The organism is Vibrio sp. 10N.261.51.F11, from assembly GCF_041471665.1.
Classification (GTDB): domain Bacteria; phylum Pseudomonadota; class Gammaproteobacteria; order Enterobacterales; family Vibrionaceae; genus Vibrio; species Vibrio crassostreae_C.
Map to the genome: position 1 here is coordinate 1 of NZ_JBFROW010000040.1, position 52,571 is coordinate 52,571.

The following is a 52,571-nucleotide window of genomic DNA, read 5'->3' on the forward strand; positions in this document are numbered from 1 at the left end:
TTACAGTAGTTCTACCGACTGTTGAGCAATCACGAATTCTTCGTTGGTTGGGATAACCATTGCTAATGCGTTTAGCATTTCAGACTTACCGATGATGCCTTCAGCACCAAAGCGAGCAGATTCGTTACCTGCTACATCTTCAACGAAACCTAGAATCTTAAGGTTGTTTAAGATCTCACGACGAATTGGTAGAGAGTTCTCACCGATACCACCAGTGAAGATGATGCCGTCTAAAGAATCTAGCGTTGCAAGGTAAGAAGCAATGTATTTTGATACGCGGTAAGTAAACACCTCAAACGCAAGCTTAGCGCCTTCATGGCCCTCTTCCATTGCTTCTAAGATGCCACGAGCATCGCTCGTAAGACCAGACACGCCAAGGAAGCCAGACTCCTTGTTTAGAGAGTTAAATACTTGCTCTTGTGACCAGCCTTTCTTAAGTAGGTATTCGATGATGCCTGGGTCTAGGTCACCACAACGTGTGCCCATCATTAGGCCAGAAAGTGGTGTGAAGCCCATTGAAGTATCAACACTGTTACCGTCTTTGATTGCACATACAGATGCGCCATTACCTAGGTGAACAGAGATAAAGCTAGATTTTTCGATAGGCTTGTTAACCATCTTCGCAGCTTCACGGCTAACGAAGTAGTGGCTCGTACCGTGGAAACCGTAACGACGTACGCCGAAGTCTGTGTATAGCTCTTTTGCGATTGCACCAGTGAATGCACGTTGTGGCATTGTTTGGTGGAAAGCCGTATCAAATACAGCAAATTGAGGTAGAGAAGGGAAAGCTTCAATCGCAGCACGAATGCCGACAGCACCTGCAGGGTTATGAAGTGGAGCTAGGTCAGATAGGCTTTCAATTTCGTTCGTTACTTCTTCAGTAATACGAACGGTTTGAGTGAACTTCTCACCACCGTGAACGATACGGTGACCGATAGCCACGATATCAGCAGTGAAGCCTAGATCTTCCATCAGGCCAACCAATTTGCCAATGGCAATTTTGTGGTGGTTATCTTCGCCTTGAATGGCAATTTCAGTTTTCTCGCCTTGATATTTCCAGCTCATACGAGCATCTTCAAGACCAAAACACTCCCCTAGGCCACTTAATACTGCTTCACCAGAAACAGAATCGATTACAGCAAATTTTAGGGATGAACTACCCGAGTTAATAACCAGAACAAACGAATTAGACATTGGATATGGATCCTGTTTCAGTACGAATTGGATGAAGTGTTTACTTCAATTTTAGTTAAGTCCATTATTCAATAATTTTTGAATCTTTCAACTTTTGTTTTGAAAAAATCACTAAATGAACACAATTAAGTTGATCTTGGTCATTAAATTATTTATTTCGAGAGCGAAATTAAAAAATAGTTGAATAAGAAAATTAATGAACAGGTGACGCAAACGAGTGCTCACGTTATTTTTAACTTGATTCAGTTAATTAAAGCGACTCGAACAAATGCAGGTGATCCGCTTGAAAAACAACCACCCTTCCCTTTCGTCTGCTTATCATTACCGATAACTTTTTGCTCGATTTCTCAATTGCTCAGTGTTTGCATCAAAAAGCTCACTGAAGTTGAGAATAGTGATCTGATCTTATTTTGATTGCCTTCGAGCACAACTCTGCGAATAGATGCACTGTAACGACGCTTAGATAGCCTTCACTCTTTGTTTCAGCATCTTGTAGCACGTTCTTTTGGTATAGGCTTAGAACGCGATACAGCTAAGTTTTGGCACTAACATTCGTTCTAGGCGCGATGCTTAGTTTCATGGACGAAGCATAGTTACAGGAACGAAGCTTGATTAAAGTAAGTTAGCTACGAATATCGAGCCAACCAAAGCTTAAGTTCAAATAGCAGGCACAAAAAAGCCGAGCATTACGCTCGGCTTTTAAATTCAGTGTCTAGACCTAAAGCGTCTAAGCGACAGGTTGATTAACCTTCGTTGCGCTCTGGACGACGACCACGGTTACCACCGCCATTGCCGTTACCATGGCCACGTTCGCCACGGAAGTTACCACGGTGATCGCCACCACGGTTACGGTCGAAACGACGTTCGCCATCACGTCCGCCAGCAGAGTTACCATCGCGAGCACCATCACGGTTGCCACGGTATCCACCACGACCGCCTTCACGGTTACCACCTTCGCGGTTGCCGCCTTCACGGTTACCACGGTAGCCGCCACCATCACGACCGCCACGGTTGCCACCACGGTTGCCATCACGACCGCCGCCGCCACGACGAGGCTCACGGAAGTCATTGAAATCAACAACTACAGCGCCAGCTTCTTTTTGACGAATGCGAAGTTTGCTTAGCTTACCAGCAGTTTCAGAGTTCATTGCTTTTGGCAGTTGAACGTAAGTAGAACCTTGGTCTAGCTTGATAGCACCGATAGAACCTTTAGTTAGGCCAAGTTCGTTTGCTAGTGCGCCAACGATGTCTTTAACCTGAACGCCTTGCTCACGGCCAACTTGTAGTTGGTAAGTATCCCAATCTTGAGTATTGAAGTTGCGACCACCACCGTCACGGCCGTTGTCACGATCTTCACGACGCTCTTTGCGACGGTTCTTATCACGCTCAATAGCAGCGATCATTGGGTCTTCGCCAACGTAGAATAGTGGGCTCTTACCTTGCTGACGCTTAAGAAGCATTGCAGCTAGAGTAGCAGCATCAACTTCTAGAGACTCTTGAAGAGTAGAGATAAGACCTGCAAAGTTTTCTAGTGCTTTGCTTTCTTTCTCAGTTTCAAGTTCAGCGCCAAGCTTAGCAACACGTGCAGCAGCAACTTGGTCACGTAGAGGAAGTTGAATTTCTTCCATTTGAGACTTAGTTACGCGCTCGATTGTGCGAAGCATGCGAATTTGGTTAGTGCGAACTAGTAGGATCGCTTTACCTTTACGTCCAGCACGGCCAGTACGACCAATACGGTGGATGTAAGATTCAACATCGAATGGGATGTCGTAGTTGAATACGTGAGTGATACGTGGAACATCAAGACCACGAGCTACAACGTCAGTTGCAACTAGGATGTCGATAACACCTTGTTTGATGTGATCAACAGTACGCTCACGTAGAGACTGAGGAATATCACCGTGCAGTGCAGCAGCTTTGAAGCCACGTGCAGATAGCCAATCAGCTAGACGCTCAGTGTCTTGACGAGTACGTACGAATACGATTGACGCGTCAGTTTCTTCGGTTTCTAGAAGACGAGACATTGCTTCGTCTTTTTCTACGCCTTTAACAACCCAGAAGTTCTGCGCTACTTTATCAACTGTGTGGTTAGTACCAGCAACGTCAACTTTAGCCGGGTTACGTAGGTAACGGTCAACAATAGTCTTAACCATTGGAGGCATAGTTGCAGAGAAAAGTACACGTTGTGCAGATTCTGGAGCTTGCTCTAGGATCCAAGTAACGTCATCTACGAAGCCCATTTTCAGCATTTCATCTGCTTCATCAAGAACAAATGTGTGTGCTTCATCTAGGTGTAGACGGTCACGAGTTAGTAAGTCTTTAACACGACCTGGAGTACCAACAACAATGTGAGCACCGCGGCTTAGAGCACGCATTTGGTCAACAATTGAAGCACCACCGTAGATTTCAATAACTTTAAGACCTTTGATATCACGGCCAAGGTTTTTGATTTCCGCAGCAACTTGAATCGCTAGCTCACGAGTAGGAGCCATGATGATTGCTTGTGGTTTGTGTTGGTTCAGGTTGATTTTGTTAAGTAAAGGCAGAGAGAATGCTGCTGTTTTACCAGTACCAGTCTGTGCTTTACCTAGTGCGTCACGGCCTTCAAGAAGAAGAGGAATAGCTGCTGCTTGGATTGGAGTCGGAGAAACGAAACCCATGCTATCAAGAGCTGAAAGAATGTTATCGTTTAGGGCTAATTCATTAAATTGAATTACAGATTCGGACATTGGGATCCCACTATATATAAGTAAACAAAAGGTCCCGGGAGCTCTATCAATTCCAATACTGATCCAATCAGATACTGATTCCATTCAGAGTTACGAAGCAGTAATAAAACACTTCAAGCCATTAGGGACGTCTAAGGGAGGCGGATTATTCCCTAAATGCATAAAAAAATCCAGAAAAAATTGAAATACATCACATATTTTTCGCTTTTACATCAATACTGGTTATCATATCGTCAAAACTTGATGAATATCTCGTCACAGCACCCATCTCCTAGCAAATTGACCTAGTTAAATAAGAGGGCAATTAATTAACGCTCACTTCGCCTTTAAGTAGTAATCAAGCCTCGCAATGATTATAGTGTGCTCAATTGTCCTCGATAGATAAAAGTCAAAATGTTTCAAGATAATCCTCTACTCGCTCAACTCAAACAGCAAATCCAAGAAACCCTCCCTAAAAAGGAAGGTACAATCAAAGCCACTGAAAAAGGGTTTGGTTTTCTCGAAGTTGATAGCAAAACAAGCTTCTTTATCCCGCCTCCGTACATGAAGAAATGTGTGCACGGTGACAAGGTGATTGCCATCATTCGCACCGAGAAAGATCGCGAAGTAGCAGAGCCTGAGGAATTGATTGAACAAGGCCTTACTCGTTTTATTGCACGAGTGAAGTTGTTTAAAGGTCGTTTGAACGTTGTTCCAGATCACCCACAACTGAAAAAGCTGCAACTTAAAGCGAAAGCAAAAAAGGGGCTAAACCCTGAAACGCTAAAAGAAGGCGACTGGGTTGTTGCTCATATCATTCAACACCCGTTAAAAGGTGACAACGGATTCTTGGCTCAAATCTCTGAAAAAATCACAGACGCTGACGACAAGATCGCACCTTGGTGGGTAACGCTGGCACAAAACGATCTACCAAACAGCGAGCCTGAAGGCATCGACAACTGGCTAATCAACGATGACGCCGATCTTGAACGTGTAGACATGACGCACGTCCCTTTTGTGACTATCGATGGCGAAAGCACAAAAGATATGGATGACGCGCTTTACGCGAAGAAAAAAGAGAACGGTGATTTTGAACTGACTATCGCAATTGCTGATCCAACGGCTTACATCTCTCCAGATGATGCGATGGATAAAGTGGCACGCGAGCGCGGTTTCACTATCTACCTTCCTGGTCGCAACATCCCAATGTTGCCTCGTGATCTTGCTGACAACCTATGTTCACTGATCGAGAACGAAGTTCGTCCTGCACTTTGCTGCACAGTAACGGTATCTAAAGATGGCGTTATCGGTGATGACATTAACTTCTTCGCTGCAAACATCAAATCTCATGCTCGTCTTGCTTACGACAACGTATCAGACTGGCTAGAAACAGGTGCATCAGAGAAATGGCAACCATCAGAAGAGATTGCTGCAATTGTTTCTGATCTTCACCAATTTGCTCAAGCACGTTCAGCATGGCGCTCAGCAAACGCTGTTGTGTTCCCAGATCGCCCTGACTACCGCTTTGAACTGAGCGAAGATAACGATGTTGTCGCTATCCACGCTGACATGCGTCGTAGCGCAAACAAGCTGGTTGAAGAATCAATGATCAGCGCGAACATCTGTGCGGGCCGAGTACTAAAAGAGAGCTTCAACCAAGGTGTGTTTAACTGCCATTCTGGTTTCAAGGCTGAGAAAATCTCCGACGTTCTTGAACTGGTAAACCCGCAAGCGGAAACGCCGTTCACTGAAGAGCAAATCATTTCTCTAGAAGGTTTTGCTACTCTACGTCGTTGGTTAGGTTCTTTAGATAACAGCTACTACGACAACCGTATTCGTAAATTCCAAGCGTATAGCGAGATCAGCAATGAGCCTGCACCGCACTACGCGATGGGATTAGATATTTACGCAACTTGGACTTCTCCAATTCGTAAATATGGCGACATGATTAACCACCGTATGCTTAAAGCACACATCTTAGGTAAAGCGCCAATTCAAACACCAGATGAAACTATCGGTGATGAACTTGCCCTGCACCGCCGTCACCACGGCATGGCTGAGCGTAATGTTGGCGATTGGTTGTATGCTCGCACTCTAGCCAATGCTCCAGCAGAAGAAACTCGTTTCCAAGCTGAGATTTTCGATATTAACCGTGCAGGTATGCGTGTACGTTTACTTGAAAATGGTGCTGCTGCATTTATCCCTGGATCTCTCATTCTTAATAATAAAGAAAGAATAGAGTGCAACGGTGATATGGGTACTGTATCTATCGATAAAGAAATGGTATACAAACTGGGAGACGTTTTAGAAGTAGTTCTCTCTGAAGTTAATCAGGAAAACCGTAACTTAGTAGCAAAACCTACTCAAGTATTTGCGGACTTGCCTAGCGAGCCTGAAACGACAAACGAAACCGAAGCTTAAAGGCTTTAACAGCTACAGCTTTCAAGGTCAAAGCTATCAAGGTCAAAAGCTTCAAAGGTTCACTTCTAAAGGCGCTAATTATTAGCGCCTTTTTTGTAAATGTCTCATGCTTAAACAATACTTAAAAAAAACAATCAATAAGCAATCAATTTACAACGTCAAAGAAGCTCACTATGTCATCAATCACAGTTACTCAGTTCAGAAACTTCATTCCCAGGAGACGAGAACGTTATCCTGCCTCTAAAAACGGTATCTTTATAGTGTCGAAAGGCAGCATTTCTTTTGTGTTGCCCAATGGTACTCAAGCCTCGTTGCAAGCGGGAGATTTCACCCTTTACAATTCTGGTCAGATTAAAGACATCACGGTTAACACTGAAAATGGCGAATTCAGCGCAACCTGCTTAGATTTTGATTTGGCTATCTTTCAAAAGTTCATTAATCAGTTCAGCGATTTAGAGTCCGCTCGAATCCCAGACAAGTACATTAAGTTCAATCAAACGGATACTGAGCTCTGTCAGTTGAAAGATCTCATCATGTCACTGGCCAACTCTTCTTCTCAGAATGACTACGCACTCACTCAATTAGGCTTAAGTTTGCTGTCTTTGATGGTGGAACAGTACCCAGCTCTATTGGCTATTATTGCTCGAGCTTCAAGGTTAACCGTGACCCAAAGAGTCATTCATTACATCGAGCAAAACATTGAAAACAATATCTCTTTGGATACGCTCGCCAGTTACATGGGAATGTCACCGGCTACGCTTAAACGTCGCTTATCGGCTGAAGATCTGTCGTTCTCAAACTTATTAAAGATAAAACGTATTGCTCATGCAGCCACTCAGCTAAGAACATCGGATAAGTCGATCACTCAAATCGCGTATGAGTCAGGCTTTAAAAGTGCCGCTCACTTCAGCACGGCCTTTAAAACGTATCACGGAAAAACACCAAAAGACTTCCGATCGCTAGTGGCACAAGCACAACTGCAGAGCGTAAAGCCGCAAGTTTAAAGAAACAAAGCGATAGATTGATGTGGACGTCTTAGTTGGGAACTGGTGTAAACCAAGTGGCTTCAATATTAAGCCACTTGGGTGTGGGATGAGATGATTTGGCTTTGGGATTCAGTGGTTGAGTTTTGATACTCATTGATTCAGCTTTGCGAGCAGGCCACCAGCAAACGTGAAAACAGAGTGACTATGACCAGAAGTACGATTTAGGGTCTTTTTCTATTTCCGCCAAAATAGCATCAAGATCCTTCGATTTAGGAAGGTACGGATACGGCCCCCAATTCACAGAGTCGGTTTCGACATCCCCTTCAAGCGGCACCATCACTAACCAACAAGACAGCGACTCATCAAAAGTCACGCAGACGATCTCGTTTGTATAATCACTGTGAGATGAGTCGAGTAGATAATGCGCCTGAGAAAACAGCACACCACCCTCACACTCTTCATATAGGGATTTGCCTAGCTCGACAGGTAAACTTCGATTTCGAGAAGTACAGAGCCTCTCGGCCCCAATTAAAAGACGATTCAGCTCGATATGAATGACGGACATAACACCCCTTGTAACTTCATAGAAACTTCATAGAAACTTCTAAGTAGTGAATTCCTCTACTTAGCTTAGGACTCAACAAACATTTTAGCGAACAAGCGTAATCAAAATACCTGCCCTGCTCCCAGAAACGAATCTTGCTTTCGGAAACCCAGAAAGCTACGACTCATCAAGCGAACAGCTATACATCGAGAGTATGGAATTTCACAAAAGTGTCATATAACCGACCTATCATATGCGACAAATGTTATTAACTAGGAGTTGTTTATGTTACGAGTCGCGCTTGCCTCTCTTTTATCCTTAGCCCTGTCTTCTCATGCTGCTTTAGCACAAGAAACCACTATTTCGGGCTCCACTTCAGTATCACGAGTGATGGATGTATTAGCTGAGGAGTACAACAAGACTCACCCTGATAACTATATTGCGGTTCAGGGCATTGGTTCTACAGCAGGTATTACCATGGTTAATAAAGGTGTCTCTGACATCGGTATGAGCTCGCGTTATTTAACCGACCGCGAACAAGACGAGAAGTTGAAGGTATTTCCAATTGCCTTTGACGGCCTAGCTGTAGTAACTAACCGCTCAAACGCTGTAAGCAACGTTACACGTGAGCAGCTGTTCGATATCTACAAAGGCAAAATTACGAACTGGAAAGCTGTGGGTGGCGCAGATCAGCCTATCGCAGTTGTCACTCGCGAAGCGTCTTCTGGCTCACGCTATAGCTTCGAAAGCTTGCTTGGTTTAACGAAGATCATTAATGACCGTCTAGTGTCTGACATCAACCCAAATAACTTGGTTGTAAACAGCAACAGCATGGTTAAAACGATTGTTAACCATAACCCACACGCGATTGGTTTTATCTCTGTTGGTTCAATCGACCGTTCGATTAAAGCAATTACATTTGAAGGCGTAGAGCCAACATCTAAGAACATTGCTAACCACAGCTATGAATTGGCTCGCCCATTCTTGTTGCTGCACAAGACAGACTCAGTTTCTGACGAGAGCAAAGACTTCATCAAGTTCGTGAAGTCAAAGCAAGGGCAAGACCTTATCGAAGAGTACGGCTACACTCGCATTAAATAAGTGAGTGAGTTTTATCTTATGAAAAAAAAGAGAGAGCATTAAGCTCTCTCTTTTTTTTGGAATCTATATGGTTCGTTTAGAAGTGAAGTTGAATCACTGAAACGATCACAGCGCCAGGACGACGAATACCTTCGATTTCGACGCGAATTTCGCGTTCAATCTCTAGGCCTTTCTTAATTGGCGTTACTTTTGTTAGCGTACTTTTAGCACGAACATTACTGCCCGATTTAACAGGGTATGGGAAACGTACTTGGTTAAGACCAATGTTTACGACCATCTTCGCTGTTGGGAATTGAGACTTGTCAGGGTCAACACTGTCAGTCAATCGAGGAAGCAGAGATAAAGTTAAAAAACCATGTGCGATGGTTGTTTTGAACGGAGAGTCTGTTTCCGCTTTTTCAGGCTCAGTGTGAATCCACTGCATATCTTCAGTAACAAGGCCGAACTGGTTAATACGGTCTTGACTTACATTGATCCAGTCGCCAGTATGGATGACTTCACCGATCTGTTGATTAAGCTCATCAAACACAAGTTGTGCTTCTGGCTTAAGTACGATCGGCTGTTCCACCGGCATCTCTGGTGCATCTTCATTGACAGCAGGTTTGTGGTGATCACGAACCCACGCAAAGAAATGGCTATTTTGCGTACGATTAAGAAAGTCGCCCCAGTAATCTCTAAGAGCTGGAGACATCCATTGCATAAACTCTGAGTGTTGCGAAGACATGCTATCGCCTCGGTGTTTAAATAAATCAATGACTTTCATAAGAACCTCAATGCACAAAAAATTTCAATATAACTTCGTAATTTTGAAACACTTCACACTATTGTGCAAATGTTTTCGAGCATACAACCGTTAGCTGAACCTTGTTAAAATCATATTAAACATATACTTACCAATAAAACATCATTTTATTACAAAACCCAAATTAGAGTGTTAGCTCTATCACATGACAAACATTTGTTTATATAAAAGGCGTTTTTATTCATAAGTGGAATAAAAAAAGGCTTAGCGCAATGCTAAACCTTAGTTTTTACAAGGAATTAGTTTTCCGAGGGTTGGTCTTGTAAGAGACGAATCTTACAAGACACTCAATCCCCTATTCGTCATCAAGCGGAACCAGCTTGGTATTACCACCGTGTGCTTTCTCACGCTTACGTTGCACGAATGCGTAGAAGCCAGGGATTAGGAACGTACCCGCCAGTAACACACATAACAGGCCGCCGATCAGTGAAATACCCAAAGAGTTCTGACTCACGTGACCTGCGCCCGCAGCAAAGATAAGCGGGAAGATACCTAAGATGAACGACCAAGACGTCATGTTCACAGCACGGAAACGTAAAGTACCGCCCTTCACCGCCGCATCTTCAATCGGTGCGTCTTTCTCTTCACGCTCAACCTTTGCGAATTCCACAATCAAGATTGCGTTCTTCGCGGCCAAGGCTATCAAGAGAACCAAACCTATTTGTGCATAAAGGTTCAGCGGAGTGCCCGTTAGATTCAATGCCAAGAAGGAGCCTAAGGTTGCGACAGGTACCACGAGGATAATCGCAATCGGAATTGTCCAACTCTCGTATTGAGCCACCATAAACAGGTAGATGAAGATCAGAGCCAGTGCGAAAGCAAAGATCGCTTGGTTACCTGCTAGTACTTCTTGGTAAGCCATGCCTGTCCATTCGTACTGATACCCCTGAGGCAATACTTCTGCAGCTACGCGTTCCATTGCCGCAATCGCATCACCACTAGAGTAACCTTCTGCAGGTTGACCTTGAATCACGGCACTGCGGTACATGTTGTAACGCCATGCTACATCTGGTTCGAAGATCTGGTCGTAAGTCACCAATGTGCTTAACGGGATCATCTCGCCATTAGACGAACGAACGTGGAATCGTTGTAGGTCATCCATGCTGCTACGGTGTTCACTGTCAGCTTGCATGGTTACGCGGAAGTTTTTACCAAACATGGTGAAATCATTCACGTACAGAGAACCTAAGTTACCTTGTAGTGTTTGGAAGATTTCCGACAACGGAATACCAAGTTGCTGCGCTTTCTCACGGTCAATGTCGACATAGTAGTGCGGTACGTTCGCACGGAAAGTACTGAATGTGTGTGAAATCTCAGGCTGTTTGCTCGCCTCAGCTATCACGTCATTCATCACCATAGCAAGATCAGTACGGCTTCGGCCTAGCGTATCTTCAAGTACAAACTCGAAACCAGACGCGGCCCCCATGCCCGGAACTGCAGGAGGCCCCATCGCAAACACGACAGCTTGAGGAAGTTCAGTCGCAGCACGACCATTAATACGCTGTGAGATAGCCTGAGCAGAGTGTTGACCATCCAGTGCATTACGCATGTCCCAATCGTGAAGCTTGATGAACATTGACGCACCATTCGACGCAGAAGCGCCCGTCATAAATGCGTAGCCGTTAACCAGTGTTACGCCATCAACACCCGGCTCTTGTTCAACCATTTCAAGCAGCTGCTTAGTCACTTCTTCGGTTCGAGACAAGGATGCCGCGTCAGGAAGCTGAACGTTAACCAGCAAAATGCCTTTATCTTCTTGAGGTACAAACGCCGTAGACGTTGTCTTCGCAAAATAAGTCACAGCCGCCAAAGCCACAAAGAAGAAAGTGAACAGCAGAACGCCTTTCTTAACTAAGAAGCCAGCCACTTGACCGTATTTGTTAGTAACAGACTCTAGACCACGGTTAAATGCTTGGTACCAACGCGCCGTGTTACCACCACCCTGCTTAAGAACCAGTGAACACAATGCAGGTGATAGCGTTAATGCGTTAATTGAAGAGATAACAACCGCGATACAGATAGTCAGAGCGAACTGACGGTACATGATGCCAGTAATACCAGGAAGCATTGCAACAGGGATGAATACCGCAAGTAGAACCAAGGTCGACGTAATGATCGGCCCCGTTACTTCTTTCATCGCAATAAGCGTGGCTTTACGCGGTGAAATGGTTGGGTCTTTAGCCATTGTGGTATCAACGTTCTCGATAACCAAGATCGCATCATCTACTACGATACCAATCGCTAGTATCAAACCAAACAGGGTTACCGTGTTGATGGTGAAACCCGTCATCTGCATGATGGCAAACGTACCAATCAAAGATACCGGAATCGCAACTACAGGAATCAAGGTTGCACGCGCACTACCCAAGAACAGGTACGTTACCGCAATAACCAGCAAGATGGCTTCGATTAAGGTCTTTACTACCCCTTTGATCGACTCAGCAACAAACAGTGTAGTGTCGTAACTTGCTTCATACGCCACGCCTTCTGGGAAGTTCTTGCTTAAGTTTTCCAGCATCGCCATCACAGCTTTGCCACTTTCCAGCGCGTTAGCGTCTGATTGAAGTGACAGCGTTACGATCGACGCATCTTGACCACGGTATTTACCATTACCGTCGTAGAACTTTTTACCAAGCTCAACACGTGCAATGTCTTTTAAGTAAACCGTTGAACCGTCTTGAGTTGCACGAAGAACAACATTTTCAAACTCATCAGCTGTTTCTAATCGGCCTTTTGTTACCAAGTTGAACTGCACTTCTTGTGCGTTGTTATAAGGTGCAGCACCAATACGGCCTGCAGCAACTTGAACGTTCTGCTCTGCCAACGCGCGATTCACGTCTGAAGTGGTGATATTGAGGTTAGCCATTTTCTCAGGATCTAACCAAACACGCATCGCGTATTCACCACCACCCAACACGTTAACTTCACTGATGCCCTTCACACGAGCCAGTTGGTCTTTAATGTTTAGGTTAACGTAGTTGATCAGGAATTGGTCGTTGTACTCACCGTTTGGCGAATAGAAGTTCAATACCATCAAAAGGTCTGGTGAACGCTTTTTAACGGTGACACCCACCATTCGAACTTCTTGCGGAAGCTTCGATTCGATTTGAGCAACTCGGTTCTGAACGTTGACCTGAGCCATATCTGGGTCAGTACCAACATCAAAGGTCACATTAAGGTTGTATGAACCATCGTTAGCGCTTTTAGAAGACATGTAGATCATATCTTCAACGCCGTTAACCGACGTTTCTATGGGGTCGGCTATCGCCTGTTCTACTACTTCAGCACTTGCACCTGTGTAGAATGCGGTAACACTTACAGAAGGCGGGCTGATTTTTGGATATTCCGCCACTGGCAAGATAGCGAGAGAAATCGCACCCGCCAGCGTTAAGATTATGGATATTACAAGGGCAAACTTAGGCCTTTGAATAAAGAAACGACTCAACATAACTACGCCCCTTACTCAGCTTGTTCAGCAGAAGCTTGAATGCGAACAGACATACCATTGCGAACACGCTGTAAGCCTTGAGTGATCACTGTGTCATTCTTCTCCAGACCGGAATGAACAATCACACCACCTTCAACCTGACGACCCATTTCGATGTTTCTACGCTCAGCCACAGGAGCAGCTTCGCCTTCAACTAACACCATAACAAAGTCGCCTTCAAGGTCGGTTTGAACCGCGCGGCGAGGAATGGTTACGACATCAATAGATTGCTTCTCACGCAGATCAACACGAACGTGCTGACCAGGAAGCAATTGCTGGTCTGGGTTATCAGCAATAGCGCGCATCGCGATCGTACCAGTGTTTAGGTTGATACGGTTGCCCAAGAAGTCAAGCTGACCTAGATGTTCGAACGCTTCACCGTTCTCAAGCATGATCTGAACTTCAACACCTGCAGAGTCGCTGCTGCCATCGCCTTCGATGCGGTCCATACCCAGCTCAATACGCTCTCGCTCACTGATGCTGAACGATGCGTGGATTGGGTCTAGGCTAACCAAAGTCGTCAGTACACCTGAAGACGGCGAAACCAGATCACCCGTGCTCACTTTGGTATCGCTAATACGGCCAGAGAAAGGCGCGATGATTTTGGTATGAGAAAGCTGAACATTCGCAGCATTAAGCTGTGCTTGGCTTGCTTCAAGCTGTGCTTGAGAACCTAACAAGTTTGCGGTTAATGCATCGAATTCAGATTGAGAGATACTGCCTTTCGGAAGTAGGTTTTTACCACGATTAAAATCAAGCTCAGCTTTTTTAAGGTTCGCGTTCGCTTGAGCAACAGACGCTTTTGCGCTTGCTACTTCGGCTTCAAACGAAGAAGGTTCAATCGAATAAAGCAATTGACCCTTTTCAACCATTTGGCCTTCTTTGAAATGGCGGCTTTGCAGGTAGCCAGAAACTTGTGCAGTAATTGCCGTGTCTTCAACGGCTTCAATACGACCGATGTACGACTTACTTTGTTGGTGAGAAACGACGCTAACATCCTGTACAGCTACGAGAGGTAAAGGCGCTTGCTTGGCATTCTGAGCATCTTGCCCACATCCAGCAAGAATAAGAGAGCTTGCAAGAGCCGTAAGGATTAACTTTTTACGCATGGTTATACCGTCACTTATGAGAAATTGAACAGCATAAAAGTTACGTAACACAATTGCTTCAAATGTCCGAGGAATATCAATTATAACTGGCCAAAGTGTATCAATATGTTAATTGAAACCAAGTGCTTATAAAGTGATTACAAACACGCTACAATTCCTAAGTAAATCAATCTCTCAGCTTTTGTTCTCTATGGATATTGTCTAACATAATGTATTGTCAGACAGATAAGCATTCACATTTAATTGTTAAGGAATTCTCATGATTTCAAAATGGGCTAAACGTTTCTATCAAATGGCGGAATTGGTCGGTTCTTGGAGTAAAGATCCTTCAACTCAAGTCGGCGCCGTAATCACTAAGCACAACCGCATTGTTTCTGTTGGTTTTAATGGCTACCCACATGGCGTGTCTGATAGTGCGGATACTGATGACAGAGAGATGAAGTACCTCAAGACACTTCACGCTGAAGAAAATGCGATCTTATTCGCCAAGCGTGATTTGGACAGCTGTGAAATCTGGGTGACTCACTTCCCTTGCCCAAACTGCGCAGCGAAAATCATCCAAACCGGTATTTCTGCGGTTCACTGCCCAGAGCAAAGTGAAGACTTTCTTTCTCGCTGGGGAGACAAAATCAAAGTGAGCCAAGATATGTTTGAACAAGCAGGCGTAAAAGTCGATTGGTTGCCACTGGCTGACCTAGATTAAACGAACAGATAGTTAGAACAAAAAAGCCGAGAGTCGATATTATCGCTCTCGGCTTTCTTTTGTTTGGGGCTCAGCGGACTGCAGGATTAAGCACTGACAGGAAATGCTTCAGCGTATGCTTCCATGAAATCTTTACGAATCTCTTGCTCTAGATGAACCGCCTTCTCGGTTGGACAGAAAATCATAAAATGGACTTCTTGCTCACCGGTTGAACTGCTTGTGATGTGGATATGCGGCTCAGAACCAGGAAGATCGACACCAGCGTGCTTTTCAATCACGCCGTTATAACGACGAGCAACATCGATAAACTCCTCGCAATGCTCTTCAATTTTTACAATAAGACCCGGCACCATTGGGTACAGGTTAACGAAGTCTCTCACCGTAACTGTAAAGCTATGGTAAACGTAACGCTTCATGAAGTTGAGGTTCTTTACAGGATAAGTAAAGAACATACTGTTAGGCAGCGTAGCGGTCTTGCCAGTGAAGTGGTATTGCCCATGGTAAAGATCGATTTCTTGAATCACGGTCGCCATCAGATTGTGCTCAATCACCTCACCGCTGATTTTACCTACTTCGATCCAGTCACCAATTCTAAATGAGCGCGAGCTCGCACGCTGAATAGAACCGGTGAAACACAAAATGATCTCTTTTGAAGCCACTACTATCGCAACAGCAATGGCCGTGACAGATAGCGCAAACTCGCTGATTTCGGATTTCCACAGCACAAATAACGTCACAACAATAATCGCGAATGTGCCGTTTTTGGTTCGTGACATCCAGTTACGTTGGTCTTCACTAAGGAAAGCAACATCACCTCTTATTTGAGATAAGGTGATTCGGCGAATGATTAAAATAATAGTGATAATCAACGCACTAAAAATAAACTTATGAGCGAGTAGAAAATCAATTACTTGCCACACTTTTTCCATTACTTATTCCTTAGCATTACAACGACGAGCTTTACAACGATTAGCGGAGACTTCGCTATGAAAAAGCGCTCAAAAATAGAGCGCTTTTTTACGTGCCTAAATCAGCTATTGGTAAGGCTATCATTTTATCTTGGCAGAAGTAATAAATTGGCCAAAAGTTTCACACCAAATCACAACCGTATTAAATCGATTAAGATCAGTACCTTCGGGAAGCTCAACCATAAAGCGGTCGAATGTTTTCACATCTCCGACTCTCAATAACTCGTTCTTGCTGTCATTGAAAGCGTGCTCGGTTTCAATGAACTTAGGCGAGAGATAAACCTTGTAATCAGGTCCCGGCGCCAATTCACCTTCAAAAGCGATCGCACTTTCGGATACTGAGACGATGCCTTCTCCCCAGTGCAAGAAGTCACTGTCTTGTCGATCTTTAGTGAACTCGCCCGTGTAGATAGCCTGCTCACTGATCGCTTCAACAGAACTTGAGGAAGGAGAATCAGGCTCAATCAAGATAGGCAATGCGTAAACACCTAGCCCAAAACCAACAGCACCCACGGCTAAGTGGGTGCAAAGTAAAACTAACTTTTTCATCGCGTACTCCCTTATGCTTAAAGAGAGTATTATTGAATACTCTCAAAAATACAAAGAGATATAACGCTCTGATGTTCTATTTTTGGTAATGCGTTGCTGTACGTTGTGACAGTTCAACAATCACTTTTACCGCTTGCTCCATGCCTTGAATGGTAATGAACTCATGAATACCGTGGAAGTTGTAACCGCCAGTAAAGATATTCGGACATGGTAGCCCCATGAAAGATAAGCGAGCACCGTCTGTACCACCTCGGATTGGTTTAACCATTGGCTCGACATTGCACTCAATCATCGCCTGCTTGGCCAATTCAATAATATGTTGATGCGGTTCAACCATCTCTTTCATGTTGAAGTAGCTACCGGTTAGCACCAGCTCAACACGGCCTTTCTCAAGGCGCTCATTCAGCTCATCGACTTTCTGCTGCATGAATGCTTTACGCGCTTCTACACCCTCACGTTCAAAATCACGGATGATGTATCCCAGTTCAGAGCGAGCCACACCCATTTCCGCCGATTTCAGGTGGTAGAAGCCTTCATAACCTTCTGTGCACTCTGGTGTTTCTTGCGCAGGCATCATCAATTGGAATTGCGCTGCAATGTTCATCGAGTTCACCATTTTATCTTTTGCGGTGCCCGGGTGAACGTTCACGCCATGACAGATAACATCGGCGCTCGTGGCATTGAAGTTCTCAAATTCCAACTCCCCTACTGGGCCACCATCGATGGTGTACGCCCACTCGGCGCCAAATTTTTCAACGTCAAACAGGTTCGCACCGCGACCAATCTCTTCATCCGGCGTGAAACCAATGCAGATGTCGCCGTGTTTGATGTCTGGATTCGCTTTCAGGTAAGCAATTGCACTGATGATTTCAGCGATGCCCGCTTTGTTGTCGGCACCAAGCAGAGTTGTGCCGTCAGTCGTAATCAGGTCGTGACCATGTAAAGAATCAAGATCTGGATACTGGCTTGGGTTCAAACTCTCGCCACTTTCCCCTAATTCAATCGTTCCACCTCGGTAATCTTTAATCACTTGTGGTTTCACGTTGGCGCCTGATGCGTCAGGAGCGGTATCCATGTGCGCCACAAAGCCAATCGCAGGCACATCGTAATCGACATTCGACGGCAGTTTCGCCATCAAGTATCCATTGTCATCTAAAGACACATCAACTAAGTCTAATGCCACCAATTCTAACTTTAAGGCTTCAGCAAAGGTAATTTGACCCGGTGAACTTGGGCATTGCTGATTAGAAGGATCGGATTTGGTATCAAAAGTAACGTAATTCAGAAAACGTTCTACAAGCTTTTCCATAATTCATCTCACCATGGATTAAGTAATTGATTTACTGACTTAATTATTATGTCGATAAGTGATACATCGTTAAATAAATACGAGCACAGAGTCAGTAGCGAGGGTTTTCATCTTACGCCCCTGACCATGTATGTAATTGCTCTAAATCATTATTGTGCGAAATTAGATGCGCTTCCTATACTTGAAAACAGAGGGTTTCGTCAGTTCAACATTGCATACGGATGATAAGAGATCGCTTTGTACGCATTCTACGCCCTCCGCTCTCAGCCTAACAAAAGTACAAAGTGGATGATGATCACAATTTATCCTTGATGCAGAATCTGTCATACGTTACACGGAGACACAGTTATGACGATTAATAAATATTTCATTTTCTCTCCTCAAGCCTCTGAGGAAACGCTTCGACCAGTATTAACTGAGAAAGAAGTTCAAAGGCAGGAAGCTCTAAGACAGGCGCAGATCCAGGGTGGATTAGACACAAACGCGACCTCGTAACTCAATGAATACCTAGCACTATTAAGACCCCTATAAAAAAGCTCTACGCTCTATCCGGTAGAGCTTTTTTTATTTTTGATCTGTTCTCCTCTCCCCCACTCCCAAACAAGCTGAACATTAAACCTTCGCTCATTGCTTGTTGTTCTTCACTTCTCGATCACCAATTGGCTCATAGTTTCTCGCGAATGTATTTTCACGCATTGCACACACTAGCTTGCAGCGCTGAGAAATGACTCACTAAACTCCCCGATGCCATACCTTGTCGTGTCATTTTGTGCTAATAATTCATATTCGTTTTCATTCCTCACTCGCCCTCTTTTCAAAACTATAATGCGAGTACCAGAGAACCTAACCACAGGAACCCCGAATTCAATGGAATATTCAAAGCTAGGAAGTAGTCAAATTCCCGTTTCCCGTATCTGTCTTGGCAGCATGACTTGGGGGCTACAAAATACGCAGCAGCAAGCCGACCAACAGATCGAATACGCATTAAGCCAAGGTATTAACTTTATCGATACTGCAGAGATGTACGCGGTTCCACCTTCTCCAGATACCTACGGAAAAACAGAAGCGATCATTGGTAACTGGTTATCGCGTAACCCACAGCGTCGACAAGAGTTGATCATTGCGAGCAAAATTGCCGGGCCAGGGCTTCCTTGGGTTCGAGATGGCGGCCCGATAACTGGTGAAGCGGTGATCGCAGCCGTTGACGCATCATTAAAACGCCTACAAACAGACTATATCGACCTTTACCAACTTCATTGGCCAAATCGTACAACGCCTCACTTTGGTAAGCATTTCCCGAATCACATTCGATTCAGTGATATTGACCGAAAGCAGCATGAAGCTGAGATGTTGGAAATCCTACAAGCACTGGCAAGCTGCATTAAGGCGGGGAAAATTCGCCATGTCGGGCTTTCAGATGATTCTACTTGGGGCATTAACACTTACCTCAAGCTGAGTGAAAAACACGATTTGCCACGTATGGTTTCGATTCAGAATGAATTTAGCCTACTGCACGCAAAAGACTGGCCATATCTGATTGAGAACTGTGTGCATGAAGATGTCGCTTACCTGCCATGGTCACCTTTAGCTGCAGGCATGTTGAGTGGAAAGTACATTGATGGCGCAAGACCGGAAGGCAGCCGTTGGACTTACATGCAACGTAAAGGCATTTTCCGTGACACTGAATCTGCCAACGAAGCGGTTAAAGGCTATGTTGAAGTGGCGAATGCTCACGGGTTCACTCCAAGCCAACTGGCATTGGCTTGGTGTAATCAAGTTGATGGGGTGACGTCCACTATCATTGGTGCAACGACCATGGAGCAGCTAAAAGAGAACGTAGCCGCTTTCAGTAAACCGTTATCAGAAGAGATCCTGACTGATATCAACACAGTCTTTAAGCGCTACCCTGCTCCGTATTAGGCTGTTAGTTCAGCTTAACTTAAGTAAGTAAATCCCATAAGAGCGCGCTATTTAGTGCGCTTTTCTTTTTTAAGTGGATCGCTTTTGCTTTTTATATGGATCGCATTGAGCTATCACGCTTTTGGTTCGCTAACCTTTGCTCTATAATGCGCGGGCTTATATCTAGGATAAAAACATGATTTCAAAAAACCAATTAAAACTCCTTCGTGCTTTGGGTCAAAAGAAACAACGTAAAGCCCACGGCCTGTTTCTAGTTCAAGGTGAAAAGAACGTTCTTGAGCTGTTCAATAGTGACTTAGTGGTGAAGAATGTCTTTGCTACCGCTGATTTCTTATCTGAAAATCATGCTTCACTGATTGAGTTTGATTGTGTTGAAGCCTCGCTGGATGATCTAACCAAAGCGAGCACTTTGGTCAGTAACAACGCAGCGATTGCGGTTGTTGAGATCCCAACGTTTGAACTACCAGAAGCAACAGGACTGATGATTGCGCTTGATGGCGTTTCAGACCCTGGCAACCTAGGTACGATTATTCGCGTAGCAGACTGGTACGGCATCAAGCATATCGTTGCGAGCAGCGATTGCGCAGACCCATACAACCCTAAAACGATCAGCGCGACTATGGGCAGCTTTGGCCGCGTACACGTAAGCCAAACAGACTTACCAGCTTACTTAGAGCAAGCGAACCTACCGGTTTACGGTGCTTTCTTAGAAGGCGAAAGTGTTCATAAGACTGAGTTTACTGCTAACGGCATTTTATTGATGGGCAGTGAGTCTCACGGCATCCGTGAACACGCGGCTAAATACGTGACTGATAAGATTACGATTCCAGCATTCGGTGGCGCAGAGTCTTTGAACGTTGCAATGGCGACAGGCATTATTCTCGACAACATGCGTCGTCAGCACTGCTAGACCTCTAAGCTAACTAGCCAATCGACAGTGTTCAGATATTAAAAAAGGCGTATTGATTAAATCAGTACGCCTTTTTATTTGAGTTCTTTTCAACAATTACTTTTCTAGCATTGCCAACTTATCACACACACCATTCCACTTTTCAGCGTCATCCATTGGTGCTTTTACTTCCGTTTGCACAGGCCAAATCTCAGCGAGCTCTGCGTTCACTTCGATGAAGATCTTTTGATCTTCTGGCAGTTCGTCTTCTTGGAAGATTGCTTGAGCATCACATTCAGGTACACACAAGCCACAATCAATACATTCGACTGGGTTGATTACCATGAAATTTGGGCCTTCATGGAACGCATCTGCGGGGCACACTGCCACACAGTCTGTGTATTTACATTGAATACAATTATCGCCTACGACAAATGCCATGATGCTCTGCTCTATAAGTTAGTCAAAATTGAAGAATGGGGATAATACTCATCCCAAAGCAAAATTCAACATCATACGGCTCTAATATCGTGTCTATTTGCTCCATGTTTCCAAATTAGTATGACAGATAAATCAATTTCTCGTAAAATGCGCGCCATTGTGAGCTTATCGCTTCTTTGAACATCAGCGTTTCCATCAAACTCTGTATTAAGAAACGATCTAGCTAAGACACCTATAAAAACGAGACATCGAAATGATACGTTTAACCGAAATTAAACTCCCACTAGACCATGAAGAGTCTGCTATTCAAGACGCTATTGAAGCGAAACTTGGTATTAACTCTGATCAGGTACTCTCTTTTAATATCTTTAAACGTGGCTACGATGCTCGTAAGAAATCAAAGATCTTACTTATCTACACGCTTGACGTTCTCGTTGAAAACGAAGCTGAGTTGTTAGAACAATTCATTAGCGACCCGCACGTAAAAGTGACTCCTGATATGGAGTACAAGTTTGTTGCTAAAGCGGTTGAGAACCAAACTGAGCGCCCTGTGGTTATCGGTTTTGGCCCATGTGGTCTATTCGCTGGCCTAGTGCTTGCTCAAATGGGTTTCAACCCAATCATCGTTGAGCGTGGTAAAGAAGTTCGTGAGCGTACGAAAGATACCTTTGGTTTCTGGCGTAAGCGTACGCTGAACACAGAATCAAACGTACAGTTTGGTGAAGGCGGCGCAGGTACTTTCTCTGACGGTAAGCTGTACAGCCAAGTTAAAGATCCAAAGCACTACGGCCGTAAAGTAATTGAAGAGTTCGTTGCTGCGGGTGCACCAGAAGAAATTCTATACGTAAGTAAGCCGCACATCGGTACCTTTAAACTGGTTACCATGATCGAAAAGATGCGCGCTTCTATCATTGAACTTGGTGGCGAAATCCGTTTCAGCACTCGTGTTGACGACGTTCATATGGAAGATGGTCAAATCACTGGCCTAACGCTTTCTAACGGTGAAGAGATCAAATCTCGTCACGTGGTATTGGCTGTTGGCCACAGTGCTCGTGACACGTTTGAAATGCTGTACGATCGTGGCGTTTACATGGAAGCGAAGCCTTTCTCTGTTGGTTTCCGTATCGAACACAAGCAATCGATGATCGATGAAGCTCGTTTCGGTAAGAACGCAGGCAACCCAATCCTAGGTGCTGCGGACTACAAACTCGTTCACCACTGTAAGAATGGCCGCACTGTATACAGCTTCTGTATGTGCCCAGGTGGTACTGTGGTTGCTGCAACGTCTGAAGAAGGCCGCGTAGTAACGAACGGCATGAGCCAATACTCTCGTGCAGAACGTAACGCAAACAGCGCAATCGTTGTAGGTATCGACCCAGAGCGTGATTACCCAGGTGACGCACTGGCTGGTATCCGTTTACAACGTGAACTAGAAAGCGGCGCTTATGTTCTTGGTGGTGAAAACTACGATGCACCAGCTCAAAAAATCGGTGACTTCTTGAAAGGTCGCGATCCAAGTGCAATCGGTGAAGTACAACCGTCATTCACGCCGGGTATCCACCTGACTGATATTTCAAAAGCGCTGCCTGATTTTGCTATCGAAGCGATTCGTGAAGCAATCCCAGCGTTCGAGAAGAAGATCAAAGGTTTCTCTACGCCAGACGGCCTACTTACCGGTGTTGAGACACGTACGTCTTCTCCTGTATGCATCAAACGTGGCAAAGACTTCCAAAGCATCAACCTTAAGGGCTTCTTCCCTGCAGGTGAAGGCGCAGGCTACGCAGGCGGCATCCTGTCTGCTGGTATCGATGGTATTAAGGTTGCGGAAGCACTTGCACTGTCAATGGTAGAGCAGAACCAAGCAGAGAAGATTGAGATCGCTTAACAACGCGTTTTAATATTATCTAAAGCTAAAAATCCAGTGTCTGATGGCACTGGATTTTTTTATTGCGTAAAGCTATTTATAGTTATTGAGTAACGACTTCGTCAGCGTTACTTACAAGTATCTTTTGACCAATTCACACCATCATCTGAACATTCCATTCGACTTGTTCCATTCTGGTAATAATAACCTTTGGTCCAGTTACCTTGAGAGTATTTAGACGTTATCGTTTGAGTGTAATCAAACGGTGTATTCTCAATGTACGCATACTTATGTCTGTTCCAACTATCAGAGCCATAAGAACTAATGTCATCAAAGTCTACCGAGAGATAGCTGAGTGCATCAAAGTCGCTGCGCGACACTCTATCCAATGAATCACCGAGATTAACCCACTCTGGATGTGGTGCGTTATTCTCAAAATTAAATTTCGCTTGTACTTGGGTAAACTGATCTTTGTAGTCACCGACAAGATCTGCCGACAAGGTTTGCATGAATCCAGCACCGACATTTTGACGTGAACAACTGTCCCAATCAGGTTGTTTAGACCAACCACGGTTCAACACACCAAAGGTCGCGAGTGAGTTAGGTAAAATCTGTTGCTTGATGGTCTCTTTCACCGAACATGAATATTCCGTTCCATCACTATCCAATGAGAACCAAGCTTCTTTGTCATATTCCAAACCATTTTTCTTTTGGCTATTACGCTCAATATGCTTATTTAACGCCAGTTCTGTCTGCAAGTCAGCTGAAACTTCATGTTCAATGACAATCAGCTTATCCGCAGTCATCACTGTTTTAACTTTATACCACTTATTAATTTCGTTCTTCTTGAAGTAGTCCCAATGCTGCCAGTAATAGTCAACATAAGCTTGCTGGGCTCTTGGGTTCTCTTTTTGAATCTCTTTCGTCTCTTGATACGACTTTTTAATAGCTGGCATCATTTTCTGCGCCAACTCATAGAGCTCGGTATTTTGATTCTTAACGAAATCACCATACAAGTCCTCTACTGCGATGTTGTATCGGTTCGCAATTCGGAAGTCATGCTCTTTCACATTTTGGATAATGCTATTTTGGGTGTTCACGGCTTGCTTCAAAGCAGAGCAACTGTTTAAACCACCTTTATACAAGTCGGCTTGGATCTCATTCCATAACACGGTCGTAAGTGGCGTAGTCGACTTAATTTCTTGCTCAGAACTCACCGTCATGACTGGCGGAAATATTAACTGATAAGGTTCAGTAATCGGTGAGTTTGGGCTGTCCGCATCAATAGCGCCTACTGGCACATTCACTACGATGGGTGCATAGTCCATACAGTTTGAGTTAGAACCCGTCAAAGATAGCTCATAGCTGCCTTCATGGTCCGTGATGCTGCTAGGCTCACCTTCATCTAATACGCCATTATAATTGATATCTAGAAACGCGGTCGCCCCGGAAATATACCCGTCAATGGCGACACCTTGTAAGGTTCTCGTTTGAGGAGCAGGAGCACTTGTGTTGCTACCACCGCCTCCTCCGCCACAAGCCGTAAGGCCACCAGCTATAAGTGCGATAGAAATAAGCTTAAGTTTCATTCGATTAGATCCTAATGAAATACATTATCAATGGAATTGTCATTGGGGGGATGACCGGAAATGACTGTGATAGTCATAGCCAGTCATAATAGCGATTGGCATTAGAAAGAAACACGAAAGGGTGATAGCCGATTCGTGCATGTTTTCATTTTGAACAGAAACTAAAAGATGGGGAAATGGGGTTAAAAATGGACTAATTACTTCTCGCTCGAGGCTATCCAAAGCTTATAAAAATCACTATAACCGGTTTGGTTAATCTCTACCCCATGAACCTCAACACTATTAAAAACCTTCTCTTTGCCGTGAAATAACGGACAAAGTAACTTCTGTTGATAAAGCGAATCTTCAATCTCTTTCAACTCGCGCATTGGGTCCTCGCCACTGACAGCAGCTCTAACTCTCTCGCAATGCGCCTTCATCTCAGAATTGTTGAAAATGAACCTGAGACCAGATGAAGCAAGTAGCCAATCGTAAAGACCATACTCTTTTGGCTGTTCGATAACTTCTTCAATAAATAACAAGTCTGCCGACTCACTCATGGAGCTAGGGTCACTGATATTGGTAAGCTCAACAACTTCAATAGCGACACCCGTTTTTACAATCGTTTGTTGCAGCCAGTCCGCCATATCTTGAAGTAAAGGAATCGTCATTCTAGGTCGTGTTAATACAACCGTGCCCGTCAAAATAGGAATGGGATTGCTGGATGTTAATTTACTCGGCGAGAAAGACAGATCATCCGTCACCATATCAGCATCAAACTCTTTACTGCTGGACTTGATAAACGATACCAACCTGTCGAGTTCTTCAGGGGTTATGCCCGAGTTTTCTCTACGATTAACCGCAAGATACGAAAGTGCATTGATTGTGGTTTCTTCTGCTACGCCAGATTGATTAAAACTCAGGGTGTGATCATTCAAACCTTCTATGTCGGTGAGCGTTATCTGTTCTAACAAGGCATTTTGAGCAAAGTAACCTCGGTGACGTTTAAGAACCAAGCACTCTTCGCTCCAATCGTCTAATGAGAAAGCTCCGGTTCCGATATAGGCACTGCGCCCGCTCGAAAAATAAGTACGCTTGCAGCGGTAAATAGACGCGTGTGGGCTAGTCAAAGCATAGAGAAACATTGGGTTTGCGTGTTTCAGCTCAATAGTCAGTTGTTTATCACCCACCACTTGAACATCACTGACCTGATCAAATAAAGACTGTACTGGCCCTTCGATATTTTTTAGCTGCAACAAACATTGAGCAACATCTTTGGCCGTTAAAGTTTCACCGTCATGGAATAACACATTCGGTCTCAACCAAAAATGCAGAAATCGCCCTTCCACCTTCCAATGGTGCGCGAGGCTCGCTTGGGGATTTCCCTCATGGTCTTGGACGAGTAACGTATTGTATAGACTTCTTAAGATGTGATGTTCTGCGGTTCGGTATGTTTTTGCTGGATCAAGGTTATCAACCCACGGATATTGAGTGATCAGTAAATGGTCATGTTGTTGATTGAACAGACTATGTTTTTCAGTCGCTAGCGTCAGTGCCTTTATTGCAGCATCACCATAGCTTTCTAGAAGGCGGGGAATAACGTTAAAACACCCTTGCTCTAACTGAAGCGCTAACACTTGTTCTAATGCTTCGGGAAAGCTGACCAAAATTCTAAACTGGCTAAGCTTCCCTCTTCCTTTGGACGGAATCCAACAAATCCAGCGATATTCCGATAAGCATTTAAGAATGATCGAAGTGTTTCTGCGAGAGGTCGATAGCGAGTGTTCAAGATCATCGATCGTTAGGTGATACTCTTCACCTAATTCATACTTTGCAATAAGCTGCTGAAGTCTACGTAAGTTAGCGTCGTTCAATGGATATCCGAATCAAGCGTCTAGTGGAACGAGAATAGCTGTAACCCAAATGGGAGGTCTATTTACTCATTCAAGTTGGAATATGCTGTATGAAACTGTTGATATAAATAATATCAAGATCCAACTTAATTTATAAACACCTCTTTTAGCAAACAAAATAATCACTGATCGTGCATATTCAGTGGCAAAAATAAGTGGGAGATTAATCCTCCACCGGATTTGCTATTTGCTCTACATTCCTGCCTTATCGTTGTGCTATTGAGCCAGTATTATCCAACTAAAGTGTCTATGTTACTAGCGGTACACAAGCAACATGGTAGAATGCCGCCATTAATCTTATCCTTGTATAAGATTGTTAAACCTTTCCATCGCTATTTAGCCAAATCATACCGAGAAACTTATGCCATTTTCCAAGCTTGGATTAAGCTCACCTATTGTTAAAGCCGTTGCAAAACAAGGCTATGAAAAGCCAACCTCTATTCAAGAAAAAGCAATTCCGATTGTTCTTTCTGGTAAGAACCTTATTGCTGCAGCACAAACAGGTACAGGTAAAACTGCGAGCTTTGTTCTCCCTATCTTAGAAATGCTAAGCAAAGGTGAAACGCAGCGTAAAAAACGTATCCGCGCAGTTATCCTGACACCAACGCGTGAGCTGGCAGTTCAGGTTGAACAGAACATCACTAAGTACGCGAAGTTCCTAAACCTAACATCACTAGCGATGTACGGTGGCGTGTCTTACCAACACCAGAAAGATCGTCTTATTGAAGGCGTGGATATTCTTGTGGCAACACCAGGTCGTTTGATCGACATGTACGGACAACGTGCCGTTCACTTTGATGAAGTGGAAGTACTGGTTCTAGATGAAGCTGACCGCATGCTAGACATGGGTTTCATTGAAGACATCAACAAGATCATCGCGCGTCTACCACAAGACATCCAAAACCTGCTGTTCTCGGCAACGCTTTCAACGCCAGTGCGTGCACTAGCGAAAAGTGCAATCAGTGAAGCGGAAGAGATTTCGATTGCCAAGACTGATGCGTCTAAAGCGAACATTGAGCAATGGTTGGTAACGGTAGATAAAGACCGTAAGTCAGCACTATTGAGCCACATGATTACCGAAGGTAACTGGGACCAAGCGCTTATCTTTATCGAAACCAAGCACGGCGCGGCTAAGTTGGTTGCTCAACTTGAGAAACGTGGTATTCAAGCGGAAGCTTTCCACAGTGGACGTAGCCAAGCGATTCGTGAAAAAATCTTGGCTGACTTTAAGAAAGGTCGCCTAAAATACTTAGTCGCGACGGGTGTTGCTGCTCGTGGTATCGATATCGACAACCTAAGCCGCGTAGTGAACTACGACATGCCATTCCCAGCAGATGATTATGTTCACCGTATTGGTCGTACAGGCCGTGCTGATGCATCTGGCGAAGCGATCTCTTTCCTATCAAAAGATAACTTCAAAAACCTGTGCATTATTGAAAAGCGTCTTGGTCACTTGATTGAACGTCGCGTTGTTGAAGGTTTCGAACCACGCAAAGAAGTACCCATTTCAGTATTGAACTTCGTTCCTAAGAAGAAAAGAGAACAGCAACAAGACTAAGTAATTTCAGCGACAGAAAATGCAAAGTTGCATTAACCAAAAGAAAAGTCGCGTTAGCCAAAATGAAAATAAAACGAAGTCCTATGTGGCTTCGTTTTGTTCTTTGAATTACATATAACGTTGAGGCAATAAGATGATCACTCCTATCGCAACGAGATTAACCCGCGGCCAAGACCTAAAGCTAGAGATCCAGAGGCTAGTGACAGCGCACAATATCTCCGCGGGCTCTATTGCGTCTTGTGTCGGATGTGTTTCTCAACTCAATATTCGCTTAGCTAATGCCAACAACACCAAGCTAGTTCAAGCTCCGTTCGAAATAGTCTCGGTGATGGCAACGCTAACCCCAAACCACCAGCATATTCATATCTCCGTTGCTGATGAGAATGGCAATGTAATTGGTGGGCATTTGCTTGAAGGGACGATTATCGCGACCACGGCTGAATTGATTGTTCACCGCTACGATACCTTGACCTTCAACAGAGAGCATGACGATTCGACGGGTTACACTGAACTTACTATCAGCAATAGCAAATAACTGATTTACCCATAGCAACACCAAACGCCCCATACAAAGCGATACTACCAAACAGCAATTAGGAAACACGATGGCTCCAAACTCCGCAGATTCCGTTATCGTTCTCGATTTCGAGACCACAGGCTTATCACCAAATATGGGCGACCGAGCGATTGAGATCGGTGCGGTTAAACTCGTTAACGGCGAAGTCGTCGACACCTTCCAGCAGCTCATGAACCCGGGATTTCGTGTGAGTGGATTCATTGAAGGTTATACCGGAATCAGTAACCGTATGTTAAGCACAGCGGCCAGTTGTAGTGAAGTGATGGATGAGTTTGCAGACTTCATTCAAGACAGCCAACTTGTCGCTCACAATGCCTCATTTGATAAGCGCTTTCTTGATGCGGAATTAGATAATATTGGTCGCGATTACAATGGACAGTTCGCTTGCTCAATGTTGATAGCTCGTCGTCTAATCCAAGACGCACCAACTCATAAGCTAGGCGACCTTGTGCGTTTCAAAAATATCGACAACGACGGTACTTTCCACAGAGCGTTAGCCGATTCAGAAATGACAGCAAGGTTGTGGTTATTAATGATCGATGAGCTGCAGAGTGACCACGGTATTCAACAGCCGAGCTTCCAATTGATGCAGAAAATATCGAAGACAGCCAAAGGTTCGATTCCAAAACTACTGATGAGCAACAGGGGTTAGGTTCCGAAATTCACCTTAAAGTGGGATGAAAGGCTAGCTCGACAATAACCGCTAGCCTTTAAAAGGGACGCTCTACTCTTGCAATGACTTCAACGTTCCTTTGAGGCTTTCTAATTCATTCATAAAATACGCCCACTGCTTGTTACTGCTGGTCGCGGCGATATCTACTAAAAACTTGGCTGATGTTTCCATATTTTGGTTGAGTTGTGACTCAAGTTCATCAGGATAATAAGCTTCATTGTTTAAAAGCAACTTCATGATAATCGGCTGAGCAATATGCAGATCGCTCTTCTTTGCCATCAGCGTCGTAAGCTCTTGATAGGTGTTGTTTTGATATTGTCGCCAACTGCTATTGGTATTTACCCACTCTTTAGACCAAGCCAAAATAATCTGTTTTTGTTCTTTCGATACTGAACCCAACCACCGTTCTGCACGCTCTTCTATTCTGCTTCGGTATCGCTCTCTCGAATCGTCATCGTTCAACGACAACCTTTCTTCATAATAGTCTTGCTGCTTTTCACGAAAGTTCTTTAAAAACTCCCTGTCTTGCTTAGGGCTAAGCTGCATACTCAAGGCGTAAATATCTGGAGCGAACTTATTGACGATTGTGCGAATATGCTCTTTCGTTTGTTCACTTTGGCCCACAATAAAAGCGGGATTCATATCCGACCGATCTACGTTTTGAATCGCTTCTAATTGCGAGATGTACAGAGGTAGCTGAGTTTCTTTATGCCATTTCTGTAATATATCTAATCGCTCTTCAAGCTCTGATTCTTGGCTATTTGAGAGGGAAACAAAATCTTCTATACAGCTAACGACAAACCAACCTATATTGTTATAGGCGAACTTGGTCCCGCACCCAGTAAATAGAAAACAGATCACTAAAACTAACCACCGGCACTTTCTCATTCTACCCTCTCACGACATTCAACAAAGCCACAAACCGATTAACTCATCCCTTTAAGGTTAGCCCAGTTTTTATAACGCTAATTCTAGCTCTTATAAAAGTAGTCTTAATAAACAGTGGTCGTAAAAACTTTGAGATAAATTGAGACCCAAACTTGCTAATCTAGCTATTTAGGCAAATGATTAAACTAAAAATAATTAATGGCAGTGATGTAACTTGATTTTATTACTCATTTGACGTGATACGAGCCCTATAAATGAGTTGGGTTGACGTATTTAAAATGATTGATATTTGGGAGGGAAGCTATGGCCGCTATTCCTGATCATACAAGCGATTTAGAATATGAGCTTTGTTATTTTGACGATGGATCAATAACCACAATCACGATATTCGTTCACAATCGACAGGAAGCGATGACTTGGTATCTTAGCGAAGGAAAACATATCAACGATCTTTATTCGATAAGACCCGATGAATAATGCTTTGGTATAGAGGACTAGGTCGATAAACCTAAGATAAGAAACCTAAGTGGCATTTTGTGGAACACCCTTTACTGCAATGCCATTAATTAGCAATGTCGTTAATTAGACATATCGCAGCAAAGGGATTCAGTCTCGAATTACTTCAGGATTCGGGCGCGGAATTGACGACCCTTCATTTTACCTGATTCGATTTTGTTCAGTGCTTTTTTAGCCACAGATCTTTCTACCGCTACGTAAGCACGCATTGCAAACAGATTGATCTTACCTACTGATTTACCATCAATGCCGCCTTGGCCCGTCAGTGCGCCAAGAATATCACCAGCACGAAGCTTAGCTTTCTTACCGCCATCAATTTGGATGGTAACCATGTTTGAGTAGTACGGCTTAGCAATTGGTTTTGCTGGCAGTTCAGATGGCTCGATTGGCATGTCCATGTACTCATCAATTTGAGCAACACGGTACATCTCTTTTTCGCTAAAGAAGCTGATCGCTACGCCTTTGCTTCCTGCACGGCCAGTACGACCAATACGGTGTACGTGAACTTCAGGGTCGCGAGACAATTCAAAGTTGAACACAGCATCTAGGTTATCAACATCAAGACCGCGAGCCGCAACGTCTGTCGCCACTAGAATCGAGATGGTTTTGTTTGAGAACTGAACCAAAGCTTGGTCACGTTCACGCTGTTCCATGTCACCATGAAGTTCGATAACACTGAAACCGCGGTGGCTTAGCTCATCGTTTACGTTCTGCACTTCTTTCTTAGTGTTACAGAACACAACCGCAGACTCCGGTTGGTGATGCAACAACAGCAGCTCTAGAGCGTCATCACGAGCTTCAGAACCTTCTAACTTGTAGAAGTGTTGTTGGATGCTTGAGTGATCGTGTGTTGATTCAACCTTCACCATTTCTGGATTGCGCATAATGCGGTCTGCAACAGATTTGATCTGTTTAGGGAAAGTCGCACTGAATAGCAGAGTTTGGCGTTCTTTTGGCGCCGCTTCAATCACAGCATCCAAAGCGTCTTGGAAACCCATCTCTAGCATGCGATCCGCTTCATCTAACACAAGTGTGTTCAGCTCAGACAGGTCAATGCGGCCTTTCTCTAGGTGATCAAGAATACGACCAGGTGTGCCTACAAGAATGTGTGCGCCATGCTCTAGTGAACCAATCTGTGGGCCCATTGGCATACCGCCACATAGTGTCAGCACTTTAATGTTGTGAATACCACGAGCAAGAGTACGAATCTCTTTTGCTACTTGGTCTGCAAGCTCACGAGTCGGACATAACACTAAAGACTGAACACGGAAACGCTTAACGCGTAGGTTCTGCAGCACGCCTAAACCGAAAGCAGCTGTTTTACCTGAACCCGTTTTACCCTGACCGATAACGTCCTTGCCATTTAGGATAGTAGGAAGACTTAACGCTTGGATAGGCGTCATTTCAGTATAACCAAGAGAATCTAACGTGTTTAGAAGCTCTGGTTTAAGGGCGATTGAAGAGAATTTTGAAGTGCTCAATGGAAATATCCAACTGGTGAAAAACAGAGTGCATTATGAGTGTTTTTGAAAATTATTCCACCTTAATCACAGTTTTGGAGAAACATGTTAGGCGAACACAAAAAAGCCAGCTTTGTTAGCTGGCTTTAACTTCTATACGAATTGCTTTCTATGGCACACCGTGACCTTTAGATGCCACCCATACGCGATACCACTGTTCGCGCGTCAGCTCGATTTTCAGTGCATCAACGGCCGTCTTCACACGCTCAATCTTACCAGAACCAATAATTGCAATTGGACTAGATGGTAAACGACGAACCCAAGCGTAAATCACTTGATCAATGCTGTCTGCACCGACTTCTTGACGAATCGCCTCTAGCTCATCACGAACGCGAACCGCTTGCGCTGAATCACCACTGAAGATGCTACCACCACCGAGACAAGACCACGCCATCGGGCGAATGCGGTTCATCTGCAGTTGATCTAGCGTGCCATCATGAGCCACTTCGAAGTTCAATGGGTTGATTTCAACTTGGTTGGTCACTAACGGCTTACCGAGTCGAGATTGAAGCAGTTCGAACTGACGCGGTGAAAAGTTAGAAACACCGAAGTGCTTAACTTTACCTACTTTGTGTAGCTCTGCGAACGCTTCTGCTACTTCATCGGCATCCATTAACACGTCAGGGCGGTGAATCAACAATACATCGATATCGTTAACACCTAAGTGCTCTAATGAGTTATTTACTGATTGGTAAATATGCTGCGCGCTGGTGTCATAGTGATTGATCTTACGATCTGGAGTGTGGTCACCACATAGGTTGATATCGCACTTGGTGACGATTTGAATATCATCACGAAGGCTTGGTTCAAGCGCTAAAGCCTCACCAAACAACTTTTCACATTGGTAGTTACCGTAAATATCCGCGTGATCAACAGTTGTGATGCCAAGATCAATATGTTGCTTCAGGAAAGTCAGGCGTTGTTGCGGGGTCATGCCCCACTCTGCTGTACGCCAGTATCCTTGCACCAGCTCAGAAAGTTCTGGGCCTTGTGGCGCTATCGTTACTCTTGCAACCATGGGTTGTCTCCTTTATCAATACTGAACGTATCCTAATCTCGTTTTACCGAAGGCTCAACGTATAACAAATGGCAAAGCTAAACGCTTATTAAAAATGTGAGAGCCGCAGAAAAACGAACACTTAAATGAATTATAACTTGCTGTCTGCCCGCGAGCCGTTCTCCTGAAAGGCTTGTTTAGCCTAATAAATAACGAAACTATCTATAAATTTGAGCAATTAAAAACGATTAAGTTCAACCGTTAAGTTGTCACCATCACTCTGTAACTGAATCCAAGGAGAAGTAGAGCTAGAAGAAGATAAGCTAGGCACATTCCACACACTCAGTTGCTCTGCTGAACCGTGAGGCGCGTTGATGAATTCGACCAGCTGTTTATCCACCTTATCGAAACCAACACCTTCATTTCGAGCTTGTTCGAGTTGAGCTGTAACATCGAATTCATCTTCACCAATACGAATTGAACTGAGAGCAAAGCCATCTTGGCGAAGGTATGCCTGAAGCTTTGTGTAACTTAGGTCCGAATATGGCAGGTTTAAGAGAACCGTTTCGACACTTGAGTCCCCCAACTCCAGTTCAACATACACATCCAGGTCGTAATATTGGGTTAAGTCACTGCACAACAAAGTACCTTCGATCTCACCACAATCCATCAACTCGATATCATTAATATAGTTTTGAGAATTCGGCAGACTTGGGCTGCTGTTAAATACTGTTCTTAGCCACCAGCTTTCGGTTGCTTGCGCTGAAAATGAAATAGCATTGAGGGACAGCATTAGAGGCAAGATTAGAACTTGAAAGATTTTCATCGACTGGGCTTATTTAGCGCTATATGAAGTGTCCATTATACGTGACCAAACGACAAACAACTGCTCGAGTCGCAAATTTTAGGCGAAAAAAAACGGGCATACATGCCCGCTAGATAATTTCATCACCGAATAACGTAATCCGTCACGTTGAGAACCATTACGAAAGAGAGAATATCACTCTCCCACAACAGTTACAACATGACATACCCATTACTTGTAGCCACCTTCAATAGCAGGCTCTTCAAGCGACAATCTGACTTTGTTACGTTGAATAGCTTCTGGCGGCAAGCTGATGAAGCCGTATTGGTTCAAAACGACTTGATGATCTTGTGACAAGGTAAGCCCAACAAAGAACTCCTCTTGTTCCGTAAAGCCTTTGCGATGCGCTGGAATATTCAAGTACATGTAATAAACCGTTGCTAACGGGTAACGACCAGAGAGGATCGTTTCTTTGTTTAGGTCGTAGTTCACACCTAGGTTATCAACCACGCTCAACCATTTCACATCAGAGATCTGATCTGAGTAAACGGTGTAACCAATGGCGGCATCTTCGTCTTCAATCTTATTAATCAGATCAGGTAAATCCGCTAAGAACTGAGTATGGGCATATTCTCCTTCTGTTCCACATTCGACCCAACTTGAAAAGGTAGTATGGCCTTTCAGGTTGTGATCAATGGCAAAGGGCAACATATGAGTATCTAGGCTTTCACCGTTACGAATATCACTACTTGCTGACCATTTTGGATGTTTAGGATCGTTAGAACAACCAAACACATCAATTAATTCAGCGACGGTGATTGATGTCGCAGGGTTATTTTCATTGGCTAGAATCGCAATCACGTCAGCGGTAAACATCAGCTCTGTTGGCCTATAACCGTAACGCATATCAAACCTAGCCATCTCTTTGTCAGTCCACTTTTTGGAAGTGATACCAACACGCGAGCGCTGCATGATCATCTGTTCTGGGACGCTGTCACTCAACAAGATTTCTAAGTCGATCTCTTGGCTCTTAAGCAGATCTTCTACAAGCCCCTGCATATTCGGCTCAATCGCGACCAAACCAATGTCACTGGCATCATTCGCGAACGTCGATGCAGAGAACAACATAGGTACAGCAGCAAGCAGTAAGCCCGATTTATTCGATAGACGTTTCATTACTGGCCTCCTACTGGATCAATCGACGTTTTAGACTCAACATCGCTATTACTATCGAGCTGCATTTCTGAAGTGAAGATGTTCCAAGATGGATTCACTTCCATGCTTTCTGTCTTAATCACCGCAATCGTTCTGCGCTTACGCTTGTGAAGGTGCTGAGTTAAGCTGGTTATCTGAGTAAACTCTTGTTCGAAGATACGCTCACCATTGATGCCTCTATCAATCAATGCGTCTCGAATCACGCCAGTTCTTTTCTTGGCCAATGCTTTGTTATAAACGTTTGTACCTTCAGCACTGGTATCTCCGACCAAGGTAACCGAAGCATCAGGCTGCTCTCCTAGTAAACGCACCAACTCATTTAATACAGCGGTATGATCAGGTTTAAGGTCATACTTATCAAAATCAAATGCCACACTTAATACTTCAACATCTTCGACAATTTTCCAATTAGCACACCCTTTAATGTCTACTGTTACACCTTCTGGCGTATCGGCACATAGATCTCGCTGGTTAATCACACCATCTCGGTCATTATCCGCTAAGTCATCAATTTGGTGGCGTGTCATTGTCGTATCAGGCGTTTCTGCACATCCCATTAGCAAGATAGAGCTAAGTAGCGCTAGTTTAAAATATCTCATTACTTATTCTCCCCTTGCCACTCTTCTGGATGTTCAATCCTCAACGCATACGTCAACATACCCATCGCATTTAACACTCGATAAGCCGCTAACGTTTGATCATATTCAGTGCTGATGAAGTTTCTTCGAGCCAAAAACACTTCTACTTTTGCATCCAGTACATCAAGAAGGCTTCGTCTGCCAACATTGAATTGCTGGATATAGCCAAGCTCTGCAATTTTCGCTGCATCAACATTCTGTTGAAGTAAGGATTTTTGCTGCTCAAGCATTTTGTAAGCGTTCCAAGCCAGTTGTGTACCTTCTCGAACCTCACGCTCTGTTCGTAATCGGATCGCCCTTGCCTCTTCCACTCGCCAAGCTGACGATTCAACCCTGGAGTCGGTAGAGAAGCCATTAAACAGGTCATAATCCATCGTCAACATGATACGTGCATCTTCATCGACACCGCCTGGCGGGTTAGATACGTTGTCATTCTTATTGGCATGAAGCTCAAGTTTTAGTTCTGGGTAGTAATCCCCTTTCTCGCGGCGCATCTCTTTACGAGCCGCGTCGATATCAAGCAAAGAGGCTTTGATTTCAGGGTGATTCTCGACAGCTTGTTCAAGTGCGACCTGTGCTGAGCTTGGTAATAGAGCGTAATCAAACCGGGGGTAAACCAAGTTCACCGCAGGTTTGCCAACCAAGCGTAGATACTGAGTTTGCAAATCAAACAGGTTGTTCTGAGCGGCGATAAGTGAAGACTGCGCGGTCGCGACACGGGCGGAGATTTGAGCCAGATCCGAGTTGCTACTCAAGCCTTTGCTCTTTTTATCTTGGATATCTTGATAGATCTCTTGGTGCTCTTTTACATTACGCTTAGACAATTCAAGTAGCGTCTCTGCTTTTAGGATATCGAGGTAATTTCTCACCACATCTAACGATACGTTTTCAGCTCGCGAAATCAGAGTTAGACGCTCAGCTTCTGCTTCGAACGTCAGTCGATCGACATTCGATGTGGTTTTAAAACCATCAAATAGTAACTGGGATACTTTAACGCCAATTTCCGTTCTCGTTAGGCCTCGATCATCGGTATCAAGTTTGCTACCACTGTTGTAGCGCGTTTCTTCATAACCTGCTGCCGCGTACAAGTTCACTTGCGGCATATACAAACCACTCGCCGCGTCTCCGTCTCTGACCACCGATTGGTATCGGGAGTATTGCGCCAATATCTCTGGGTTATAGTCGATGGCAAAGGCCACGGACTCTTCTAATGAAGCTGCTTGAGACAGCCCACTCATTAGCAAGCAAGAAGAGAGTAAGAATTTTGAATGCATTACACTTCCTTTTATATTTATGCTTTAACCCACTTCATCGTTCACGAAGTGAGTTTTCCTTAGCTCGTAAAATAGGTTTTAACCAATAACTCAATACTGTTTTCTCTCCGGTTAATATATCGACCGCGACTTGCATCCCTGGGATAATGCTAAAGGCAGAGTTTTGTTGCTGGTCTTCGTTTAACTGAATATGGGCACGATAATAGGCGTTTCCGTCTTCCGTTTGTAAGGCGTCGGCACTCACGTAAATCACCTCGCCTTTAAGTCCGCCATAAATGACGAAATCGTAGGCCGTGAATTTCACTGTTGCACCTAACCCGTTATGAACAAACGCAATATCTTGCGGAGAGATTCTCGCTTCAACAATCAGGTCACTGTTTGATGGAATGATCTCAATGATCGGCTCGCCGGGACGAACTACACCACCAATGGTACGCACAAAGATCTCTTTGACTGTGCCATCAACGGGCGCGACAATTTCAGTACGCTTGAGTTGGTCGGCAATCGCCTGCTGGCTTTCGTTCAGCTGCGCTATCTTGCTCGCCACTTCATTCAACTGGCCTTGCACTTTGGTACGAAAATCTAAAGCGATACTTCGATGATCCGCTATCGACTCTGAGTAGGCAGCTATCTGCTTCTGCGCTGCTACTTTTGAGCTAGCAATATCACCTTTGAGTTTGACTACATCACGGTTGAGTTTAAGTAGCTCAACTTCCGCAACAGCACCGCTCGCTACCACGTCTTTCAGCATGTTGCGCTCACGAATCACAATCTCGAGGCTGCTTTCAAGAGTCTGGATATTGTTAAACGTATCGACACGAGCTTGGTCTTGTTGCTCGATACGAAGTGCCGCCTCTTCCAGTTCAGACTTCAACTGTCCTAAACGTTCTCGGTAGTTCGCCTTGGCATTCATTAACGCAGGGTGGCTTGATACATCAACCGCAATATCTTGAGGCACCAAGACCACTCGCTCATACCACTCTTTCGCATCGTTATTTAAAACGACCGTCGACAGCTCAGCCTTTAATCTTAATTGCTGAGCAAGCAAGGTATCCGCTTGTTGAGCCGACTCTAAAAACGCCGCCTTAAAACGTGTGTCTTCTAACTTAGCTAGAGGTTGCCCCTTCACTACAGATTGGCCTTGTCGCACCATGATCTCTTGAACCAGTCCACCTTCTAAGCTCTGAATGGTTTGCACCGAAAGACTTGGAACGACTTTACCTTCACCGATCACGACTTCTTCTAATGTTGCCCACGTAGCCCAACCGATAATTGATACAATGAGTAGAGCACTCAACCAAATCAGCTTTCGAGAGCGGAATGCTAAGTGGTTGTTGGTCCATTGAATATCATTACTCATGACGACCTCCCTTCACCACAGATACCGTCTTAAACCGGCTCGTACCTTTAGGTACACTTTTCTTCTGTAAAGAGAGAATTTCTTTAGGTTCACCTTCTGCCACGATTTGACCTTCATCCAATACAATCACTCGATCACACATCATCAAGAATGAAGACTTATGGGAGCTGATTAGCATTGAGGTTTCTCTCGGCATACTTTGAAGTGCATTAAAGAACTGAATCTCGGCCTGATTATCTAGCGCGCTGGTGGGCTCATCCATGATCAATAACTTTGGACAACGATACAGAGCTCTCGCAATGGCAACGGCTTGGCGCTGACCACCAGAAAGTAACCGACCACCCTCACCGACAGGTGTTTCAAGGCCATTGCTTAGGCGCCCCATGTAACCATTCAAACCCGACTGTTGAAGAGCTTGTCTTAGCTTTTCTTCATCAACGTTGGTCGCACCAAGCGTAACGTTGTCGTAAACACTGCCAAAAATAAGATTAGTGGTTTGCCCTACCCAACCCATGCCACTACGCAGAACGCTGGTTGGCCATAATTGCCCATCGATTTCTTGATAGAAAGCTTGTCCTGTTGTTGGCAAATACTGGCGCGCAACAATCGATAGTAGAGTTGTTTTACCCGCGCCTGCCGCACCGACAAGACCAACTCGCTCACCCGGTTTGATCTCTAGGGAAATCTCCTTTAATGCAGGGCTTTGAGTCTCTGGATAAGTAAACGTCACTTCATCTAACCTAACCCCACCATCAAAGTCTCCTTTGTCGATAACTTGGTGTTTGGACTCTTCCTGAGGTAGCTCCATAATCTGATTCAGCCCTTCAACGGCCGAACGTGTTTGCTGGAACCTCAGCAATAGAAGAGAAAGCTGGTTCACCGAACTTGCAGCGCGCCCACTCAACATCACAACGGCTATCAAACCACCCATACTCAGCAAGCCTTCAGAGATCTGATACACGCCGAAGATGATCAGAGTGATGGTAACGATCTGCTGACTGGACTGAATAGAGTGCGTCACGATATTGGAGTAATGACGAGATTGAGTCTGCCATTGAGAGAGCGACGAAATCGTCTGTTCCCAACGCTTCTGGGTAATACCCTCTGCATTGTTTTGCTTGATATCCGGAAGGGTTGTTAAGCAATCAAACAGCTGGGCTTGTCTTTGTGTCGAGAGACGTGCGGTTTCATCGAATGTTTTCTCGACCTTGCCTTTCATCGCGATGCTCAGCACAATCAAAACAAGCATGATCGCGACAGGTATGAACATCATTGCGCCACCGAGCCAGCCGATAAGCAGTAGGAATAACAAAGTGAATGGCAGATCGACTAAAGTGACTAACGAGATAGAAGTGAAGAAATCTTTCACGCTATCGAAGTCTTGAAGCTGTCTGGCAAATGCGCCTACCGATTGAGGTCGATTTTCGAGCTTCATACCAAGGACTTTCGAGAACAGCTGAGAAGACAACTTGTTATCAATATAGCGCCCAGCCATATCAGTCACAGAGCTTCGTGAGCTTCTCAATACCCAATCAAAAATAACAACGATACCAACGCCTGCTGCTAATACCCAAAGCGTGTTAAACGCTTGGTTTGGCACAACACGGTCGTACACATTCATGGTAAATAACGGAACCACTAGCGCAAGCACGTTGATCAAGAACGAAGCGATAAACAGATCGCGATACCAAGGCTTCACTTCTTTGACCACCCGCCACAACCAACGGGTGTTGGATTTACTGTCATTGCGCTCATGTGCCTGAACACGGGCGTCATCAAGCGCTTGAGCACCCACTTGCCAAACAAATGCATCCACTTTAATGACTAAGTCTTTAAGGAGAATTTGTTGGCTTAAGTTGGATTCACAATTCAATACTTGAAAGTCGCCAACGGAGCTTTGGGTTACGACAAGAGGAGACCCTGTAGCGGACTCAACAGCAACAACAGGGAACTGACATTGATTCAATAATTCTTTTTTAACGTGGCTCAGCGTTAACCCCGATTTCTCAATCGCTCTTGGAAAAAGGGATTCATTGAGCCTGCCTTCATTTAAAGGTAGGCCAGACACTATTTTGGAAGGGTGACTGCGAACATTAAAATGCTCACACAACCACTCAACACAAGCTAGCCAGCTGTCTTTTTGTTCTACCAATCTAAACTTCCTTTTATAGACTGTACATCTAACTTACAGCGTTAAATTATTGTCTTCTATCATTTTTTGTAAAATTTGTGCTTCTAATGCACTGCTACTGTCACCTTGATACAGATCGTCGTACGTGACATCAGCTAGCAAGATGTTTTGTTGAACGTCTTCGTCACCATTAGGTTTAATAGAAATGGTCACACCTTCACCAGATTCTTCTAAATCTAGATATTGTGTTGCCCCTAGCCCTGTATTAAGCCCTAGGCTTCCCAAAATACCCGAGAGGTCAATTGCATCAGTGTCTGGAGACGCATCAAAATCTTGAATCACATCGTAGCTTGGTGCTTCTGCACTACCTAAGCCTGAAGATGCGAACACAAAATTGTCAGAGCCTGTACCGCCAATCAACAGATCGTTATCATCTGTCGCGGTAATCGTAGAATCCCCTTCAGCGACAAACTCAATCGATACGGTTTGGGGTAACCCGACCGCTTGGTTATTGCCTATCTCTGCAGACGGCTCTATCGTTAGGTCAAATTGATCACCACTGTTGTAGCCCCCGGTAATCGCTAGGTTAGGCACATCTGCCAAGTCCACCACATATTGACCATAGACCATAGAGCCGTGTGAGAACGTCAAACCTGCGGGAATATCATGAATTGTAATGAAGCCCACTTCTGAATCAGCAGGGTTTACAAGAGAAAGGTCTAAACCAAGAGGAATCGTGCCACTTGCTTCTGCCACGATCGAAGAATATTCAACGCTCAATAACGGTGCATCAGGCTCTGGTGTGATAATAAGCGTCATGTCTTGCGAGCTCGGGTCACCCGTGTCGACCACTAACTCACCGAGTACCGTATTTTGATCAACCGTTCGGCCGGTAATCGTAATATCGAGGTTACCAAACGCATCGCCTGCAAAGAATTCGAGCTCATCAACAGAACTTGCTTTAACGAGGATCGTCGCCTGTATGATGCCACCAACACTGGTGAAAGAACTGGTTTCTGATCCAATTCGAATTCGGTCTAACCCAACTAACCCTGATGGGTCCGAAGTTCCATTCACTGTTACCGTAATTGCTAAAAACTCATCACTGTTAGTTTCAAAGCTATTGGCATCAAGAGGAATCACGATGCCATCATCTTCACTTCCAGTGAGCTGTTCAGGTAAATCGAAGAACTCAACTTTGTCACCTATAGGGTTAACACCTACAGTAAATTCAGATTGTGTATAACGGATATCCGTCGTACCAATTTCTTGAGTAATCGCCTCTAGAGACAGATTAATGTCACCACTAAAGTCTCTTGGTGGCAGAATGACTAGATTAGATAACTGACTTGGATCTAACTGCCACTCATAGGTAGGGTTTCCATCGAAGGTACCGCCATCAGCACCATTGTTTGGAACCAACTCATAGTTGTCTCCGATTTTAATCGCGACAACTGCGCCTTCAGGAACTCCCTTCAACGAAAGCGACATGTTTTCAGAACCATCTTGGTCAATCAGCTCTGCGCTAAGTGATGACAACGAAATGTAATTATCTTCATCTCCGATAATATCCTCTGTTATCAAGTTCGCCACATCAGCGACTGGCTCAATAGTAATAGTCACGACCGTCGTTTTATCTTGCGTATCCGTTTCTGTCACGCAATCCGCTTCATCGGTAATATTTGCTGTCACAGTGAGGGTAATTTCACCACTGTAATGCTCAGGTGGCGTAACTAACACATCACTCAAACGGCTAGGGTCTGTGACCGTCCAAGTCCCATCGCCATTATCAACTAACAACCCGGTGTCAGTTGGAGTTTCAGACAAGGTCGCTCCATTCGAAATGCTCACCGTTAGAGAGTTAACGGTTTCTTTACCGGTAGCGCTATTGCCTTCACCAGTGATTAATTGTCCATCTTCAACGCTATCACCAAGAACCAGTTCAAGGTTAAGGTCTGTCGCGATGTCTTCTTGAATGGTTGTGGAGTCGGCTTCAACCGTAATGTCATCGACCACAGGCAGAACTTGGATACTAATGGTTTGGGCCGTCGTCACCGTATCACCGCTACATGGTGAGGTCTCAATTGTCTCTATGGTGAAATCAATACACCCTGCAAAATCTTCATCCAAGCCCGTTAACGTTAGTTTCGAAAGTCCATCTGCAGTGATTGAATAACCGACGATCTCACCAGAAGCATCGTATTCAGCAATCACACCATCACCGGAGATCTCAACGCCTTCAGGAAGTGAATCGGCAGGAATATAGAAAGAGATTTCATTGTCTGGATCACTGCCAACATCGGTGTTTAGCAAGCCAGTGAGATCAATATCTTCCCCTTCAGGTGTTTTAATTTCGCCATCGGGTTGAATCGGGCTTGGTGGGCCAACAGGGTCACAAGAACCGCCACCGCCGTCATGACCAGTAATTTGCAGCGGGAAAGTCGCATCAATATATCTCGCATCTTCACCATCAATCACACGAGCACGAACCACAATATCCAGTACCGGAGTATCACTTGGGCTGGAAATCGTCGCATTATCTAAAATGTACGCTGCGAGTTCTTGGAAAGAGTCACTCGTTAACCCATCCGCAGATATGATCCAATTCCCAGAGCTATCTTGAGCGGCACCATTAGGGTGCTCAACAATCAACGAATAGCCGTCGGGAATCTCGATCAAAATATAATCGAGGTACTCTGACCCATCGATATCCGCGTCGACGAACGTCACGGCGTTAGAGATATCAACAGGCGAGCCGTCTGTACTCTGTAACAGCTCTGTAGAGCCTTCTAATCGAGTATCTAGCTCGACACGAGCATCTACAGTCACGCTAATAGAACCAGTAATATCTTTAATATCCGTTGCACCAGTTGGAGAGGTATCCGTGACTTCATAGGTGATAGGAATTGAGAATGTTCCGCTTAAATCTTCTGTCGCTGTAACAGAAAGCCTGCCGCTGCTTAGAAGATCCGAAAGCGTTGGCGTTGTTGAGTCCAGTAGAGTATCCAAATCTAAGCCTGAAGCTGGGACCTGAATAACACTCCCATCAAAATAAAGAGTGAGATCTGCAGGTAGGCTATCAATGACATATCCCGTCAAGGATTCGCTGCCATCAATATCCTGATTCACTGAAGGTTCAAGGTTCAGGCCGATTTGACTGTCTTCGATGCCTTGAGTACTGACCACTTGACCGTCTTCTTGATCAACGACCGGCGCTAGCTCTACTTTAAGTGTCATAGGAAACTCGCCCGAATCACCATCGGGCTCAGTTGAGATAGCAATAACGGTGAGTTCTAATTCACCACTAAAATCAAGAACTGGCTTGAGATACAGATCATCCAGTTGAGCGTTAGAGACTTGGAATACGGGCCCTGTCACATCATCAACATACGCAATCGTCAGCGATACTGGTTCACCCAACGCATCCACCAGCAAAGTGCCTTCAGGAATGTTAGTAAGCAGTATGTTGATCTCTTCTGAAACATCGTCATCCGTCGTTTGTATGAGGAAGTCGAGCTGTATTAACCCATCTTCATTCAAGACCGATTGGTTGCTGATGACTTTACTGTCACTGTCGTATTGCCAATGACCATTACCACCGTCTACCGCGATAGGTTCATCCACAACACCTTTCAAAAAGATATTGATGGTTTTTGTATCACTTGACGCTTGCCCATTGATAGGAATAAGTGAATCGATCGTCGACTCAGTCGCTATTGCTGTTACGTCTATTGACAGATCTTCAGTAAAGGAACTGATGTCTTCTTTAGGCTGAATATAAGCAATACCATTGGCGATAGCTTCGGCAGTGACTGAATAGGAATTATTGCCTATCTTTGCGGTACCATCACCTTCAACAGACCAGCCATCTTGAACTTGGATAATATAACTTAACGATTCAGAACCATCGGTGTCCGCCAAAGCGCCTTCAATAACGTCTTTGAGGTAAATAGCTTCATCCTCTAGTCCCTTGTATTCTTTAACAGACACATGAGGAGTATCAGCATCAGGTGAAATATCGACAGTAACGGTATGTACAATACTTGCCGTTTTATCATCTGGGTCAGCGAATGAATTGCCAGACTCTGTTGCAACCGCAGTAATCTCAAACTCAAAGCGACCCGCTAGGTTGTCGTCAGCCCTGATTTCCATTTTATCAATCTGAGCCTGTGTGTAAGATTTCCCTTCTTTGACTGCGTTGCCATTTAACGTCAAATTCAAGCCGTCAGGAATCCCACTAATCTGGTAGCTCAATGTTTCTGACGTATCTTGATCCACCAGCTGAGCTGTTATGTCCAAACTGACTGGGTCTGAGTCATCTTCTACTGAATGATAGGAGAATACGGAAGCCGACCAATCCGGTGCATCAGCCACCGGTAAAACAGACACTGCAACATCAGCCGTCAGTTCTTTAGGATCCGTATCAGTGCTAATGATTGCGTTGATCGCTAGGATAACCGTTGAGGTGGTATTGGATTCATGAAGCGCGGGACGATAAGTCAACTGTCCATTAGGCCCAGTGAACTGACTATCAATCGCTGCCAATTGACTTCCAGACAAGGTGACCTTGCCGTCTACAACTTGAAGCAACACCCCATCAAGGTACAAGCTACCACCGTTTATCGATGCTTCTGAGAACTCGATAGCAGTAACGGTTTCGCTTTGGTCGACATCGCCGGTTGCCACACTTACAACGATAATCGCGTCATTGTCTTCTGTGGTTTCAGAATCTTCATAACGAATAAAACCTTCGTTATCATCCAGAATAAGCTCAGCAGTACTGGTAACTTTATCACCGTCCGCATCTCGCACCAGATAATCGATGTCATCGACGATCTTAGGATCTGCAGGGTTTGTTGATACATTGGGATTTGTAGTCAGCTGGTAGCTACCATCTGAAGAAAGCGTAAACTGACCGTAAGTAGACCCACCATCATAATCATTAATTAGATTAATCATGATAGGAGTTCCTGCGTTATCAAAGGTATAGGTAGTACCGCGATAGTCAAAACTTACAATGGTTGCGCCATCGGCACCTGCGAATTTTTCTGTTAGAAATTGTCCATTAAGGTCATCACCCTCAACCATTTCAATTGCCCCTGAACGCGCAACTGGGACAGCATCTGTTACGTTGACAGAATAAATTGCCGGATCAGAGCTATCGCCGTCCGCATCGTTGACCACCAGTTCAAAATTGAGGGCTAGATTATTCTCTCCATCAGCATTGGCGTGATCGAGAGGTGCATAAAGGTCGAACTCTGTTGTCCCATCAGTATTAAAACGAATCCTAAATATATTGTTTCCATCAGAATCTTGACCGTAATACCAACCATCAGAATCGACAGCTTGCAGTGAAATGTCTTTCCCTGCACTCGAATATGAAAGTGCATCAAACGCAGCGGTGTCGACCGTCACAGAGACAACATCATCGGAACCTTCGATTATTCCTAACGAAGGGCTAGAATCTTCAACACCAACCTGTTCGCTGTCTCCAAGCAGACCGTCTTCATCAACAGAAATGCTTCCGATAACAGTAATTTTAGGGTTTGCACCATCGTAAATCTTAATATCAGATTCTTGTGTATCTCGTGAACCGTCTGAATCGATGGTGACGATTGAGGCTGGAATCGACAGCTCTGTGTCCTTCACACCGGTTCCGTGGTCTATTGACTGGTACAAATCAATCTCAACCGTGACATTCGTGGAACCATTGGCTTCTAAGCTAAAATCTTCAGGAAGTCTCACTTGGAAAACAGCATCGCCATTCGACAATACCGCATCAAACGTTCCATCCCCATTATCTCGCCAAGACAATGCTTCACCATTACGTGTCACCGCCTCACCGTCACTATCAAGAACGGCTTGGCCAGTTGTCACATCTAACCCCAAGAACACGAGTGGATCGTTGCCCGCACTCACGGCTAAGCTTGCACTCGCTGTTGTTCCAACACCAGACGGGGTTGTATCAGCAACAGGGTTTTCACTCAACTCGACCATGCCAGAGCCAATCGTAGGCTCCCCACCATCCGTAATCGAGACGTTCAAGGTTAATTGAGTTTCATCGTTGTCATCATCTTTTGCTGTGATGACAAAAGGAATTTGGTCGGTTCCATTCGTTTGGTCGAGGCCCTTGAATAGTTCAAAGGTGTAAGTGACATCAGTATCGGTCTCACCTGACAGAGAGGTAAAGCTCAAGGTGAACGCTTTATTTTCAGCACTTTCAGAGCCAACATAACCAGTAAGTTCATTTCCGTCTGCAGAGACCACATAGATGATCTGTACACCCCCACTAAACAACTGCGGCTGATCTCCAACATCAAAAAATACAGACTCAACAAAGTCACTTCCGACGTTGAGATTGAAAGTGCCAGTATCTGAAACACTGCCGTGAATAAGATCTGATTCGTCCACAGCAGCATTGCTAGTTGAAGTTAATATTGGGTCGGCTCCATCCTGGATGATCCAGTCGAATTGCCCTTGTTTTAAAGAAGTGCCATCTAAATCCGTTCCATCAATAATAAGTGGCAGGGTGATGGAGTCGTTGCTGAACAGGTGGTTGATAGGCTGTTCTAACACTAATGTGACATCTGCTAGAACATCGATACCACTAGCGACTGCACTCAACGTTAGCGTGAATATCGTTTCACCATTTGCTTGTGCGGTAATCGTTTTACCATCATTCGCTAACGTGTAGGTTAGAGGAAAGTTCTCATCTCCGGTCGTCAAGCCCAAGGCGTCTAACTGCACCAGAGTATTAGCATTAAATACAATAGAAGCGGGATCTGGATTATCTGATCCAGCGGAAACGGTAAACTGGCCGACTACAGTTTGAATTCCATCAGACACATCACCTTCAGAGCTGGTCGTTGTCCCATCAACAACTAGCCCTGCATCACCATCAAAAATATCAATGACCGCAGTGCCGTTTCCGAAATCATTACTGATGTCGCCAGCAACATAGTTGAAGGTGATGTTCTGATCAACTGTGTGGTCCAAATTCCTGTTGGCGACGAACGTCCAGTGGCCATTCGCAAATACGGTCAAGGTGCCTTCGCTAGTAGCAAATGAAACCGGAGAGCCACCAACAATCGTCTTGGTCGTACCATCAACTTCAACACTTTTTATCGTAAGTTGAGTATCCAAATCGATGTCGTTATTCAACACGTTCCCTGACGCAATCTCACCCTCGATCATTTGATAAGACTCATCAAAAACCAGAGGTTCAGAATCTTTGATGACAATAGGTAAACGTCCTATCACTAACTCCGTTGTACCATCAGCATCGGTTTGCAAACCTTCGATGAGCAGAGCCGTCAGAATTGAATCTAACCCAGCTTCCTGATCAATCGCCTTATAAAAATTGATATTTACGTTGCTGCCGGAAATTGACGCATCGAATACTTTTTGCCCATCGCTTCGTGTGCCAATTAGGCTTTGTTTATCAGCCGATACAGCAACGGTTATCGATAGGGTTTGAGAAGTTAGTGACTCTGCGATGCTTTGATCATCGCTAAAAGAGAAGTCCGCATAATCGATGCGAATATCAGAGGTCTGAGTTTGATTTCCAAAAATCCCGACAACAGTTTCTGAGAACACAACCGACTCGGGCAGTATAATGCTTGGCATATCATCGATAGCTTGATTGCCTACCGTATTGAAAACTTTGGCATCAACCGTCCATTCTGACGCCAAGTTTAGGGACGAGACATCTATATTTTCAACAACCCAATTACCTGATGCATCAACAACACCCTCAAACACAAGAGTCTGAGAGCCATCATTAACTTCAATATAAACAGGAAGACCTTCGGCAACATTGGTTGTGCCTTGCATGGTTGTAAGTTGGCCGCCACGAAATGCCAAAATACTAAAACCGTCTAGCGTATCAATGTCTATAACAGGCGAAACAGTATCAATAACAATTTGCCCTGCGCTATTTATTGCAGAAGCAGGGTTACCGGCAACGTCAACAGTGTCAGCCTCAATTTGAATGCCACCATCGGAAAAGCTGGTTAGATCCACGCCTTCAACTGACCAAGCACCATCAATCACAGTTGCCGTCAGAACAATGACATTCGTTGTGCTGTCAGAAATACGAATATTGACCGTTTGGCCATCTTCTACGTTCTGTACCGTACCAAAGAATTTAGCCGACTGAATTTCGAAGCTATTGAGGACACCGTCGCCACCATCATCAACCGCAGCGGTGATGTCCGCTAGCGTATCTTTCACGATCGTGTCGGTCGCTGTTGTAGGGTTTCCAGCAATATCGATAGTATTGGCAACAACGGTTAGCTCACCTTCTGCAAAGCTTGAGTAGTCTTGAAGAGTCAGAGTCCAAGTTCCGCCGGATACTTCCGTTGTGTATTCTTGTATCGTTCCTTGGCTATCGGTAATTGAAATGTTGATGGTTTGCCCATCTTCTACATTGGCAATCGTACCAACTAGCACCCCATTCGATATTTCAAATTGATTGTAAAACTCATCACCAAAGCCATCGAAGTCAACCTCAATGTTGGCTAATGTGTCTTTGATTGTGGAATCGTTAGCTGCAATGCTATTGCCAAAATCATCAGCAATGACAGCATCGACTTGAAGATCCCCCTCCTCCAATGAAGAGAGGTCGACGCCATTGACGACATACGTTTCATCGCTTGTGATGGCTGTGGTGGTTACTGTGTTTCCGTTAACATCAGTGATGGTCAGAACAACGGTACGCCCGTCTCGAACATCCACTGCCGTGCCCGTAATCGTGACACTTGGTACTTCAAACTGATTTTCGTAACCGTCTCCACCATCCAAAATATCAACGGTTAATAGTGCACTAGGTAACAGAATATCAAGGTTACCCTCATTCGAGGTTGTATCTTCGTCGGCATATTCTGCAGGACGCGTATCAAAACCCGCCTCAGCGAGCGTTTCATCTAAGGTGGAACGAACATAAACAATAAAAGAGGCGCTGGAACTAGGTTGGTCATTTACTGAGTTAGGCTGTTGAGGTGCGCTTTCAATGTTGTTGACGAGTTCGGTGACCACCTTTTCCAACTGTTGTTCAACTGCGGCGATTTGTGGTTCGGTTAGGGGCTGAGCCTCTTGTAAATTCTGAGGTTCAATGCTGACGACTTGCACGCCTTCAACTTTTGGCTGCGTAGCAGGTAATTGAAGCCAAGTCCCATCAGGGAATACTTGCCACACAACACCACCAACTTCGATATATAAAATAGGATCCATCCTAAACCTCTTCCTTACAAAAACGCTGACCTTGAGAACATCAATTTACTCAATAAAAAGCCGGATAAATCAGCACACTCTCTTTAGTTAATACTAGCAAACAACAAACCATTAACAGTTAATTAACACTAATGCGCTGTAAAGTAAACCGATAGGCTGTGACTGCATTCAGTTATATCTATCGTCACAAAATACATTCAATGAATGTGTCATAATGTTGAAATTACTGGTTAAATTTCAAGGAATGTCATGACTGCAACGAACTATCTCAACCAATTGAATCAAAAGTATCTTGCGACTCATAAAGCGAAAGAAGACTTCTTTTGGGATACATATATGGGTATCAGTGACGACCACGATGGTTCGACACTCGCACAGACTCAGTGGACGGAATTTCTAAGCTCTGCCGAACAGATTACTGCTATCGAAACGCAACTCGCTGCTATTGATGAAATTCAAGATCCTCTCGAAAAAGAGAGTACGCTGACAGGCTTGAATGGTTGGTTGGCGACCTTTAGATCTCACGCTATTGAGTCTGAGCAGTCACAGAAGCTTAAATCCGATCTCATAAAGTTTGAGGCTGAACTGTTTGAGAAAAAACAGAATCATGTAATGACTTACGTAAATGAAACAGGTGATGAAACAGAAGGATCGCTGCCCGTTTTAGGTTCAGCCGTTAGAAGTAATGGTAATGAACAAGTTAGGCTTTCTGCACATCAAGCATTATTAGATTTAGAGCAATGGCTGCTGGTTAACGGCTTTATTGAGCTGATCAAAAAACGTAACCAATTTGCTCAATCACTGGGGTTTAAAACCTTCTTTGATTACTCGGTGGTAAAAACCGAACAGATGACGACAGAACAACTGTTTACGATTCTGGATGACTTCGAAGCACGCACGCGTGATAGCCATCAGCAAAGCCTAGCCAATTTGGCAGAGCAGAAAGGCGAGAATGCACTTCAAGCCCATAACTTTACCTACTCTTTTGCAGGTGACGTTATGAATGATCTTGATCCTTATGTTCCGTTCTCAAAGTCACTTCGACGCTGGATTGAATCTTTTGGTCGCCTCAACATCGAATACTCTCAAGCGACATTAAAATTGGATCTGCTTGATCGTAAAGGTAAGTACCCTAATGGCTTCTGCCATGGCCCTATCCCTTCTTTCTATGACCAAGATGCTTGGGTTGCGGCCCAAGTTAATTTCACTAGCAACGCTAAGCCCGATCAAATAGGCAGTGGCTATGATGGGATTAACACACTATTTCACGAAGGTGGTCACGCGGCGCATTTTGCTAATGTAAAAATGAACGCCCCTTGTTTCTCTCAAGAGTTTGCGCCGACTTCGATGGCTTATGCTGAAACACAATCCATGTTCTGCGACAGCTTGTTAAATGACGCTGACTGGCTAAAACAGTACGCTCTAAATGCGGACGGGCAACCTGTGCCAGATGATCTAATTAAAGCCATCATCGACAATAAACAGCCCTTCCGAGCTTACCAAGAACGCAGCATTCTTGTGGTTCCATATTTCGAGCGAGCCCTGTACGAATTAGCTGATGAAGACCTCACGCCTGAAAAAATCACGGCACTTGCTCGTAGCAGTGAAAAGGCAATTCTTGGATTGTCTTGCAGCCCTCGTCCACTGATGGCGATCCCTCACTTATTGTCTGATGAAGCATCTTGCTCATACCAAGGTTATCTATTGGCTCATATGGCGGTGTATCAAACACGAGCTTATTTCACCGACAAGTTTGGTTACTTAACAGATAACCCAGAGATCGGGCCTTTGTTGGCGAAACACTATTGGCATAAAGGCAATAGCGTGAACCATAACGGTACAATCGAAAGCCTGACTGGGGAAGGTTTTAATGCCAAATATCTCGCTGACGAGTGTAACTTATCGCCAGAGGAGGCTTGGGCGATTGAGGAGCAAAAAATCAAACAGCTGTCGACAAGAGAACGTGCACCAGTCGCGGATTTGAATGCGAAGGTATCGATCGTTGATGGAGCAACTGAATTAGCGAATAATGCAAAGTCGAATGACCAAATGTGTGATGATTTTGAGCACTTTATTATTGAGCAATACGGTCGATAGATTGAGTTTTAATGCTAATGAAAAAGGCAAAAATGAGTAGTGACATAACTCATTTTTGCCCCAAAACAAGCTAGAGCAGGATTGAGGCTAATTTCAAGACACGCGATTAGACTTACTTTTCCTTATGTCTAGAGTTCTGACTATGTGGCCAAATTTACTGATCCACTACAGTTGATGCTTCTTCGTAAGAAAGGTGATCTGGAAAAGTTATAAAGCGATCTTCATGACCAACCACTTCCTGAGCTAACATACCATCAGTACTGCCTCCGCCTCTGGCCACATCGTTGCTACCTTGATTGATCGCGACAGTGTCCCAAGTCGGAAAAAACAGACCAACCACGCGGTTCCAACCTGAAGATGTGTAACCTTGCTACCGTCAGCAATCACATCACCTCCGCCAACAGCAGATGAGGCAAATTCAGACATCTGGATAAGGTCTCGACTCGGTTTTATCGTGAATTTTTCATGATGGGCTCGCTATTGAATTGAAAAATAAGGACAGGAGAGAATGACTCCCGCCATAAAGACCATCAATTAGTTAAGTTTGATTCGAAGCACATGGTATGGCTTGGTTGAACCTTCTTCGCCTTCGTTGAAAGCAGGGTGGAAGTGAAG

At 44.5% G+C, this 52,571-nt stretch carries 36 protein-coding genes; 13 read left to right on the top strand and 23 right to left on the bottom strand.

What is annotated here, in order from left to right:
• Entirely contained in the window at positions 1-1,194 is a 1,194-nt protein-coding gene (locus AB4351_RS14335; RefSeq protein ID WP_372055964.1) for an acetate/propionate family kinase, read from the bottom strand.
• Positions 1,195-1,937: 743 nt separating this feature from the next.
• Positions 1,938-4,007 carry a DEAD/DEAH box helicase gene (locus AB4351_RS14340; RefSeq protein ID WP_080582207.1) on the bottom strand — a complete coding sequence of 690 codons (2,070 nt, stop codon included), beginning with the start codon at positions 4,005-4,007 and terminating at the stop codon, positions 1,938-1,940.
• A 309-nt stretch (positions 4,008-4,316) separates the two neighbouring features.
• Between AB4351_RS14340 and rnb the strand changes: the two genes are divergently transcribed.
• Together rnb and AB4351_RS14350 are read left to right on the top strand one after the other, a co-directional pair.
• Positions 4,317-6,323, top strand: a complete 2,007-nt coding sequence (rnb, locus tag AB4351_RS14345) for an exoribonuclease II (protein WP_372082799.1) — start codon at positions 4,317-4,319, stop codon at positions 6,321-6,323.
• 173 nt (positions 6,324-6,496) lie between these two features.
• Positions 6,497-7,327, top strand: coding sequence for an AraC family transcriptional regulator (locus AB4351_RS14350; protein ID WP_017064362.1), 831 nt, complete (start codon positions 6,497-6,499; stop codon positions 7,325-7,327).
• A 184-nt stretch (positions 7,328-7,511) separates the two neighbouring features.
• On the opposite strand, the gene AB4351_RS14355 is transcribed toward AB4351_RS14350, so the two are convergent.
• Entirely contained in the window at positions 7,512-7,874 is a 363-nt protein-coding gene (locus AB4351_RS14355) for a DUF3024 domain-containing protein (protein WP_017059495.1), read from the bottom strand.
• A 264-nt stretch (positions 7,875-8,138) separates the two neighbouring features.
• On the opposite strand from AB4351_RS14355, the gene AB4351_RS14360 reads away from it, so the two are divergent.
• The gene (locus tag AB4351_RS14360) at positions 8,139-8,954 is read left to right on the top strand and encodes a phosphate ABC transporter substrate-binding protein (RefSeq protein ID WP_017064361.1); all 816 of its coding nucleotides are present in this window, start codon (positions 8,139-8,141) and stop codon (positions 8,952-8,954) included.
• A 76-nt stretch (positions 8,955-9,030) separates the two neighbouring features.
• On the opposite strand, the gene AB4351_RS14365 is transcribed toward AB4351_RS14360, so the two are convergent.
• From AB4351_RS14365 to AB4351_RS14375, 3 genes are all read right to left on the bottom strand, one after another.
• Positions 9,031-9,717, bottom strand: a complete 687-nt coding sequence (locus AB4351_RS14365) for a MaoC family dehydratase (protein ID WP_017059493.1) — start codon at positions 9,715-9,717, stop codon at positions 9,031-9,033.
• Positions 9,718-10,051: 334 nt separating this feature from the next.
• On the bottom strand, positions 10,052-13,204 hold the full coding sequence (locus tag AB4351_RS14370) for an efflux RND transporter permease subunit (protein WP_372126369.1): 3,153 nt from the start codon (positions 13,202-13,204) through the stop codon (positions 10,052-10,054).
• A gap of 11 nt (positions 13,205-13,215) precedes the next feature.
• A complete protein-coding gene (locus AB4351_RS14375; RefSeq protein ID WP_372126370.1) occupies positions 13,216-14,352 on the bottom strand; it encodes an efflux RND transporter periplasmic adaptor subunit in 1,137 nt (378 codons plus the stop codon).
• A gap of 259 nt (positions 14,353-14,611) precedes the next feature.
• Between AB4351_RS14375 and AB4351_RS14380 the strand changes: the two genes are divergently transcribed.
• A complete protein-coding gene (locus AB4351_RS14380; RefSeq protein ID WP_017059490.1) occupies positions 14,612-15,055 on the top strand; it encodes a dCMP deaminase family protein in 444 nt (147 codons plus the stop codon).
• A gap of 86 nt (positions 15,056-15,141) precedes the next feature.
• Here AB4351_RS14380 and AB4351_RS14385 read toward each other — a convergent pair whose 3' ends face one another.
• The 3 genes from AB4351_RS14385 to pepT form a co-directional block, all read right to left on the bottom strand.
• On the bottom strand, positions 15,142-15,984 hold the full coding sequence (locus tag AB4351_RS14385) for a mechanosensitive ion channel family protein (RefSeq protein ID WP_372126371.1): 843 nt from the start codon (positions 15,982-15,984) through the stop codon (positions 15,142-15,144).
• Positions 15,985-16,104: 120 nt separating this feature from the next.
• The gene (locus AB4351_RS14390; protein ID WP_017064357.1) at positions 16,105-16,572 is read right to left on the bottom strand and encodes a DM13 domain-containing protein; all 468 of its coding nucleotides are present in this window, start codon (positions 16,570-16,572) and stop codon (positions 16,105-16,107) included.
• A gap of 76 nt (positions 16,573-16,648) precedes the next feature.
• A complete protein-coding gene (pepT, locus tag AB4351_RS14395) occupies positions 16,649-17,881 on the bottom strand; it encodes a peptidase T (RefSeq protein ID WP_372126372.1) in 1,233 nt (410 codons plus the stop codon).
• A gap of 348 nt (positions 17,882-18,229) precedes the next feature.
• Here pepT and AB4351_RS14400 point away from each other — a divergent pair, with 348 nt between their 5' ends.
• The 3 genes from AB4351_RS14400 to AB4351_RS14410 all read left to right on the top strand — a co-directional run bounded on the left by AB4351_RS14400 (position 18,230) and on the right by AB4351_RS14410 (position 20,711).
• Positions 18,230-18,376 carry a hypothetical protein gene (locus AB4351_RS14400; protein WP_017059486.1) on the top strand — a complete coding sequence of 49 codons (147 nt, stop codon included), beginning with the start codon at positions 18,230-18,232 and terminating at the stop codon, positions 18,374-18,376.
• A 372-nt stretch (positions 18,377-18,748) separates the two neighbouring features.
• Complete coding sequence (locus tag AB4351_RS14405; RefSeq protein ID WP_032545660.1) at positions 18,749-19,801, top strand: aldo/keto reductase; 1,053 nt, start codon at positions 18,749-18,751, stop codon at positions 19,799-19,801.
• Positions 19,802-19,976: 175 nt separating this feature from the next.
• Positions 19,977-20,711, top strand: coding sequence for an RNA methyltransferase (locus AB4351_RS14410; RefSeq protein WP_102320729.1), 735 nt, complete (start codon positions 19,977-19,979; stop codon positions 20,709-20,711).
• 96 nt (positions 20,712-20,807) lie between these two features.
• On the opposite strand, the gene fdxA is transcribed toward AB4351_RS14410, so the two are convergent.
• Positions 20,808-21,131: a ferredoxin FdxA gene (gene fdxA, locus AB4351_RS14415; protein ID WP_017064356.1), complete on the bottom strand. Its 324-nt coding sequence runs from the start codon at positions 21,129-21,131 to the stop codon at positions 20,808-20,810.
• Between the two features lie 253 nt (positions 21,132-21,384).
• On the opposite strand from fdxA, the gene AB4351_RS14420 reads away from it, so the two are divergent.
• Positions 21,385-23,016, top strand: a complete 1,632-nt coding sequence (locus tag AB4351_RS14420) for an NAD(P)/FAD-dependent oxidoreductase (protein WP_372118883.1) — start codon at positions 21,385-21,387, stop codon at positions 23,014-23,016.
• A 107-nt stretch (positions 23,017-23,123) separates the two neighbouring features.
• Here AB4351_RS14420 and AB4351_RS14425 read toward each other — a convergent pair whose 3' ends face one another.
• Both AB4351_RS14425 and AB4351_RS14430 read right to left on the bottom strand, forming a co-directional pair.
• Complete coding sequence (locus tag AB4351_RS14425) at positions 23,124-24,584, bottom strand: hypothetical protein (RefSeq protein WP_372126373.1); 1,461 nt, start codon at positions 24,582-24,584, stop codon at positions 23,124-23,126.
• Positions 24,585-24,781: 197 nt separating this feature from the next.
• Positions 24,782-26,437 carry an ABC transporter substrate-binding protein gene (locus AB4351_RS14430; RefSeq protein ID WP_372126374.1) on the bottom strand — a complete coding sequence of 552 codons (1,656 nt, stop codon included), beginning with the start codon at positions 26,435-26,437 and terminating at the stop codon, positions 24,782-24,784.
• 400 nt (positions 26,438-26,837) lie between these two features.
• Here AB4351_RS14430 and AB4351_RS14435 point away from each other — a divergent pair, with 400 nt between their 5' ends.
• The 3 genes from AB4351_RS14435 to AB4351_RS14445 all read left to right on the top strand — a co-directional run bounded on the left by AB4351_RS14435 (position 26,838) and on the right by AB4351_RS14445 (position 29,263).
• Positions 26,838-28,034 (top strand): DEAD/DEAH box helicase, encoded by a 1,197-nt coding sequence (locus tag AB4351_RS14435; RefSeq protein WP_017064352.1) that lies wholly within the window; start codon positions 26,838-26,840, stop codon positions 28,032-28,034.
• A gap of 133 nt (positions 28,035-28,167) precedes the next feature.
• A complete protein-coding gene (locus AB4351_RS14440) occupies positions 28,168-28,569 on the top strand; it encodes a PPC domain-containing DNA-binding protein (RefSeq protein WP_017059481.1) in 402 nt (133 codons plus the stop codon).
• Positions 28,570-28,639: 70 nt separating this feature from the next.
• Positions 28,640-29,263 (top strand): PolC-type DNA polymerase III, encoded by a 624-nt coding sequence (locus AB4351_RS14445; protein ID WP_017059480.1) that lies wholly within the window; start codon positions 28,640-28,642, stop codon positions 29,261-29,263.
• A 72-nt stretch (positions 29,264-29,335) separates the two neighbouring features.
• On the opposite strand, the gene AB4351_RS14450 is transcribed toward AB4351_RS14445, so the two are convergent.
• Positions 29,336-30,172 carry a DUF6279 family lipoprotein gene (locus tag AB4351_RS14450; protein ID WP_372126375.1) on the bottom strand — a complete coding sequence of 279 codons (837 nt, stop codon included), beginning with the start codon at positions 30,170-30,172 and terminating at the stop codon, positions 29,336-29,338.
• A gap of 303 nt (positions 30,173-30,475) precedes the next feature.
• Between AB4351_RS14450 and AB4351_RS14455 the strand changes: the two genes are divergently transcribed.
• A complete protein-coding gene (locus tag AB4351_RS14455; protein ID WP_065677708.1) occupies positions 30,476-30,649 on the top strand; it encodes an RNA helicase in 174 nt (57 codons plus the stop codon).
• A gap of 140 nt (positions 30,650-30,789) precedes the next feature.
• Here the strand turns inward: AB4351_RS14455 and dbpA are convergent, their stop codons facing one another.
• The 9 genes from dbpA to AB4351_RS14500 all read right to left on the bottom strand — a co-directional run bounded on the left by dbpA (position 30,790) and on the right by AB4351_RS14500 (position 49,859).
• On the bottom strand, positions 30,790-32,169 hold the full coding sequence (gene dbpA, locus AB4351_RS14460; RefSeq protein ID WP_017064348.1) for an ATP-dependent RNA helicase DbpA: 1,380 nt from the start codon (positions 32,167-32,169) through the stop codon (positions 30,790-30,792).
• A gap of 148 nt (positions 32,170-32,317) precedes the next feature.
• Positions 32,318-33,226, bottom strand: a complete 909-nt coding sequence (locus tag AB4351_RS14465) for an aldo/keto reductase family oxidoreductase (RefSeq protein ID WP_017064347.1) — start codon at positions 33,224-33,226, stop codon at positions 32,318-32,320.
• Between the two features lie 217 nt (positions 33,227-33,443).
• Positions 33,444-34,031: a hypothetical protein gene (locus tag AB4351_RS14470; protein WP_372082810.1), complete on the bottom strand. Its 588-nt coding sequence runs from the start codon at positions 34,029-34,031 to the stop codon at positions 33,444-33,446.
• Between the two features lie 210 nt (positions 34,032-34,241).
• On the bottom strand, positions 34,242-35,186 hold the full coding sequence (locus tag AB4351_RS14475) for a PstS family phosphate ABC transporter substrate-binding protein (RefSeq protein ID WP_102333940.1): 945 nt from the start codon (positions 35,184-35,186) through the stop codon (positions 34,242-34,244).
• Positions 35,186-35,824, bottom strand: a complete 639-nt coding sequence (locus AB4351_RS14480; protein WP_017059473.1) for an OmpA family protein — start codon at positions 35,822-35,824, stop codon at positions 35,186-35,188. Before AB4351_RS14480 ends, AB4351_RS14475 begins: the two co-directional genes overlap by 1 nt.
• Positions 35,824-37,137 (bottom strand): TolC family outer membrane protein, encoded by a 1,314-nt coding sequence (locus AB4351_RS14485; protein WP_372126377.1) that lies wholly within the window; start codon positions 37,135-37,137, stop codon positions 35,824-35,826. The genes AB4351_RS14480 and AB4351_RS14485 overlap by 1 nt, the downstream gene beginning before the upstream one ends.
• 34 nt (positions 37,138-37,171) lie before the next feature.
• Positions 37,172-38,497: an HlyD family type I secretion periplasmic adaptor subunit gene (locus AB4351_RS14490; RefSeq protein WP_017059471.1), complete on the bottom strand. Its 1,326-nt coding sequence runs from the start codon at positions 38,495-38,497 to the stop codon at positions 37,172-37,174.
• A complete protein-coding gene (locus AB4351_RS14495; RefSeq protein WP_372126378.1) occupies positions 38,490-40,649 on the bottom strand; it encodes a type I secretion system permease/ATPase in 2,160 nt (719 codons plus the stop codon). Before AB4351_RS14495 ends, AB4351_RS14490 begins: the two co-directional genes overlap by 8 nt.
• Before the next feature lie 33 nt (positions 40,650-40,682).
• On the bottom strand, positions 40,683-49,859 hold the full coding sequence (locus tag AB4351_RS14500; protein ID WP_372126380.1) for an RTX toxin: 9,177 nt from the start codon (positions 49,857-49,859) through the stop codon (positions 40,683-40,685).
• A 249-nt stretch (positions 49,860-50,108) separates the two neighbouring features.
• Between AB4351_RS14500 and AB4351_RS14505 the strand changes: the two genes are divergently transcribed.
• A complete protein-coding gene (locus AB4351_RS14505; protein ID WP_372074923.1) occupies positions 50,109-51,956 on the top strand; it encodes a M3 family metallopeptidase in 1,848 nt (615 codons plus the stop codon).
• Between the two features lie 154 nt (positions 51,957-52,110).
• Here the strand turns inward: AB4351_RS14505 and AB4351_RS14510 are convergent, their stop codons facing one another.
• Positions 52,111-52,296: a hypothetical protein gene (locus AB4351_RS14510; protein ID WP_102530869.1), complete on the bottom strand. Its 186-nt coding sequence runs from the start codon at positions 52,294-52,296 to the stop codon at positions 52,111-52,113.
• Positions 52,297-52,571 lie beyond the last annotated feature (275 nt).

Bases quoted from the DNA above. Each gene is read 5' to 3' on its own strand.
- AB4351_RS14475 (WP_102333940.1), bottom strand. From the start codon at position 35,186: ATGAAACGTCTATCGAATAAATCGGGCTTACTGCTTGCTGCTGTACCT.
- AB4351_RS14485 (WP_372126377.1), bottom strand. From the start codon at position 37,137: ATGCATTCAAAATTCTTACTCTCTTCTTGCTTGCTAATGAGTGGGCTG.
- AB4351_RS14380 (WP_017059490.1), top strand. From the start codon at position 14,612: ATGATTTCAAAATGGGCTAAACGTTTCTATCAAATGGCGGAATTGGTC.
- AB4351_RS14340 (WP_080582207.1), bottom strand. From the start codon at position 4,007: ATGGAATCAGTATCTGATTGGATCAGTATTGGAATTGATAGAGCTCCC.
- AB4351_RS14490 (WP_017059471.1), bottom strand. From the start codon at position 38,497: ATGAGTAATGATATTCAATGGACCAACAACCACTTAGCATTCCGCTCT.
- AB4351_RS14375 (WP_372126370.1), bottom strand. From the start codon at position 14,352: ATGCGTAAAAAGTTAATCCTTACGGCTCTTGCAAGCTCTCTTATTCTT.
- AB4351_RS14450 (WP_372126375.1), bottom strand. From the start codon at position 30,172: ATGAGAAAGTGCCGGTGGTTAGTTTTAGTGATCTGTTTTCTATTTACT.
- AB4351_RS14365 (WP_017059493.1), bottom strand. From the start codon at position 9,717: ATGAAAGTCATTGATTTATTTAAACACCGAGGCGATAGCATGTCTTCG.
- pepT (WP_372126372.1), bottom strand. From the start codon at position 17,881: ATGGAAAAGCTTGTAGAACGTTTTCTGAATTACGTTACTTTTGATACC.
- AB4351_RS14455 (WP_065677708.1), top strand. From the start codon at position 30,476: ATGGCCGCTATTCCTGATCATACAAGCGATTTAGAATATGAGCTTTGT.
- AB4351_RS14400 (WP_017059486.1), top strand. From the start codon at position 18,230: ATGACGATTAATAAATATTTCATTTTCTCTCCTCAAGCCTCTGAGGAA.
- AB4351_RS14445 (WP_017059480.1), top strand. From the start codon at position 28,640: ATGGCTCCAAACTCCGCAGATTCCGTTATCGTTCTCGATTTCGAGACC.
- AB4351_RS14360 (WP_017064361.1), top strand. From the start codon at position 8,139: ATGTTACGAGTCGCGCTTGCCTCTCTTTTATCCTTAGCCCTGTCTTCT.
- rnb (WP_372082799.1), top strand. From the start codon at position 4,317: ATGTTTCAAGATAATCCTCTACTCGCTCAACTCAAACAGCAAATCCAA.
- AB4351_RS14425 (WP_372126373.1), bottom strand. From the start codon at position 24,584: ATGAAACTTAAGCTTATTTCTATCGCACTTATAGCTGGTGGCCTTACG.
- AB4351_RS14405 (WP_032545660.1), top strand. From the start codon at position 18,749: ATGGAATATTCAAAGCTAGGAAGTAGTCAAATTCCCGTTTCCCGTATC.
- AB4351_RS14335 (WP_372055964.1), bottom strand. From the start codon at position 1,194: ATGTCTAATTCGTTTGTTCTGGTTATTAACTCGGGTAGTTCATCCCTA.
- AB4351_RS14480 (WP_017059473.1), bottom strand. From the start codon at position 35,824: ATGAGATATTTTAAACTAGCGCTACTTAGCTCTATCTTGCTAATGGGA.
- AB4351_RS14370 (WP_372126369.1), bottom strand. From the start codon at position 13,204: ATGTTGAGTCGTTTCTTTATTCAAAGGCCTAAGTTTGCCCTTGTAATA.
- AB4351_RS14385 (WP_372126371.1), bottom strand. From the start codon at position 15,984: ATGGAAAAAGTGTGGCAAGTAATTGATTTTCTACTCGCTCATAAGTTT.
- AB4351_RS14390 (WP_017064357.1), bottom strand. From the start codon at position 16,572: ATGAAAAAGTTAGTTTTACTTTGCACCCACTTAGCCGTGGGTGCTGTT.
- AB4351_RS14420 (WP_372118883.1), top strand. From the start codon at position 21,385: ATGATACGTTTAACCGAAATTAAACTCCCACTAGACCATGAAGAGTCT.
- AB4351_RS14435 (WP_017064352.1), top strand. From the start codon at position 26,838: ATGCCATTTTCCAAGCTTGGATTAAGCTCACCTATTGTTAAAGCCGTT.
- AB4351_RS14465 (WP_017064347.1), bottom strand. From the start codon at position 33,226: ATGGTTGCAAGAGTAACGATAGCGCCACAAGGCCCAGAACTTTCTGAG.
- AB4351_RS14350 (WP_017064362.1), top strand. From the start codon at position 6,497: ATGTCATCAATCACAGTTACTCAGTTCAGAAACTTCATTCCCAGGAGA.
- fdxA (WP_017064356.1), bottom strand. From the start codon at position 21,131: ATGGCATTTGTCGTAGGCGATAATTGTATTCAATGTAAATACACAGAC.
- AB4351_RS14410 (WP_102320729.1), top strand. From the start codon at position 19,977: ATGATTTCAAAAAACCAATTAAAACTCCTTCGTGCTTTGGGTCAAAAG.
- AB4351_RS14505 (WP_372074923.1), top strand. From the start codon at position 50,109: ATGACTGCAACGAACTATCTCAACCAATTGAATCAAAAGTATCTTGCG.
- AB4351_RS14355 (WP_017059495.1), bottom strand. From the start codon at position 7,874: ATGTCCGTCATTCATATCGAGCTGAATCGTCTTTTAATTGGGGCCGAG.
- AB4351_RS14440 (WP_017059481.1), top strand. From the start codon at position 28,168: ATGATCACTCCTATCGCAACGAGATTAACCCGCGGCCAAGACCTAAAG.
- AB4351_RS14500 (WP_372126380.1), bottom strand. From the start codon at position 49,859: ATGGATCCTATTTTATATATCGAAGTTGGTGGTGTTGTGTGGCAAGTA.
- AB4351_RS14470 (WP_372082810.1), bottom strand. From the start codon at position 34,031: ATGAAAATCTTTCAAGTTCTAATCTTGCCTCTAATGCTGTCCCTCAAT.